This is a genomic window from Bradyrhizobium sp. BR2003, from assembly GCF_009720285.1.
Classification (GTDB): Bacteria; Pseudomonadota; Alphaproteobacteria; order Rhizobiales; family Xanthobacteraceae; genus Bradyrhizobium; species Bradyrhizobium elkanii.
Map to the genome: position 1 here is coordinate 1 of NZ_SMYJ01000026.1, position 54,928 is coordinate 54,928.

56 protein-coding genes and 1 pseudogene are annotated in these 54,928 nt (G+C 63.9%); 25 read left to right on the top strand and 32 right to left on the bottom strand.

What is annotated here, in order from left to right; all coding sequences use genetic code 11:
- The 3 genes from E2I15_RS18960 to xoxF5 form a co-directional block, all read right to left on the bottom strand.
- On the bottom strand, positions 1–857 hold an 857-nt coding region (locus tag E2I15_RS18960; RefSeq protein ID WP_155262458.1), incomplete at its 3' end, for a zinc-binding dehydrogenase.
- Positions 858–907: 50 nt separating this feature from the next.
- Positions 908–1,390, bottom strand: a complete 483-nt coding sequence (locus E2I15_RS18965; RefSeq protein WP_038379125.1) for a c-type cytochrome, methanol metabolism-related — start codon at positions 1,388–1,390, stop codon at positions 908–910.
- 122 nt (positions 1,391–1,512) lie between these two features.
- The gene (gene xoxF5, locus E2I15_RS18970; protein ID WP_018272874.1) at positions 1,513–3,318 is read right to left on the bottom strand and encodes a lanthanide-dependent methanol dehydrogenase XoxF5; all 1,806 of its coding nucleotides are present in this window, start codon (positions 3,316–3,318) and stop codon (positions 1,513–1,515) included.
- Between the two features lie 421 nt (positions 3,319–3,739).
- Between xoxF5 and E2I15_RS18975 the strand changes: the two genes are divergently transcribed.
- Positions 3,740–4,714 carry a helix-turn-helix domain-containing protein gene (locus E2I15_RS18975; protein ID WP_016847804.1) on the top strand — a complete coding sequence of 325 codons (975 nt, stop codon included), beginning with the start codon at positions 3,740–3,742 and terminating at the stop codon, positions 4,712–4,714.
- Positions 4,715–4,777: 63 nt separating this feature from the next.
- Positions 4,778–5,179 (top strand): YkvA family protein, encoded by a 402-nt coding sequence (locus E2I15_RS18980; RefSeq protein ID WP_246668027.1) that lies wholly within the window; start codon positions 4,778–4,780, stop codon positions 5,177–5,179.
- Here the strand turns inward: E2I15_RS18980 and E2I15_RS18985 are convergent.
- The gene (locus E2I15_RS18985; protein WP_137478637.1) at positions 5,176–6,540 is read right to left on the bottom strand and encodes a histidine kinase; all 1,365 of its coding nucleotides are present in this window, start codon (positions 6,538–6,540) and stop codon (positions 5,176–5,178) included. The genes E2I15_RS18980 and E2I15_RS18985 overlap by 4 nt on opposite strands.
- 181 nt (positions 6,541–6,721) lie before the next feature.
- Between E2I15_RS18985 and E2I15_RS18990 the strand changes: the two genes are divergently transcribed.
- Positions 6,722–7,342 (top strand): response regulator transcription factor, encoded by a 621-nt coding sequence (locus tag E2I15_RS18990; protein ID WP_016847801.1) that lies wholly within the window; start codon positions 6,722–6,724, stop codon positions 7,340–7,342.
- 30 nt (positions 7,343–7,372) lie between these two features.
- A complete protein-coding gene (gene fghA / locus E2I15_RS18995) occupies positions 7,373–8,212 on the top strand; it encodes an S-formylglutathione hydrolase (RefSeq protein ID WP_137478638.1) in 840 nt (279 codons plus the stop codon).
- 163 nt (positions 8,213–8,375) lie between these two features.
- On the opposite strand, the gene E2I15_RS19000 is transcribed toward fghA, so the two are convergent.
- Positions 8,376–8,891, bottom strand: coding sequence for a DUF3280 domain-containing protein (locus tag E2I15_RS19000; protein ID WP_246668028.1), 516 nt, complete (start codon positions 8,889–8,891; stop codon positions 8,376–8,378).
- 145 nt (positions 8,892–9,036) lie between these two features.
- Between E2I15_RS19000 and E2I15_RS19005 the strand changes: the two genes are divergently transcribed.
- The 6 genes from E2I15_RS19005 (at position 9,037) to E2I15_RS19030 (ending at position 13,917) form a co-directional block, all read left to right on the top strand.
- A complete protein-coding gene (locus tag E2I15_RS19005) occupies positions 9,037–10,218 on the top strand; it encodes a lanthanide ABC transporter ABC transporter substrate-binding protein PedA1 (protein WP_137478639.1) in 1,182 nt (393 codons plus the stop codon).
- A gap of 5 nt (positions 10,219–10,223) precedes the next feature.
- A complete protein-coding gene (locus E2I15_RS19010) occupies positions 10,224–11,201 on the top strand; it encodes a YVTN family beta-propeller repeat protein (RefSeq protein ID WP_137478640.1) in 978 nt (325 codons plus the stop codon).
- Positions 11,198–12,019 (top strand): lanthanide ABC transporter ATP-binding protein PedB/LutE, encoded by an 822-nt coding sequence (locus E2I15_RS19015; RefSeq protein ID WP_018272883.1) that lies wholly within the window; start codon positions 11,198–11,200, stop codon positions 12,017–12,019. The genes E2I15_RS19010 and E2I15_RS19015 overlap by 4 nt, the downstream gene beginning before the upstream one ends.
- Entirely contained in the window at positions 12,016–12,864 is an 849-nt protein-coding gene (locus E2I15_RS19020) for a lanthanide ABC transporter permease protein PedC (protein WP_137478641.1), read from the top strand. The genes E2I15_RS19015 and E2I15_RS19020 overlap by 4 nt, the downstream gene beginning before the upstream one ends.
- Positions 12,861–13,478 carry a hypothetical protein gene (locus tag E2I15_RS19025; protein ID WP_246668029.1) on the top strand — a complete coding sequence of 206 codons (618 nt, stop codon included), beginning with the start codon at positions 12,861–12,863 and terminating at the stop codon, positions 13,476–13,478. Before E2I15_RS19020 ends, E2I15_RS19025 begins: the two co-directional genes overlap by 4 nt.
- 142 nt (positions 13,479–13,620) lie before the next feature.
- Complete coding sequence (locus tag E2I15_RS19030) at positions 13,621–13,917, top strand: copper-binding protein (protein ID WP_137478642.1); 297 nt, start codon at positions 13,621–13,623, stop codon at positions 13,915–13,917.
- A 26-nt stretch (positions 13,918–13,943) separates the two neighbouring features.
- Here the strand turns inward: E2I15_RS19030 and E2I15_RS19035 are convergent, their stop codons facing one another.
- Positions 13,944–14,498 (bottom strand): PQQ-dependent catabolism-associated CXXCW motif protein, encoded by a 555-nt coding sequence (locus E2I15_RS19035; RefSeq protein ID WP_137478643.1) that lies wholly within the window; start codon positions 14,496–14,498, stop codon positions 13,944–13,946.
- Positions 14,495–15,328: a substrate-binding domain-containing protein gene (locus tag E2I15_RS19040; RefSeq protein WP_246668052.1), complete on the bottom strand. Its 834-nt coding sequence runs from the start codon at positions 15,326–15,328 to the stop codon at positions 14,495–14,497. Before E2I15_RS19040 ends, E2I15_RS19035 begins: the two co-directional genes overlap by 4 nt.
- A gap of 215 nt (positions 15,329–15,543) precedes the next feature.
- On the opposite strand from E2I15_RS19040, the gene E2I15_RS19045 reads away from it, so the two are divergent.
- Both E2I15_RS19045 and E2I15_RS19050 read left to right on the top strand, forming a co-directional pair.
- Positions 15,544–16,470: a quinoprotein relay system zinc metallohydrolase 2 gene (locus tag E2I15_RS19045; protein ID WP_137478645.1), complete on the top strand. Its 927-nt coding sequence runs from the start codon at positions 15,544–15,546 to the stop codon at positions 16,468–16,470.
- A 43-nt stretch (positions 16,471–16,513) separates the two neighbouring features.
- On the top strand, positions 16,514–17,338 hold the full coding sequence (locus tag E2I15_RS19050; protein WP_137478646.1) for a quinoprotein dehydrogenase-associated SoxYZ-like carrier: 825 nt from the start codon (positions 16,514–16,516) through the stop codon (positions 17,336–17,338).
- A 138-nt stretch (positions 17,339–17,476) separates the two neighbouring features.
- Here the strand turns inward: E2I15_RS19050 and E2I15_RS19055 are convergent, their stop codons facing one another.
- Positions 17,477–17,818: a hypothetical protein gene (locus E2I15_RS19055; protein ID WP_371852187.1), complete on the bottom strand. Its 342-nt coding sequence runs from the start codon at positions 17,816–17,818 to the stop codon at positions 17,477–17,479.
- 149 nt (positions 17,819–17,967) lie between these two features.
- Between E2I15_RS19055 and E2I15_RS19060 the strand changes: the two genes are divergently transcribed.
- The 4 genes from E2I15_RS19060 to E2I15_RS19075 are packed head-to-tail and all read left to right on the top strand — an operon-like array spanning position 17,968 to position 20,734.
- Positions 17,968–18,900 carry an ABC transporter substrate-binding protein gene (locus tag E2I15_RS19060; RefSeq protein ID WP_170991497.1) on the top strand — a complete coding sequence of 311 codons (933 nt, stop codon included), beginning with the start codon at positions 17,968–17,970 and terminating at the stop codon, positions 18,898–18,900.
- A gap of 2 nt (positions 18,901–18,902) precedes the next feature.
- On the top strand, positions 18,903–19,640 hold the full coding sequence (locus tag E2I15_RS19065; RefSeq protein ID WP_028340091.1) for an ABC transporter permease: 738 nt from the start codon (positions 18,903–18,905) through the stop codon (positions 19,638–19,640).
- Positions 19,630–20,340: an ABC transporter ATP-binding protein gene (locus E2I15_RS19070; protein ID WP_137478648.1), complete on the top strand. Its 711-nt coding sequence runs from the start codon at positions 19,630–19,632 to the stop codon at positions 20,338–20,340. Before E2I15_RS19065 ends, E2I15_RS19070 begins: the two co-directional genes overlap by 11 nt.
- A gap of 40 nt (positions 20,341–20,380) precedes the next feature.
- On the top strand, positions 20,381–20,734 hold the full coding sequence (locus E2I15_RS19075; protein WP_137478649.1) for a hypothetical protein: 354 nt from the start codon (positions 20,381–20,383) through the stop codon (positions 20,732–20,734).
- 5 nt (positions 20,735–20,739) lie between these two features.
- Here the strand turns inward: E2I15_RS19075 and E2I15_RS19080 are convergent, their stop codons facing one another.
- From E2I15_RS19080 to lanM, 4 genes are all read right to left on the bottom strand, one after another.
- Positions 20,740–20,976 (bottom strand): hypothetical protein, encoded by a 237-nt coding sequence (locus E2I15_RS19080; protein ID WP_137478650.1) that lies wholly within the window; start codon positions 20,974–20,976, stop codon positions 20,740–20,742.
- 116 nt (positions 20,977–21,092) lie between these two features.
- A complete protein-coding gene (locus E2I15_RS19085) occupies positions 21,093–21,941 on the bottom strand; it encodes a DUF6662 family protein (protein WP_137478814.1) in 849 nt (282 codons plus the stop codon).
- Positions 21,942–22,200: 259 nt separating this feature from the next.
- On the bottom strand, positions 22,201–22,281 hold the full coding sequence (gene pqqA / locus E2I15_RS19090) for a pyrroloquinoline quinone precursor peptide PqqA (RefSeq protein WP_009031067.1): 81 nt from the start codon (positions 22,279–22,281) through the stop codon (positions 22,201–22,203).
- A gap of 334 nt (positions 22,282–22,615) precedes the next feature.
- Entirely contained in the window at positions 22,616–23,014 is a 399-nt protein-coding gene (gene lanM / locus E2I15_RS19095; protein ID WP_137478651.1) for a lanmodulin LanM, read from the bottom strand.
- Between the two features lie 192 nt (positions 23,015–23,206).
- Between lanM and E2I15_RS19100 the strand changes: the two genes are divergently transcribed.
- The 4 genes from E2I15_RS19100 (at position 23,207) to E2I15_RS19115 (ending at position 26,639) form a co-directional block, all read left to right on the top strand.
- The gene (locus E2I15_RS19100; protein ID WP_246668030.1) at positions 23,207–23,452 is read left to right on the top strand and encodes a hypothetical protein; all 246 of its coding nucleotides are present in this window, start codon (positions 23,207–23,209) and stop codon (positions 23,450–23,452) included.
- 223 nt (positions 23,453–23,675) lie between these two features.
- On the top strand, positions 23,676–25,340 hold the full coding sequence (locus tag E2I15_RS19105; RefSeq protein WP_137478652.1) for a methanol/ethanol family PQQ-dependent dehydrogenase: 1,665 nt from the start codon (positions 23,676–23,678) through the stop codon (positions 25,338–25,340).
- 64 nt (positions 25,341–25,404) lie between these two features.
- Positions 25,405–25,704 (top strand): c-type cytochrome, encoded by a 300-nt coding sequence (locus tag E2I15_RS19110; RefSeq protein ID WP_246668053.1) that lies wholly within the window; start codon positions 25,405–25,407, stop codon positions 25,702–25,704.
- The gene (locus E2I15_RS19115) at positions 25,701–26,639 is read left to right on the top strand and encodes a substrate-binding periplasmic protein (protein ID WP_137478653.1); all 939 of its coding nucleotides are present in this window, start codon (positions 25,701–25,703) and stop codon (positions 26,637–26,639) included. The genes E2I15_RS19110 and E2I15_RS19115 overlap by 4 nt, the downstream gene beginning before the upstream one ends.
- Positions 26,640–26,651: 12 nt before the next feature.
- On the opposite strand, the gene E2I15_RS19120 is transcribed toward E2I15_RS19115, so the two are convergent.
- From E2I15_RS19120 to E2I15_RS19170, 11 genes are all read right to left on the bottom strand, one after another.
- Entirely contained in the window at positions 26,652–27,560 is a 909-nt protein-coding gene (locus E2I15_RS19120; protein ID WP_137478654.1) for a flagellin, read from the bottom strand.
- Positions 27,561–27,576: 16 nt separating this feature from the next.
- Positions 27,577–29,352, bottom strand: a complete 1,776-nt coding sequence (gene flgK, locus E2I15_RS19125) for a flagellar hook-associated protein FlgK (protein WP_137478655.1) — start codon at positions 29,350–29,352, stop codon at positions 27,577–27,579.
- A gap of 27 nt (positions 29,353–29,379) precedes the next feature.
- Positions 29,380–29,835 (bottom strand): flagellar protein FlgN, encoded by a 456-nt coding sequence (locus E2I15_RS19130; RefSeq protein WP_137478656.1) that lies wholly within the window; start codon positions 29,833–29,835, stop codon positions 29,380–29,382.
- A 19-nt stretch (positions 29,836–29,854) separates the two neighbouring features.
- Positions 29,855–30,109 carry a hypothetical protein gene (locus E2I15_RS19135; RefSeq protein WP_137478657.1) on the bottom strand — a complete coding sequence of 85 codons (255 nt, stop codon included), beginning with the start codon at positions 30,107–30,109 and terminating at the stop codon, positions 29,855–29,857.
- On the bottom strand, positions 30,106–31,389 hold the full coding sequence (flgE, locus tag E2I15_RS19140) for a flagellar hook protein FlgE (protein ID WP_137478658.1): 1,284 nt from the start codon (positions 31,387–31,389) through the stop codon (positions 30,106–30,108). The genes E2I15_RS19135 and flgE overlap by 4 nt, the downstream gene beginning before the upstream one ends.
- 19 nt (positions 31,390–31,408) lie before the next feature.
- Positions 31,409–32,068, bottom strand: coding sequence for a flagellar hook assembly protein FlgD (locus E2I15_RS19145; RefSeq protein WP_137478659.1), 660 nt, complete (start codon positions 32,066–32,068; stop codon positions 31,409–31,411).
- A gap of 237 nt (positions 32,069–32,305) precedes the next feature.
- Positions 32,306–32,812 (bottom strand): hypothetical protein, encoded by a 507-nt coding sequence (locus tag E2I15_RS39855; protein WP_422109834.1) that lies wholly within the window; start codon positions 32,810–32,812, stop codon positions 32,306–32,308.
- 104 nt (positions 32,813–32,916) lie between these two features.
- A complete protein-coding gene (locus E2I15_RS19155; RefSeq protein WP_137478660.1) occupies positions 32,917–33,360 on the bottom strand; it encodes a flagellar export chaperone FliS in 444 nt (147 codons plus the stop codon).
- On the bottom strand, positions 33,360–35,057 hold the full coding sequence (fliD, locus tag E2I15_RS19160; RefSeq protein ID WP_137478661.1) for a flagellar filament capping protein FliD: 1,698 nt from the start codon (positions 35,055–35,057) through the stop codon (positions 33,360–33,362). The genes E2I15_RS19155 and fliD overlap by 1 nt, the downstream gene beginning before the upstream one ends.
- Before the next feature lie 63 nt (positions 35,058–35,120).
- A complete protein-coding gene (locus E2I15_RS19165; protein WP_137478662.1) occupies positions 35,121–35,945 on the bottom strand; it encodes a flagellin in 825 nt (274 codons plus the stop codon).
- Between the two features lie 140 nt (positions 35,946–36,085).
- Positions 36,086–36,787, bottom strand: coding sequence for an RNA polymerase sigma factor (locus E2I15_RS19170; RefSeq protein ID WP_137478663.1), 702 nt, complete (start codon positions 36,785–36,787; stop codon positions 36,086–36,088).
- 664 nt (positions 36,788–37,451) lie between these two features.
- Between E2I15_RS19170 and E2I15_RS19175 the strand changes: the two genes are divergently transcribed.
- The 3 genes from E2I15_RS19175 to E2I15_RS19185 are packed head-to-tail and all read left to right on the top strand — an operon-like array spanning position 37,452 to position 41,981.
- Positions 37,452–39,800 (top strand): hypothetical protein, encoded by a 2,349-nt coding sequence (locus E2I15_RS19175; RefSeq protein ID WP_338134463.1) that lies wholly within the window; start codon positions 37,452–37,454, stop codon positions 39,798–39,800.
- A gap of 58 nt (positions 39,801–39,858) precedes the next feature.
- Positions 39,859–41,262: a hypothetical protein gene (locus E2I15_RS19180; RefSeq protein WP_137478664.1), complete on the top strand. Its 1,404-nt coding sequence runs from the start codon at positions 39,859–39,861 to the stop codon at positions 41,260–41,262.
- Positions 41,256–41,981 (top strand): formyltransferase family protein, encoded by a 726-nt coding sequence (locus E2I15_RS19185; protein WP_137478665.1) that lies wholly within the window; start codon positions 41,256–41,258, stop codon positions 41,979–41,981. The genes E2I15_RS19180 and E2I15_RS19185 overlap by 7 nt, the downstream gene beginning before the upstream one ends.
- A gap of 9 nt (positions 41,982–41,990) precedes the next feature.
- On the opposite strand, the gene E2I15_RS19190 is transcribed toward E2I15_RS19185, so the two are convergent.
- The 3 genes from E2I15_RS19190 to E2I15_RS19200 form a co-directional block, all read right to left on the bottom strand.
- Entirely contained in the window at positions 41,991–42,212 is a 222-nt protein-coding gene (locus tag E2I15_RS19190) for a hypothetical protein (RefSeq protein WP_137478666.1), read from the bottom strand.
- Between the two features lie 361 nt (positions 42,213–42,573).
- Complete coding sequence (locus E2I15_RS19195) at positions 42,574–44,028, bottom strand: short-chain fatty acid transporter (RefSeq protein ID WP_137478667.1); 1,455 nt, start codon at positions 44,026–44,028, stop codon at positions 42,574–42,576.
- 53 nt (positions 44,029–44,081) lie between these two features.
- Positions 44,082–47,483, bottom strand: coding sequence for a molybdopterin-dependent oxidoreductase (locus tag E2I15_RS19200; protein WP_137478668.1), 3,402 nt, complete (start codon positions 47,481–47,483; stop codon positions 44,082–44,084).
- A gap of 144 nt (positions 47,484–47,627) precedes the next feature.
- Between E2I15_RS19200 and E2I15_RS19205 the strand changes: the two genes are divergently transcribed.
- Positions 47,628–48,305 carry a GntR family transcriptional regulator gene (locus E2I15_RS19205; protein ID WP_137478669.1) on the top strand — a complete coding sequence of 226 codons (678 nt, stop codon included), beginning with the start codon at positions 47,628–47,630 and terminating at the stop codon, positions 48,303–48,305.
- 37 nt (positions 48,306–48,342) lie between these two features.
- Here E2I15_RS19205 and E2I15_RS19210 read toward each other — a convergent pair whose 3' ends face one another.
- The 6 genes and pseudogenes from E2I15_RS19210 to E2I15_RS19235 all read right to left on the bottom strand — a co-directional run bounded on the left by E2I15_RS19210 (position 48,343) and on the right by E2I15_RS19235 (position 53,363).
- Positions 48,343–49,503 carry an acyl-CoA dehydrogenase family protein gene (locus E2I15_RS19210; protein WP_137478670.1) on the bottom strand — a complete coding sequence of 387 codons (1,161 nt, stop codon included), beginning with the start codon at positions 49,501–49,503 and terminating at the stop codon, positions 48,343–48,345.
- 123 nt (positions 49,504–49,626) lie between these two features.
- Positions 49,627–50,394 (bottom strand): crotonase/enoyl-CoA hydratase family protein, encoded by a 768-nt coding sequence (locus tag E2I15_RS19215; RefSeq protein ID WP_129965168.1) that lies wholly within the window; start codon positions 50,392–50,394, stop codon positions 49,627–49,629.
- 20 nt (positions 50,395–50,414) lie between these two features.
- Positions 50,415–51,197, bottom strand: coding sequence for an SDR family NAD(P)-dependent oxidoreductase (locus E2I15_RS19220; protein ID WP_038383426.1), 783 nt, complete (start codon positions 51,195–51,197; stop codon positions 50,415–50,417).
- Between the two features lie 18 nt (positions 51,198–51,215).
- Positions 51,216–52,466 carry an acetyl-CoA C-acetyltransferase gene (locus tag E2I15_RS19225; protein ID WP_137478671.1) on the bottom strand — a complete coding sequence of 417 codons (1,251 nt, stop codon included), beginning with the start codon at positions 52,464–52,466 and terminating at the stop codon, positions 51,216–51,218.
- A 216-nt stretch (positions 52,467–52,682) separates the two neighbouring features.
- Positions 52,683–52,946, bottom strand: a pseudogene (locus tag E2I15_RS39265) (helix-turn-helix domain-containing protein); the annotation flags it as partial.
- Positions 52,947–52,949: 3 nt separating this feature from the next.
- Complete coding sequence (locus E2I15_RS19235) at positions 52,950–53,363, bottom strand: beta/alpha barrel domain-containing protein (RefSeq protein WP_137478672.1); 414 nt, start codon at positions 53,361–53,363, stop codon at positions 52,950–52,952.
- A 967-nt stretch (positions 53,364–54,330) separates the two neighbouring features.
- On the opposite strand from E2I15_RS19235, the gene E2I15_RS19240 reads away from it, so the two are divergent.
- Positions 54,331–54,687, top strand: coding sequence for a hypothetical protein (locus E2I15_RS19240; protein ID WP_137478673.1), 357 nt, complete (start codon positions 54,331–54,333; stop codon positions 54,685–54,687).
- Positions 54,688–54,928 lie beyond the last annotated feature (241 nt).

Consider the following 54,928-nt stretch of genomic DNA (forward strand, 5'->3'; position numbering starts at 1 on the left):
ACCACCGAGACACCCCAGCCGCGGTGGCAGGCTTCCAGCGCCTGCCGCATCACGTTGGTGTTGCCGGTGCAGTCGAAGGTGTAGTCGGCGCCACCATCGGTGAGCCCGACAAGGTGCTGCACGATGTCGCCCGACACCTTGGTCGGGTTGACGAAATGCGTCATGCCGAACTGTTTGCCCCAAGCCTCCTTGGAGTCATTGATGTCGACGCCAATGATCTTGTCGGCGCCGACCATCTTGGCGCCCTGGATCACGTTGAGGCCGATGCCGCCGAGGCCGAACACGACCACGTTGGAGCCCGGCGTCACCTTGGCGGTGTTGACGACCGCGCCGACACCGGTGGTGACGCCGCAGCCGATGTAGCAGCTCTTGTCGAACGGCGCGTCCTCGCGAATCTTGGCCACCGCGATCTCGGGCAGCACGGTGAAGTTCGAGAAGGTCGAGCAGCCCATATAGTGGAAGACCGTCTTGCCCTTGTAGCTGAACCGCGAGGTGCCGTCGGGCATCACGCCCTTGCCCTGGGTGGCGCGGATCGCGGTACAGAGATTGGTCTTCTGGCTCAGGCAGCTTTTGCACTGCCGGCATTCCGGCGTGTAGAGCGGGATCACATGATCGCCGGGCTTGACCGACGTCACGCCGGCGCCGACCTCGCGAACGATGCCGGCACCTTCATGCCCGAGGATCGAGGGAAAGATGCCCTCGCTGTCGAAGCCGTCGAGCGTGTAGGCATCGGTGTGACAGATGCCCGTCGCCTTGATCTCGACCAGGACCTCGCCGGCCTTGGGGCCTTCCAGATCGAGCTCGACGATCTCAAGCGGCTTCTTTGCTTCAAATGCGACTGCGGCGCGGGTCTTCATCTTGGTCTCCACAAAACGTCAAACAGGTTTCTCATTCGCGCCGGACACGCTCACTTCTTGTCGTTGTGACCCATGCAGGCGTCTTCCGCCTTTCCATAGGCTTCCGACTTGTCTTCATGCTTGGCCGGCCGAACACGCCCAACCGCATCATTGGCGCGGGCGCGCAGGTAGACATAGAGGTCGTCCATGTAGCAGGCAACGTTCGGGTTATCGCCGAATGCCGGCATGACGTTTTCCTGCGCCGTCGAGACGTTCTTGCGCCCGCTCGCGACCACGCCCATGAAATCCGGATAGGTCATGGTCTTCAGCGAATTCGCCAGCGCCGGAGCGTAGGTCGATCCCATTCCGTCGGGACCGTGGCAGACGTGGCACTCCGAATGATAGCGGCGGTAGCCGGAGTAGGTGTACCAGTCGGTCGTACCGTCGGCCGTAACCTTGAACGTCGGGTTTCCATCCTTGTCGAGATACTTGCCGTCCTCGGACTTGACGGCGGTCGGGTCGCCAGCGTCCTCGGCGGAGGCAACTCCACCCATTGCCACGACAAAGATCGCAGCACTCACAAACCAGATCTTACGCAAAAGCATATCCTCGCGTGCAGATTGAAGACGGACCGGCGCATGGAGATCGCCCATGCGCCGGAACGAGGTTGCTCAGCTCACTGCTGCGGCAGCGAGAACACGGTGAGCGTTCCGCCGAGCGCGGTGTAGTTGCTCAGCGCGGCATAGCCGCCGACTGCACCAAGACCGGCCGTCGGATCAGTCAGACCGGCCGCGAGACCGATGCCTGCCCAACCGCCAACACCCGACAGAATGGCGACGTACTGCTTGCCGGCATGCTCATAGGTGGTGACGTTGCCGATGATGCCGGACGGGGTCTTGAACTTGTAGAGTTCCTTGCCCGTCTTGGCGTCGACAGCCTTCAGGTAGCCTTCCAGCGTGCCGTAGAACACTACGCCGCCGGCGGTCGCGAGCGCACCTGACCAGACCGAGAACTGCTCCTTGTTCGACCATACGATCTTGCCGGTCTTGCCGTCCCAGGCGATGAAGTTGCCCATGTTGGTCTCACCGGGAGGCGGATACATCGACAGCGTCGCGCCGACATAGGGCTGACCTGCGGTGTAGCTCACCTTGAACGGCTCGTAGTCCATGCAGACGTGGTTGGTCGGTACGTAGAACAGCTGCGTATCCGGCGAGTAGGCTGCCGGCTGCTCGTCCTTCGAGCCGAGCGCTGCCGGGCAGATGCCCTTCACGTTGACGTCCTCGCCGGCCTTGTCGGTCGACGCGGCATCAAGAACCTTCGGACGACCATAGGTCGGCGAGTCCTTCTTCATGTCGACGCCGGAGGTCCAGTTCACCTTCGGATCGTACTTCTCGGCGACCAGCAGTTCGCCGGTGGCGCGATCGAGGGTGTAGCCGAGGCCGTTACGGTCGAAGTGCGTCAGCAGCTTGCGCGCCTTGCCGTCGATCGTCTGATCCGAGAGGATCATCTCGTTGACGCCGTCATAGTCCCATTCGTCATGGGGCGTCATCTGGTAGACCCACTTGGCGACGCCGGTATCCGGGTTGCGTGCCCAGATCGTCATCGACCACTTGTTGTCGCCCGGACGCTGCTTCGGATTCCAGGTCGAAGGATTGCCCGACCCGTAATAGACGAGGTTCAGTTCGGGATCGTAGGAAATCCAGCCCCAGGTCGCGCCGCCGCCGATCTTCCACTGATCGCCCTGCCAGGTCTTCAGGCTCGAATCCTTGCCGATCGGCTTGCCAAGCTCGGTGGTCTTGTCGTCGACCAGAAGCTGGTCATCCGGACCTTCCGAGTAACCACGCCAGACCTGCTTGCCGGTCTTGATGTCGTAAGCGGTCACATGAGCCTGGACGCCGAACTCGCCGCCGGAAATGCCGAGCAGCACCTTGTCCTTGACCACCAGCGGCGCGGAGGTGCCGGTCGAGCCCTTGCTGGGATCGCCGTTCTTCACCGTCCATTCCACCTTGCCGGTCTTGGCATCGAGCGCCACCAGCGTGGTGTCGGCCTGGTGCAGGAAGATCTTGCCGTCGCCATAGGCAACGCCGCGGTTGACGGTGTCGCAGCACATCACCGGAATGACGTTCGGATCCTGCTTCGGCTCGTACTTCCAGACGATCTTGTTGTCCTGCGAAAGGTCAAGAGCATAGACCTTGTTTGGGAACGGGGTGTGGACGTACATAATGTTGCCGATGATCAGCGGACCGCCCTCGTGGCCGCGCAGCACGCCGGTCGAAAACGTCCAGGCGACCTGCAACTTTCCGACGTTCGAGGCGTTGATTTGATTCAGCTTGGAGTAACGCTGATTGGCGTAGTCTCCAGCCGGCATCACCCAGTCCTTCGGGTTCTGCGACATCTTGTGGAGTTCGTCATTGGCGTTGGCAGCTCCGACGGCAAATACCGCCATTGCCCCAAGACCGGTCGCGTAAAGCATCTTGCGCATCGTGGATTTCCTCCCAGGTTCAAGAGCTCAAGGGTTTCCGCCGAAACGGCCCCACTTCTTCCATTTTGGTGCCCCAGTCGTAGTCCTCTCGAAACACGCTGGCTTGCCCAATAGAGAAGAGCCGTTTGCTCAAAAGCGAAGCTTCGTCAGATTTTTGTCGCCCGGCCCTGAATTGGCTGGAAAGCTTGCTTCATGTTGCAGGGCATCAATCGCAGCCGGCGCGATCCGGATGCCAGATTGACGCGTGCTAAGGTTGCGCTTGACGAGCCCAGAACTAAGTCGGAGGATCACCCGACATTAACCGGGAAGAAATCCCGCCGCCTCCCTAAGCTATTCAGAATCAGGGAGAAGGCGCATCATCCCGGGCCAGACTTAAGCGCGGTGAGCAGTCACGTTGGGGATCGAATCGGTGGCTGGAAAGATGTCCGATACAGTCCATTCTCTCAGCACGAACGGATTGACGCCCAAGCGGCAGATCCAGCGCTGGTCGGATGCGCTCACTGACCTTTGCGGCCAGTTCGACGTCGATGCGCTGGAAGGATCCTCGCTCGAAGCCCGGGTCAATTTCACGACGGTATCGCGCTTGAAGCTGTGCCAGATCGAGGCAAGCCAGCACCGGATCGCGCACACCATCTCGCGTATCAAGCTGAGCGAGCATCCCTACATCAAGATCGTGTTCCAGACCCACGGCGTCTCGCATTTCGAGCAGGACGGCCTGCACTTCGACATCATGCCGGGCGACTGCTTCGCCTACGACGTGTCGTGTCCGCACACCATCATCAGCCCGTCGCTGACGCGGCACGAGGTCGTCATCGTTCCGAAGGACCTTCTCAAGGAGCGCGGCTTCCAGCTCTCCAAGATGGCGCCGTGCAAGCTGTCGGCGCGCAACGGCACCGGCCGCATCGCCTATGATTTCGTCCATGCCGCCTTCGGCGAGGCACCGACGCTGACCCCGGTCAACGCGGTCGGCGTGGCCGATGCGCTGATCGACCTGTTGCTGCTGCCGCTGCGCGAGACCGGCGCCATGTTCGACCGCGGCAGCGCCGAGGCCACCTATGTGCGGGCGCAGGGCTTCATTCGCGAGCATCTGCGCGATCCCGATCTCTGCATCGACCGCATTTCGGCGGCGCTCGGCTGTTCGAAGCGCTATCTGCACATGCTGTTCAGCGATCGCGGCATGACGGTCAGCGACTACATCTGGAAGGCCCGGCTGCAGAATTGCCGGCAGGAGCTGGAATCCCAGAACGGCAAGACCATCACGGACGTCGCGTTCTCCTGGGGCTTCTCGAGCTCATCGCATTTCAGCCGCGTCTTCCGGAAGTATTTCGGCATCGCGCCCTCCTCCGTCCACAAGGGCTTGCACGGCGGTATGCCGGCCGATGTGGTGCTGGAATAGCCGTTCCATCCGACGTGCAGGCGTTGCGCCGTGCCGTCCGCCAACAGACTTTCCTCAATCAAGTTGTCCTCAACCAAGCTGTCCTCGATCAAGGTTTGGGCACGCAACCTCAAGCGGGACAGCGTTGCGCTGTATCTCGCATCGCGTGATCCGCGCGTGCCCTGGTATGCCAAGGCCCTTGCCGTCGCCGTCGCGGCCTACGCACTGTCTCCCATCGACCTGATCCCGGATTTCATTCCAGTGATCGGCTATCTCGACGATCTGATCCTGCTGCCGCTCGGCATCTGGCTTGCGATCTCGCTCGTGCCGGACGAGGTGATGACGGAATGCCGAGCCAAGGCCAGCGCCGTCTCGCAGCGTCCGACCAGCCGGGCGGGAATGATCGCGATCGTCGTGCTCTGGATCGCCGGCGCGCTCGCGCTGGCTTGGGCGGCTTTCAAATACTGGCGACAGCCAATCGTCTAGGACCGTGCGGCCTTTGGCACGAGCGCCTCGACCGTCACGCCATCATCGCTGGAATTGATGGCAAGCGTACCGCCGAGCGCGAGGATCCGCTCCTGCATCCCGGTTAAACCGCGACCAAGCCTGTGATCGCTCAGCAGGCCGCGGCCATTGTCGCGAACCCGCACCAGCGCGCAGTCGCGGCTGCCGCGCAGCCCTGCCTGCCGTTCCGCCGGTTCGATCGTGATATCGACCGCCGTCGCACCGGCATGGCGGAACACATTGGTGAGCGCTTCCTGGACGATGCGGTAGATCGTGAGGTCGGCCATCTCGCCGGTATCGCCGAGCGCCGGCGAGATGCGGCTCTCGATCTCCACCTCCGGGTGGGTTTCGCTCCACAGCCGCACCAGCGCGCCGAGCGCTTCCGCAAGCCCGAGCTCGGCCAGTCCGACCGGCCGCAATCGCTCCAGAATCCGGCGGGTGAACTGCTGGAGCGCGTTGACCTGCTCGAGGATGGCGTTGCCGTGCTTGCGCAATGCCGCAGGGTCCGGCCTTTCGACTTCCGACAGCCGGGTCAGCGCGCCGGCATGCGCGCGCAGGGCAAACAGATAGGGCCCGAACTCGTCGTGCAATTCGCGCGCGATCTCCTTGCGCTCGGAATCTTGCAGCGAGACCGCACGCTCGGCGAGCTGCCGCTTGCCCTCCACGGCGTCGCCAAGAGTCGCCGCCAAATGGTTCAGTTTGGCACAGATCGCGGCCAATTCCGGCGATCCGCCGGGCTCGACGCGTGCATCGTAGTCCCCGGCCTCGATGCCGGTCATGGCCCGCGACAACGCCTCCAGCGGAGCCAGCGCGCGGCCGACCACCAGCATGGTGACCAGAAGCAGCGCGACCGCGATCGCGGAGCCGACCTCGAGCTGGGTGACGATGCCGTCCCAGATCTCGGCGATTTCGTCGTCGGGATGCGAGGTGATGACCAGCGATTGCGGCTTGCCGTGCACCGAGATCGGCACCCGCACCGAGGTCTGCTCGGGATGAACCAGCGCGACGAACCACTGCGGCGGAGCGCGCGGCTCGCCGGCGCTCTCGGGGCGGTCGGGAGATTTTGCGGTCGCGCCATCCTGCCGCGTGATGCTGACATGACGCAGCCGGCTCAGGTCCTGAACGATCTGATCGAGCCGCGCATCGGGATCCGGCGCCTCGTCGAGACCGGCCACAATCGTCGCAACGAACTCGCGCGCCAGGCGGATCACGCTCTGATCCTCGGCCTGGACACGCGGCCCCGCTTCCAGCACGAGCCGCGCAATATTAATGCCGAGGCCAAGCGCCAGGATCAGCGCCAGCAGCAGGTTGATCCGCGCGCGCAAGGATAGCTTTTGCCACATGACGTTGCCCCCGACCGCGATCCCTCCTCCGAGAGGATCGTTGACAGCCAAATTTGCCCGGCTATCTAATCGCACCCTATCGCAATCTCGCACGAGGTGCACAACCGGTCGGAACCGACCTGTCCTTCGCGCAAACCGATGTGATGATGAGTGAACCGAAGCAGATCGCCGGAACAACGCCATGCGCATTCTGATCGTTGATGATCATCCCATCGTTGCCTCCGGCTGCCGCACCGTGTTCGCCGACGATCCCGAGATCACGCTGCTGGAAGCGGCGGATGCCGAAAGCGGCGAACGGGCGTTCGTCGCGGAGAAGCCCGATCTCTGCGTGATCGACATCAACCTGCCGACGGTCTCCGGCTTCGAGCTGGCGCGCCGCATCCTGACGCATGATGCATCTGCGCGCCTCATCATGTTCAGCATGAACGACGACCCGGTGTTCGCCGCGCGCGCCATCGACATCGGCGCCAAGGGCTACGTTTCGAAGACCGGCGATCCCAACGATCTGGTGGAAGCGGTGCGCGAGGTCGGCAATGGCGGCGTCTATCTGCCGCCGGCGATCGCGCGCAACGTGGCGTTCGCGCGGCCGGGCTTTGCGCAAAATCCACTCTCCAAGCTCACTTCGCGCGAGATGGAGATCCTGCGCCTGCTCAGTTCCGGCAAGAGCCTGTCGGAGATCGCCTGGCTGGTGCATTCGTCATACAAGACGGTCGCAAACACGTCATCGATCATGCGCCAGAAGCTTGGCGTGCGCACGTCGGCAGAGCTGGTGCGGCTGGCGATCGAGAGCGGCGTCGCCTGACGCAGCGCTCCAACCAAGAGGAATACGACAATGCAGACGGTTTCCCAGAACAAGTCGCATGGCGGCACGCAAGGCGTCTATCGGCATCCCAGCCGCGAGACCAAGACCGACATGACCTTCTCGGTGTTCGTCCCTGAGCATGCGGCCGGCACCAAGCTGCCCGTCGTCACCTATCTGTCGGGCCTGACTTGCACCCACGCCAACGTCACCGAGAAGGGCGAATTCCGCCAGGCATGCGCCGAGCTCGGCCTGATCTTCGTCGCACCCGACACCAGCCCGCGCGGCGAAGGCGTCCCCGGCGATCCCGTCAATTCATACGATTTCGGGCTCGGCGCGGGCTTCTATGTCGATGCGACGGAGCCGCCGTTCGCGACCAATTACCGGATGTGGAGCTACGTCACCGAGGAATTGCCAAAGCTGATCGCCGAGCAGTTCCCGGTCGACACGACGCGGCGATCGATCCTCGGTCACTCCATGGGCGGCCATGGCGCGCTGACGGTGGCGCTGCGCTATCCCGATCATTATCGGGCGGCCAGCGCGTTTGCGCCGATCGTGGCGCCGTCGCAGGTGCCATGGGGCAACAAGGCGCTCGGCGGCTATCTCGGCAGCAACAAGCAGGCGTGGCGCAAGCACGACGCCGTTGCCCTGATCGAGGACGGTGCCCGCTTCTCCGATCTGCTGGTCGATTACGGCGATGCCGACGGCTTCCTCACCGAACAGCTGCGGCCCGAGCTCCTGAAGGTCGCGTGCGAGAAGGCCAACATCCCCCTCACCCTGCGGCGTCAGCCGGGCTACGACCACAGCTATTACTTCATCTCGACCTTCATGGCCGATCACCTGCGCTGGCACGCAGCGCGGCTGAAGACGTGATGCTTGCCGCGCCGAGGCGGCGCGATACCAAAATGTCGAAAACAACCCCATGCACAGTAGCCGGCGGCGGCGCTCGACCAGCCAATGTTCGACCAGACGCTTGACACGTCGGGCAACTCAGGGCTATTCTTCTAATATTCCGAAATCGTCCTAGCATCGTCGCTCATCGTGCCTGCGGCGCGCCGTAATTCGGCGCGAGCAGGCGGTTGCGCACGAGGTAGTCGGTGGCGCGCGACCAGGATTCGTCGGTATTGCCGCGCATGTCGGCGCTCGCCGCTGCCAGCAATTGCCCGCTATGCACGTCGCGCAGATAGAGATTGATGTTGAGTATTAGGTTGGAGACCTTCTGCACCACGCCCGTCATCACGAGATCAGCGCCCAACTCGCCGGCCAGCTTCACATCGCAGCCGCCACAGGCCTGAAGATTGCTGCCATGCGCCGCAGCATTGACGGAGGCGATGTCGAGCACGCGGAACTTGCCTGAGTCCGCGAGCTCCTTGCGCACCTGGTCGCCGGCCCGGAGCAGCCGCGCCTGCTCATCAGCGCGCGGCCCGCTCACCTCCCCCTGCAGGCTGGTGTCGATCATCTCGAGGTCGAACACCGCAAGCTTGGGCGGTTCGGCGCGCGCCGCCGCAGGCATCACCAGCAAAGAAACGGCGAAGGCAAACGCTGATCTCATGATTGTGAACCAATCGAATTTGTAACGTCGCAACGACAAAAAGCGGGGTTGCAAGCTAGGCCAATTCCGGCATCTTGCAAGTCAACAGCATGGAAGCCGGATTTCCGAAGGCCATGCCGAGTGAAAAAAGACTGCGGGAGGAGTTATGTTGCGATGGCTGATCGGCACGATCGCGCTCAGCATGGTGGCGACCGGCGCGCTGGCGGCTGATCCCGTCGAGGTTCATATCGGCTATCTCGGCCATTCCGGCGTCAAATCGACGCTCTCGCTGATCGAGCAGCCCGCCGACAATGACGGCATCGCCGGCGCGCGCCTTGCGATCGAGGACAACAACACAACCGGGAAATTCCTCAACCAGCGCTTCGTGCTCGACGAGGTCAAGGTCAAGGACAGCGACGATGTCGCCAGGGTCGCGACCGATCTCGCCGGCCGCAACGACTATATCATCACCGACCTGCCGGCCGATGCCCTGCTCAGGGTCGCCGACGCGCTGCGCGACCGCGGCACCGTGCTGTTGAACGCGGGCGCAATCGACGACCGGCTGCGCGAGCAGGACTGCCGCGCCAATGTCATCCACATCGCACCGACCCGCTCGATGCTGGCGGACGCGCTTGGCCAGTATCTGGTGTGGAAGCAGTGGAAGCGCTGGCTGCTGGTGGTCGGCTCGCATGATCAGGACAAGCTTTACGCCGACGCGCTGCGCCGCGCCGCCACCCGTTTCGGCGCCAAGATCGTCCAGGAACGGACATTCGAGGACACCGGCGGCGCGCGCCGCACCGACAGCGGCGTGACCTTGATCCAGCGCCAGATGCCGGTGTTCACGCAGCAGGCGCCGGCCTACGACGTGCTGGTCGCCGCCGACGAGAGCGAGGTGTTCGCGAACTACCTGCCGTACCGTACCTGGGACCCGCGGCCGGTGGCGGGCTCTGCGGGCCTCGTGCCGACCAGCTGGGACGCGGCACATGACCAATGGGGCGCCGTCCAGATCCAGAACCGCTTCGTCAAGCTGAACATGCGCCGCATGACGGCGCTCGACATGCAGGCCTGGACCGCCGCGCGCATGATCGGCGAAGCCACATCGCGCACCAATTCGGGGGACCCCAAGAAGGTCATCGCCTTCCTCAAGGGCAAGGATTTCTCGATTGCCGCTTTCAAGGGCACGCGCTTGACCCTGCGAGACTGGAATCTGCAGCTTCGCCAGCCGATCCTGCTGGCCGATGGTCGTATGGTCGTCTCGGTCTCGCCGCAGGAAGGTTTCCTGCATCAGGTCTCCGAACTCGACACGCTCGGAGTTGACCGACCTGAAACGAAGTGCAAGCTGCAGTGAGGGAGATGAAACGCATGTGGCGCCGCTGTCTGTTGACCGGGATGCTCGTTTGGCTTGCCGGGGCACCGGCGTCCGCCTTCGTTGCCTACGTCTCCAACGAGAAGGGCAACACCGTCACCGTGATCGACACCAACAGCTGGACGGTGACCAAGACCATCAAGGTCGGCCAGCGGCCGCGCGGCATCGAGTTCTCGCGCGACGGCAAATTCGTGATGGTCGCGGTCGGCGACGATGACACGATCCAGGTGATCGATGCCAAGACGCAGGAGATCGTCGACACCCTGCCCTCCGGTCCCGATCCTGAATTGTTCACCCAGGATGCCGCCGGCAAGACCATGTATGTCGCCAACGAAAACGACAACACGGTGACCGTGATCGATCTCGAAAAGCGCGCCCGGATCGGCGACATCCAGGTCGGCGTCGAGCCCGAGGGGATGACGATCAGCCCGGACGGCAAGATCCTGATCAACACCTCCGAGACCACCAACATGGCGCATTTCATCGACACGTCGACGCGCCAGATCGTCGCCAATGTGCTGGTGGATTCGCGGCCGCGTTTCGCCCAGTTCAAACGCGACGGCTCCGAATTGTGGGTCTCCTCCGAGATCGGCGGCACGGTGTCGATCGTCGATCCGGTCAAGCGCGAGGTGACCGGCAAGATCACCTTTGAAATTCCGGGCCTGCGCAACGAGGCGATCCAGCCTGTCGGCATCGGCATGACCAAGGACGGCAAGACTGCATTCATTGCGCTCGGCCCCGCCAACCGTGTCGCGGTCGTCGACGGTGTGACCCACAAGGTCCTCAAATATCTCCTGGTCGGCCAGCGGGTCTGGCACATGGATTTCACCCCGGACGAAAAATATTTGCTGGTCACCAACGGCGTCTCGAACGACGTCTCGGTGATCGACGTTGCATCCCAGAAGGTGATCAAGACCATCCAGGTCGGCGAACTGCCCTGGGGGATCACGATCGCGCAGCCATGACCGCAACCGACGCCCATATCGCGAGCCAGCCCTCGCCGGATGCAGGCCCCGGAACAGCCGCAGCCGTACAGCCGGCGCTGTCGATCGGCAATGTCAGCCACAGCTACGGTCCGCGCCGCGCCCTGATCGATGTCAGTTTCACGGTTCAGCCTGCGAGCTTCACCGCGCTGCTGGGCCTCAATGGCGCCGGCAAGAGCACGCTGTTCTCGCTGGTGACGCGGCTGTTCGGCATCCAGAACGGCCAGATCAAGATCTTTGGCCACGACATCAGCCGGACGCCTGGTGAAGCGTTGCGGCTGATGGGCGTCGTGTTCCAGCCGCGAACGCTCGACCTCGACCTCTCGCTGACGCAGAACCTGCTGTATCACGCCGCGCTGCACGGCATCTCGCGGCGCGAGGCGCGGCTGCGCAGTGCCGAGGTGCTCGGACGCATCGGGCTTGCCGACCGCGCCGCCAGCAAGGTGCGCGATCTCTCGGGCGGCCAGATGCGAAGGCTCGAGATCGCCCGCGCGCTACTGCACCGGCCCCGGCTGCTGCTGCTCGACGAGGCCACGGTTGGGCTCGACGTCAAGGCGCGCGCCGACATCCTCGACCATGTCCGGCAGCTTGTCACCGAACAGGGCATCGGCGTGCTTTGGGCGACGCATTTGTTCGACGAGATCATGCCAAACGACGACCTCGTCGTGCTGCATCAGGGCCGAATGCTGGCGCACGGCCCGGTGTCGCGCGTGATCGCGGACGCAGGCGCCCAGGACGTCAATACCGCGTTCATGCGGCTGACCGGAACGGCAACACTCGCGGGGAGACCGCCGTCATGACCAGCACGACGGTTACGCCTGAGCGAAGCGGCTTCTCGCTGTCGGAATATTTCGTCTGCCTGAACGGCATCGTATGGCGCGAGGCGCTGCGTTTCCTGCATCAGCGCGAGCGCTTCGTGTCGGCGCTGGTCAGGCCGCTGGTCTGGCTGTTCATCTTCGCGGCCGGCTTCCGGCAGGTTCTCGGTATCTCGATCATCCCGCCCTACGAGACCTACATCCTCTACGAAGTCTACATCGCGCCCGGGCTGATGGCGATGATCCAGCTCTTCAACGGCATGCAATCCTCGCTGTCGATGGTCTATGATCGCGAGATGGGCAACATGCGCACGCTGCTGGTCAGCCCGCTGCCGCGCGGCTATCTCCTGTTCTGCAAGCTGCTCGCGGGCACGGCGGTGTCGCTGCTGCAGGTCTATGCCTTCCTTGTCATCGCGTGGTTCTGGGACATCGCGCCGCCGACGATCGGCTACCTCACCGTGCTTCCGGCGCTGGTGCTGTCGGGCCTGATGCTCGGCGCACTCGGCATGCTGATCTCGGCCAGCATCAAGCAGCTGGAAAATTTCGCCGGTGTGATGAACTTTGTGATCTTCCCGATGTTCTTCGCATCGTCGGCCCTCTACCCGCTGTGGCGCGTGCAGGAAGGCAGCCCGATGCTGTATTATATCTGCCAGTGCAATCCGTTCACGCATGCGGTGGAGCTGATCCGGTTTGCGCTGTATGGCAAGATGAACTGGATTTCGCTCGCGGTGGTCGGCGGCTGCACGGTCGTCTTCATGATCGGCGCGATCCTGGCTTACGATCCATCGCGCGGCCTGGTGCGCCGCGGACCCGGCGGAGGCGAGGCATGACAGGCTGGCGAACAGGACTGGGCGCGCTGCTCGCGATGGTTCTGTCGAGCCAAGTCGCATCAGCTGCCGACCCGCGCTATCCGGACTGGCCCTGCCAACAGGCCAAGGTGCCCGAGATCTCGCTCGCCGCGGTCTGGGCCGGGCCGCCGCTCGGCGATGCCGAGACCAAGTGGAAGGACGACCCGAAAGTCAGCGCACTCGCGATCAAGCTCGCGGCGCGCCGCGTCCCGCTGGAGGAGGCACAGAAGGAGATCACCGAATTCCTGTCAGCTGCCGCGGCCGACAAGGCCAATGCGGGAAAGCTGCTGTTCGCGGGCCTGTTCGATACGCTGAACGGACAGCGCGCCTCGGTGATGAACGGGCTCGAGCGCGTGATGCGGAAGCAGCGCGAGGCGGCGGAGAAGATCCGCGACGACACGCTCAAGCTGCAATCGCTGCAGGACGCGACACCGCCGGACCAGGCCAAGGTCGATGAGCTCGGCAACCAACTGGTCTGGGAGACCCGCATTTTCGAGGATCGCGGGCGCGTGGTGAAATTCGTCTGCGAGGTGCCGACCGCCATCGATCAGCGCCTGTTCGCGCTCGGCCGCACCATCCAGCAGGAGCTCGATTGAGGCCTGCGACCGAACGTCCCGGGATCGTTAACGCACCGCCTTGACGGTCTCTTGGGCAACAATCTGTTGGGCCACGCCGATCCGGAACAAACTGCGCTGCCCGCTCGTTGTCTCCAACTATATCTGAAGTTGGGAGACCTCCATGAAAGCAGCCAAGATCGTCATGACCAGCCTTGCCGCCGCGAGCCTGGTCACCTCAGCGGCTTTGGCCCAGCAATCCATGTCGGGAATGGTCACCAAGATTGACCGACTGAGTGGAACCATCTCGATCCAGCAGACACAAAGCGGCACGGTGGGCGCGTCCACCGGCGCGATTCAGGAATACAAGGTGCCGAAGGGACAATCGCTGGAGGCCTTCCACGCCGGCGACAAGGTCACGTTCACCACAATGGACAGCGACGGCGGCAAGATCATCAACAAGCTCGACAAGCAGAAGTAACGCCCGCGTGGCGCGTTGGGGGCGGCTCATTGCTCGCCCTCGCGCGGCTCGGGCTCGGCATCGGCCAGCGGCAATTTGGCACGCTCCCAGCCGTCGGTTCCCTCCGGATACCAGGCCACGTTGTGGTAGCCGTAGGACAGCACGCGCTTGGCGGCGTTCCACGACATCCAGCAATTCTCCTGGCAGTAGATCACGAGCAATCTGGTCACCTCGCCGCCTGAGGCGCGGACGAGCCCGCGTCGCAGATAATCCTCCGTGGGCGTAGCGAGCTTGCCGTAGCCGGTGTCGGGCAGCCAGATGCTGCCGGGAATGTTGAGGTGCGGCCGTTCGCGCCACACCGTGCCGGCGGGTAGGTTTGGCTTCGGCGCGCGCGGCAGCACGTCGACGAAGCCGGCGGACTTGTCGCGCCAGATCGCTTCCGCTTCCGCGGTCGTGAGCACCCGTGCGCCGGCAAGCGTCACCGGCACCGGCGCGCGGTAGTCCTCGGTGCGATAGCCCTCCGGCTCTGCCGGTGGCTCCTGCGCGCGGGCAGGTGAAGCGGCGACGAACATCACCGCAAGCACGGCCGCGAGCCTGATCATGGTGATTTGGTCGCGGTCTCCGGCCCGATTGGACGGTCGTTCTCGTCGAGCAGCGGGACGCCGTAGTCGAGCAGGATCTTGTTGATCTCGGGCTGGTTCTCCTGGATCAGGCGATTGAGCTGGCGCTTCCAGTTCTGGTCGGACGCCCGCACGCCCATGCCGATGCGGTAGACCAGCTTCGGTCCCGTGGTCTCCTTGACCAGTGGCGTGATGTGCAGCGGCGGGTTGGCCTTCTTGGCGTAAAAGCCCGCCATCGGCCCCCACAGGATGCCGGCGTCGATCTCACCCTTGGCGAGATCGTTCATCATCGCCTCGGCCGATGAATCGTAGCGCGTATCGATCATCAGCGGATAAGGCTTCGCATTGGTCATCAGGCCGTTGATGGCCATGTTGGTCGCGGGCGGCGTTCCCGCCACGATGCCGATATGCTTGCCCTTCAGCCGCTCGTCCTCGAGCGTCGTGACCTCATCGAGCCCACTGCCCGGCTTGGCGACGATCGCATAGGCTGTGCGGTAATAGGGATTGGTGCCCTGCGCGAGATCATCGCCTTGCGGAAAGCCCATGATCACGTCGCAGCGATGCGCGCCGAGCGTCATCCGCACGAACCCGGTCGCCTGCGGAAAGAACATGTAGTCGAGCTTCTTTTGCAGCTTCCCGGCCAGCAGTTCGCCGATCCTGTTCTCAAACCCCTCGCCCTTGTCGTTCGAGAACGGCAGGTTGCGGGGATCGGCACAGATGCGCAGCACGCGGGCATCGATGAGTTCGATGGAAAGTTCGCCCTGATCATTGACCTGCGCGCGCGCAGTGTCGCGACCGGCCAGACAGGCCATGAAGCCGACAAGCGCGAGCAGAACAGGACGGCATCCGACAATTCTCATTACGCGGTCTCCTCTTGATCGGATCGATCGCCGCCATCCAGCAATTGCCCGGCGCACCATGACGTGCAACAGGAATAATGATCGCGACCACGCCGCGTTGCTTGCTGCAGCGCAAACTGGAACGCGACGACATCGATCGCGCGTTCCCGAGTAACTGAGGCGGAAACATGGCTCATGGCGGTTCGGTGCTTGCGCTGCTCCTGATGCTTTGGGCGCCGACCATAGCGCGGGCGCAAGAGGTGGAATTGCCTGTAAGCGAAGTCGCTCCCGGAATATTCGTTCACACCGGGGTCACCGCGTTGATGACGCGCGAGAACGAAGGCGCCATCGCCAATGTGGGATTCGTGATCGGCGACAGCGCCGTCGCCGTCATCGACACCGGCGGCAGCGTCCGCGAAGGGCGACAGCTGCTCGCCGCGGTCCGCAGCCATACCGACAAGCCGATCCGCTACGTGATCAACACCCACGCGCATCCGGATCACAGCTTCGGCAATGCGGCTTTCGTCGGCGACGGGACCAGCTTCGTCGGCCACAAGTCCCTGCCACGCGCGCTGGCCGCGCGCGGACAATTCTACCTCGACGGGTTTCGCCGAACCATGGGCGATGAGTTGATCGACGAGGTGAAGATCATCCCCCCGACCGTGCTGGTCGCCGACACGCTGAAGCTCGACCTCGGCGGACGGGCCCTCACCCTGAAAGCGTGGCCGCCCGCCCATAGCGACAACGACCTCACGGTCCTCGACGATCAAACCAGGACCCTGTTCGCCGGCGATATGGTGTTTCTCATCCATATTCCCGTGGTCGACGGCAGCCTCAAGGGCTGGCTGCGTGCGCTCGACGCACTCGCGGCGATCTCCGCCGAGCGTGTGGTTCCTGGTCACGGTCCCGTGAGCGCGTGGCCGGCATCGCTTGCCGACGAGCGCCGTTATCTCGGGGTGCTGGCCGCGGACGTGCGCGCACTGGTCGCAAGCGGCAAGCCGATCACGGCCGCGGCGGAACACGCCGCAGCCGCCGAGCGGCCGCGCTGGCAATTGTTCGACGATTACAACGCCCGCAACGCTACTGCAGCATTCTCGGAAATTGAATGGGAATAGCTGTTCGTCCTATAGTGACGCCGCTGTATAGGATTTCGCGACCATGACCGGACATCGCGCCCGCCTGCTTTGCATCGCAAGCCTGCTCACGATCGCGCTGGGCACACCGGCTGCGCCCGCGGCGGAGGCCTATGATCCCTGGCCGGGTCTCGTCCAGGACATCTTCAGCAACCGTCCGATGAATGACGGAAATGATGTCATCGGCATCGAGATGCCGATACGCGCGGAAGACGCCGCGATCGTGCCGGTGACGCTCCGCACCAAGCTGCAGCCGAGCGACAGCCGCCGCGTCGTTGCGATCACGCTTGTGATCGACGAGAATCCGGCGCCGATGGCCGCGAAGTTCACGCTGGGGCCGGCTGCCAACGTCACCGAGATCTCGACCCGCGTCCGCGTCAACAACTACACCAATGTGCACGCCGTCGCGGAGCTCAGCGACGGAAAGCTCTATGTGAGCAAGGTCTATGTCAAAGCCTCCGGCGGCTGCTCGGCGCCGGCCGGCAAAAACGTCGAGGAAGCCAAGAACCGCCTCGGCCAGATGCGCTACCGGGAATTCACCAAGTCCGAACAGGGACCTGCGACCAGCACGCGGCAAGCCCAGATCATGATCGGGCATCCGAATAATTCAGGCCTGCAGATGGACCAGGTCACGCAGCTCTATATCCCGGCCTTCTTCGTCAACGAGCTGCACATCTGGCAGGACGACAGTCCGGTGCTGGCGATGGAGGGCGGAATCTCGATTTCGGAGGATCCCAATATCCGCTTCACCTACGTCTCGAATGGCGCCAAGCGCTTCCGTGCCGAAGCCAAGGACACCGAAGGGCACATCTTCGAGCACGAATGGAAGGTCGAGAATCCCGGCACCTGACGCGTTCGCGCGTTCACGATCGACGGCAGGGCATGATGAAGCAAGCCTTAATCGGTCGCGGCAAACTGGCTACACCACCCCAGCCCCGCAAGCGGGAGAGGGAACGCACCGCCTTTGCGATTGCCGTTCAAACTAGTCTCAGAAACACCTGACTTCGGCTTCGGCCTGGGCGCGCCTGAGGTCATTGAGCGCGTTCGCCGCCTGCTCGGACGAGCGGAACTGGCCGCCCAGATTGCCGCGCACCTGCGCCATGCTCAGCACGGTCTCGGCGGTGACGTAGCGATCATAGGGGATGATCGAGGCGACGACGTCGATCGAGCAGGAACATTGCTCGATTGACTGCCGGGATTCGCCATTGGCCTTCATGCAGCCGAACACATATTCCGCCCGCGCCGAGGTTGGATAGTCGTTGATCTCCTGGGCCCGCACGCTGACGGCCGTCCCGGCGAGCACCAGGATGGCGACAATCGGTCGTAGCATGCCAGCTCCTGCCATGGTCGTGCTTCCTCTTCTCTTTCCGCAAGCTATGCTATGGATGTTGATCAGAAAAGAAAACAATCGGGGAAGTGGCTCAAGAAGCGATGATCATCTCTGTACGCACGGTGTTGGCTGCGGCAGTTCTGGCGGTCATGCAGTTCGGCACCTCATGCTACGCGCAGACCATCCGCGTTGCAGCGCAGAAGACCGGAACGCTGGCTTGGGAACTGGCCGTCATTCGCTCCCATGGTCTCGACAAGAAGGCCAATCTGTCGATCGACGTCGTCGAGCTCGCCAGCCCCGAGGCCGGCAAGATCGCGCTGCGCGCCGGCACGGCCGACGTGATGGTATCGGACTGGCCCTGGGTGTCGCGCGAGCGGTCGCTCGGCGCCAAGCTGCAATTCTATCCCTATTCGAGCGCGCTGGGCGCCGTGATGGTCCCGGCCTCCTCGCCGGTCAAGACCCTCGCGGACCTCAAGGGGCGCAAGCTTGCCGTGGCCGGTGGCGCGATCGACAAGAACTGGCTGTTGCTGCAGGCCGCATCGAAGCAGGACGGCGTCGACCTGAAGTCGCAGGCGACCATCGTCTATGGCGCACCGCCGCTGCTGGCCGCCAAGACGCTCGGCGGCGAGATGGATGCGACGCTCAACTACTGGAATTTCTGCGCCGCGCTCGAAGCCAAGGGCTTTCGCCGGCTCGCCGGGATGGAAGAGATCCTGCAAAAGCTCGGCAGCAAGGGCCGCATCGCCATGATCGGCTACGTGTTCGACGAAGCCTGGGCCAACGCCAACAAGGATCTGGTGGCCCGCTTCATCGCCGTGACGCGCGCCGCGAAGGAGATTCTGGCGACCTCGGATGCCGAATGGGACGCGATCGCGTCGCTGACCGGTGCGCAGGATGCCGCAACCCTGCATGCCTATCGTGAGCGCTACCGCGAAGGCATCCCGCGCCGTCCGATCGCCGAAGAGGAGGCGGATGCGCGCGTGCTCTACCGCGTGCTGGCGCAGCTCGGCGGCCGCGACCTGGTCGGCACGGCAACCGAGCTCGATCCCGGCACCTTCTACCAAGCGATCCCGGGAGACTAGCGGTGCTGCGTCTCCTCTCATTCGCGCTGTTCATCGCGACCTGGTGGATTGCCTCGCTGCTGATCGGCGATGCGAAGCTGCCGGCGCCGCCTGCAGTGCTGTCGGTGCTCGTCGCCGAGGCCCGATCGGGCGCGCTGTTCGTCAATCTCGGCGCGACGTTGGCGCGCGTCGCGCTGGCCTTCACCCTTGCGATGGCGCTCGGCTCGGCGATCGGCTATTTGATGGGCCGTGTCTCGCTCGCCAATCGCCTTGGCGATCCCTGGCTGATCCTGCTGCTCAACCTGCCGGCGCTCGTCGTCATCGTGCTCGCTTACATCTGGGCCGGGCTGACCGAGGTCGCGGCAATCGCAGCCATCGCCATCAACAAGCTGCCGACCGCCGTCGTCACCCTGCGCGAGGGCGCCCGCGCGCTCGACCCTGCGCTCGACGAAATGGCGACGGCGTTTTCTTTTCCGCGCGGCCGCGCCTTCCGTCATGTGATCCTGCCGCAACTTGCGCCCTACATCGCGGCCGCTGCGCGCTCCGGGCTCTCGCTGGTCTGGAAGATCGTCTTGGTCGCCGAATATCTCGGACGGCCGAACGGTGTCGGCTTCGAGATCGGCGTCGCCTTCCAGCTGTTCGACATCCCCTTGCTGCTCGCCTATTCGCTGAGCTTTGCGGGTGTCGTGCTCGTCATCGAAACCCTGCTGGTGCAGCCGTTTGAAACCAGGCTAACGCGGTGGCGGCTCCGTGCAGCTTGAGGTCAATATCACGGGCAAGAGTTTTGAGAGCGCGGCCGGGAAGCGGCACGAGGTGCTCGACAACGTCACCTTCACCTTGAACGCCGGCGAGGTCGGCGTGCTGTTCGGCCCGTCAGGCTGCGGCAAGAGCACCCTGCTCCGGATCCTCGCCGGGCTCGACGCCAACTACCAGGGCCATGTCACGCGATCGCCGGGCATGCGTCTTGGCATGGTCTTCCAGGAGCCGCGGCTGCTGCCTTGGCGCACGGTCGAGGAGAATGTGCGGCTGGCCGCGCCGCATGTCGGCGACAGCACGCTCTCTGCGCTGTTCGAGGTGCTCGAACTGGGCGCGCACCGCAACCATTTTCCGGCGGAGCTGTCGCTCGGCCTCGCCCGCCGGGTCGCGCTGGCCCGCGCCTTCGCCATCGAGCCCGATTTCCTGATCCTCGATGAGCCGCTGGCCTCGCTCGACAATGCACTCGCGGGGCGGCTGCGCGACCAGGTCGCGACGCTGGTGGCCAGCCGGAAAATGATGACCTTGCTCGTCACCCACGATCTCGACGACGCCGTTCGCCTCGGCGATCGCCTGTTCTTCCTGTCGTCGCGGCCTGCCCGAATCCTTCACGTCGAGACCATTGCCGCACCGCGCACGACGCGCGGCGAGCCCGAGATCGACGAAATCAAGCGGCAACTCTCACAGTTGGACCTTGCAAATATGTGAGACGCCGTCATCCTTGAACGAAGCATAAGGGAGAGGCTGGATGTCGCGCGCGTTGATCGCTGTTGGTGTTGCGTTGCTTGTGCTGCCGGCGACAGTGCTCGCCCAAAGCAAGGGCAAAGGCATTCGGCTGTGGAATCTGACCAGCGCCACGATTTCGAGCTTTGAGTTGTCGCCGGCAGGCAAGAACGAGTGGGGTCCCAACCAGACGCTCAACGACAAGGACAAGGAAGTCGACCACGACGAGCGCCTTCGGATCACCGGCGTCGAACCCGGCCGTTACGATGCCAAGGTCGGCTACAGCGGCGCCAGGCAGTGCTTCATCCGCGACATCGAGATCAAGGCCGACGCCGTGTTTTCGGTCTCCGACAAGGATCTGAAGGACTGCAACAAATAGGAAGGCTAACCCGCCGGCGGCTCGCTGCCCGCGCCGGCCCGATCGTTGCTGTGCGGATATTCACAACGCCAGCGCACCGCTGTCCATTTCGGATGTTCGCCGACCCATTGCGCGATGTACGGCGGCGCAGCCATGGCGCATTGCTGCAGCGAACCGCTCCAGTTGAACACCAGATGCTGCTCCTCGCAGGTGGCGGGCGACAGCACGGCACATACAGTGACGATCAGATCAATCGGGTTCATGCGCGATCCCCAAGCGTGCTCATGCAATAGATAACACGGCGAAATACGTAATCGGCCAAGCCGGGTTTCACAGCCCCGTGAAAGGTTGCGGAACCCGGCGCCAGAGGCGTCACGCGCTAGAAGTTCAAACCGTACACCAGCCGCGCCTGATGGCGCTCGAAATTGACCAGATCGAGGGCAGCGTTGCTCCCGGCCCGGTGCCCCCAGGCCTGGACGCTCCAGGTCGCGGTCAGGCGTGAACGTTCGGAGAGCTGGAAATAGACGGTGGGCCCGATGAACAGCGCCTGCCCTGACAGTTCATCCAGGCCGATTCCCTCATACTTCCTGAAATAGCGCGCTTCGCCGCCGATCAGGATATCCGGCTTAACCCTGGCCATCAGGCCGAATGCGGCACCGATGGTTGCGTCCTGATCCGCGGCGCCGGTGCGCGGCGTGCGCGTCCATTCCGGCTCATAGCTCAGGTTAAGGGCCGCGATGACAAAATTCGGGATCACCTCGCGGTCGAACGCGACCGTGAGTTCGGTGCCATAACTACGGACGGCCGCGGCCGTCGTCTCGTCGACGCGATCGGCACGCGTCTCCAGCGCGACCGTCATGCCAAAGGGCGCCGCCTCGCGGTTCAGAAATCGATAGCGGAAATCGACCGAGACACTCTGCCACGACAGCTGGCGCCGATCGTCAAGACCCGGAACGCGGCTGATATCGTATGCGCTGAATGACGTTCCGAGCTCGACACGAAAATTCGGCGCGGGCACGAGTTCGAGCTCCATTTCCTGATTGAGCGTGCGATACCGGCCGCCGTCCTTGGCGAAGCGCCCGGTGGTCTGGCTCTGGAATTCACGCTCGCCGACATTGCCCACGTCGGAGCCGATCATGAAGCCGAAAATGTGCTCGGTATCAAAGTCCTCGGCATAGGCGCGAGGCGGCAACACCGCCGCGATGCCGGCAATCGACGCGCACAGCATCCCTATCCAGCGCCCGGTCTTGATCTTTGGATTCATCGTCCCCGCACCACCGTCTAGCCACACTGTAGGACAAAGCAGCAAGGCCCGCCAATCGCGCAGGTGGTGTCGGTCTCAAGGTCTTGTGGGAAGGATATGAGCGAAGCTGTCCGAGCGGCCGCATCAGGCCCGCGAAAGATGCTTTCCACAAAAGACGCCTGCCCGGCTCAATGCAGCGCGCTGCACGAACCGGGCAGGCTGTCTCGCGTTACTTGTCCTAAGACTACTTGCGCGCTGCGCAGGCGTACATGTTGATTTCCATGCCCACCGGCACTTCGACGATCTTCGGTGTTTTCCAGGCCATTTCCTTCTCCCAAGTCATAAGTTGGCGCAAGCCTCGCTCCGCGCGGCAAACTAGGGCTGCCTTTTCCAGGGCGCAAGCCGGCCGGGTAAGGACCCGACTTCGCTGCTGGACATGCCGAAGCGGACGACGGCTCGCTGACATCTGCCCGGCATTGGGAACTCCGACACTGATCTGTCGGGCATTTTCCGGCTGCCGGGCGGCGACGCGCGGGTAAGGAGACCCGATTCATCCAGCCGCGTCTTGCCCAAGAGCGAAATCGCAGCTTTTTTTGTTATGCGCGGAATCCTGCGTCAATAAACGGCAATCCACCCGGCAAAGTTCGCTGGCTGGCAACCTATTTGAGCAGGCGCAGCAGGGCCCGGCCGGCACGCGACTTCAACTCTTTCGCGTCCAGCGTTCCGTCATTGTCGGGATCGGCGGCCTTGAAGCGCTGCTCGACGACCGCAAGGTATTCGTCGAGCGTCAGGGTGCCGTCGTGATCCGGATCGGCGGCGGCCAGTTCTTTCGCGGTCAGCCGTCCGCGCAATTCGCGCGCGTCGAGCGTGCCGTCATGGTCGGGATCGAGCTTCGCGAACAGGTTCGCGGCAGCCTTCTTGGCTTCGGCAAGGTCGACCGTGCCGTCATTGTCGGGGTCGAGCATCCTGAGCGCGCTGCGACCGCCCGATGCGGCCAACGCAGGACCTGACAGGACAACCAAAGCCAAACTCAGCGCAAGCGATCGGCGCGAAATCATCGTTCGTCTCCCGTAAGTGCCGCTCCGGCGAAGACACGGAGCGCGCTGCGATCGGACCCTACCATAGCAGCTTCAGCGGTGCTTCCCACGGTTCGTGTACGCGGCGAAATCCTGTCGGGATTCGGGTGGAAAGCGGTTGCCTCCCGGGTCATCTGTGGCGCTCTCGATGCACCACAACGAGTGAGGTGACCCATGACCAGCATTTGCAAGAGCGCATTGGGCTGCCTCGTTGCACTCGGTCTGATCGCGCCTGTATCCGCGCAGACCCGGCACCCTGCCCCATCGGCGGCGGCGGTCCAGCAGCGCGTGCTCACCGGCAAGGAGCGGCTCGGCCGCAAATGGACCGACGAGCAGCGTATCGATAATTGCAATGTGCCGCCGGACAAGCGGGGCGCGAAACCGCGGCCGAGTGTCTGTCCCCCTACGCCGTCCAGCTGACCGTTCGCGCTGCGGCATAACGCGGGCTGCGCTGGTGTAGCGTATTCCACGCGACGGCAAGGCACGGACGCGTTTGCCAAAAACCTGACGCTATCGACCGGCCTCGCGCGGTTAGCGGGCGCTCGTTCACGTTTTCGTATTGACCCGTTTTGGTTTCAGGCGGATGGTTCCGTCCGCAACGTCAGGAATAGGCGTGCAGAAAAAAGTTCATTGGGAGGATATGATGAGACGCATTGCGCTGGCCGCGAGCCTCGTGATTCTTGCATCCTATGGGGCAAGCGCCCAGACCAACGAGCAGTTGGTCAAGGGTGCGACTGATACATCGAACGTTCTCAATTACGGAATGGGCTACAATCTTCAGCGCTTCTCGACGCTGAACCAGATCAACAAGGACACCGTCAAGAATCTGGTGCCGGTCTGGAATTACAGTTTGAACGACGACCGCAGCGAGGAATCGCAGCCGCTCGTCTACCAGGGCGTCATTTACGTCACCACGCACAACGCCACGATCGCGATCGACGCCAAGACCGGCAAGCAGATCTGGAAGACCAAGGTCGAGTATCCCGCCGAGACGCCGCGTATCGTTTGCTGCGGCATCATCAATCGCGGTGCTGCTCTCTATGACGGCAAGGTGTTCCGCACCACGCTCGACGCCAATGTGATCGCGCTCGATGCCAAGACCGGCAAGGAGCTGTGGCGCCAGAAGGCTGCGGACATCAAGGAAGGCTACTCGATGACGGTGGCTCCGCTGGTCGCCGACGGCGTCGTGATCACCGGCATCTCGGGCGCCGAATTCGGTACTCGCGGCTTCATCGACGGCTGGGATCCGGCAACCGGCAAAAAGCTCTGGCGTACCTACTCGATCCCGACCCCGGATGAACCCGGTGGCGACACCTGGAAGGGCGACACCTGGAAGCTCGGCGGCGGCTCGACCTGGATCACCGGCTCCTACGATCCCGAACTGAACACGGTGTATTGGGGCATCGGCAATCCCGGACCGTTCAATTCGGCGGTGCGCCCCGGCGACAACCTCTACACCTGCTCGGTGCTGGCGCTCGATCCGAAGACCGGCAAGATCAAGTGGCACTACCAGTTCTCGCCGAACAATCCGTTCGACTACGACTCGGTGGCCGAGATGGTGCTCGCCGACATGAACGTCGAGGGCAAGCCGACCAAGGTGCTGATGGACGCCAACCGCAACGGCTTCTTCTACGTGCTCGATCGCACCAATGGAAAGCTGCTCGCGGCCAATCCTTATGTGAATGTCAACTGGGCCACCGGCATCGACATGAAGACCGGACGGCCGATCGAGACCGACATCACCAAGGATGCGCGTGAAGGCAAGAAGGTCACGGTCTACCCGTCGATCCTCGGCGGCAAGAACTGGGAGCCGATGTCGTTCAATCCGCAGACCGGCCTCGCCTACGCCAACACGCTCGCCTTCGGCGGCAAGTACAAGGCCGAGCCGGTGACGTTCAAGCAGGGCGAATGGTATCTCGGCATGGATCTCACCGATCCCTGGGAATGGGGCACCGGACCGCGCGGCCACCTGAAGGCGATCGATCCGATGACCGGCAAGGCGAAGTGGGAAGCGCCGAGCGACATTCCGCGCTTCTCCGGCGTGCTCTCCACCGGCGGCGGCGTGGTGTTCTCCGGTCAGTTGACCGGCGAATTCGAGGCATTCGATGCCGATACCGGCAAGAAGCTCTGGCAGTTCCAGACCGGCTCGGGCATCGAAGGACAACCCGTCACCTGGCAGCAGGACGGCGTGCAGTATGTCGCTGTCACCTCGGGCTATGGCGGCGTCTATTCGCTGTTCTCGGGCGACGAACGGCTTGCCAAGGTCCCGCCCGGCGGCTCGCTGTGGGTTTTCGCGGTCAAGAACTGAGCGCGGAGCACACGTGACTGAACGAGTAACCCTGTTGACGGCGGCGATTTTCGCCGCCGTCGCGATGGCCTTGATCACGCTGATCCCGGCCGCCGCACAGCAAACCACCGCAATCGACCTTCAGGGTCAGGCCGACCAAGGCAAGGTCACCTACGCCAAGAACTGCTCGCATTGCCATGGGCCCAACATGGTCAACTCCGGCACCATCACGCCGGACCTGCGCGTGTTTCCCGACGACAAGACGCGCTTCGTGACCACCGTGAAGCAAGGCAAGAACGGCAAGATGCCGCCCTGGGTCGACATCCTGAACGAGCAGGAGATCGCCGACGTCTGGGCCTTCGTGTCGAGCCGGAGGACCCCATGAGGGCCCTGCTTGCGGGCGCCGCGACGGCTCTGCTCCTTGCCATGTCGGCGGCAGCGCACGCTGCCGACGACCCGCTCAAGGTATGCCTCGACGAGGATCTGCCGCCGCTGTCGGCGCATCATCGCGGCAAACCGGATGCCGGCTTCGACGTGGCGCTCGCGCAGGCCATTGCCGAGCGGCTTGGACGGCCGCTCAGGATCCAGTGGTTCGAGAGCAAGCTCGACGAAGATTCGAGCCCTGCGCTCGAGGCGAACGCGCTGCTGTCGGACGGGCGCTGCTCGCTGGTCGGCGGCTACGCCCTCACCATGGACTCGCTGAAGGCGCCCGGCGTCACGACGGCCAAGCTGCCGGACTTCGACGGCGCCACCCGCGAGGATCGCCGCCGGCGGATTCCGATCGGGGTGCTGGCGCCAAGCCAGCCCTACATCTATTCGCCGATGACCGTCGTCCTTGGTCCCAAGGCCAAGGACAAGATTAAGGAGCGCAGGATCGCCGATATCGGCGATCTCGCCGGCCTTCGCCTGACGATCGAAAGCGGCACGCTGGGCGACGCCATCCTGATGACCTTCGACAAGGGCAAGCTGATCGACGACATCACGCACCTCGTTCCGGGGCGCAGCGACCTGTTGGGCGACCTGGAACGCGGCGAATTCGACGCCACGCTGCTCGACCTGCGCCGCTTCGACGCCTACCGCGCTGAACATCCCGACACCAGGATCACGGCCTCGGGCTACTATTATCCGATCGGCGCCAACCGCGGCTACGTTGCGCTCGAAACCGACAAGGCGCTGCTGGAATCCGTCAACAAGGTCCTCGCCGATCTGCAGGCCAAGGGCACCATCGCGGAGCTCGGCAAGGCCGCCGGCCTCACCTGGCTTCCGCCGCGCGAGCCAATCATCCTCGGCGATGTCTGGCTGAAGATCCTGAACCGGTGATACTGGCGATAGCTATCGCAAATAGCTCGCCAGATTCATGCTCTGGATCTTGGAGATCGCCGAATAGGACGCCGTCAGCTGCGCCTGATAGGTCGAAAGCTGCGCCGTCACGGCCGCGACGTCGACGCTGGTGAGGTCGGTCGACAGCGTTTTCGCAAAATTCTGATAGTCGCTCTGGTTCGTGCTGGCGGTCTCGATCTGCGACGCCGCGGTTGACAGCTTTGCCTGCACGGTGAAGGTGGCATCCAGCGCATCGCTGGCGAGGTCGAGGGCCTGCGAGACATCGCTCGACGACAAATTCGAGCTGTTGCCGACGAATTTCAAGAGCCGCATCACCTGCTCGAACGCCGGGTTGTCGGCGGTGATGCCGTAGGAGATCGACTGGCTGTCCGACACGCGCACGGACGCGATCTCGCTGTCGCCCTTGTAGTAGCTGGTGTCTGATGTCGTCAGCGATCCGGTGCCCGTCCCAAAGCTCGACAGGTCCGCCGGCGCGGTATCGGTGCGGGCGCCGCTGAAGACGTATTCGCCGTCATACTGGGTGTTGAGCAGCCCCTGCATCTGCGCCATGGCCTGCTGCGCATAGTTGATCACCGATGCCGTCGCCGTGCTGCTGCCGGTGGTGGCCGCGCTGAGCTGGGTCCTCAGCTGCGTGATGATGTCGGTCACCGAGCCGACCGCCGAATACATCACCTGCACCTTGTTGTCGGCAAGTTGACTGGCGTCGATATAGGACTGCGCACGCGTCACCGAGACCTGCAAATTGATGACGCGCCCGGCGCCGGAACCGTAGCCGCCGAAATCCTCGGACTGCAGCCCGGAGGACTCCTGCACCTGCTCGTTGGCCATCACCGCCTGCACCCGCAGCGCGCTCGATATCATCTGGTCCGACTGTGCAAAGGTGGCAACACGCATCATCATGACGATAGCCTCTGGCTCAGCTGGCGCTCATCGCGGTCATCAGCGCCGAAAACATGGCGTTGATGGCGGTAATGATCTGGGACGCGGCAGCGTATTTGTTCTGCAACGCACTCAGATTTGCGCTCTCCTGGTCAATGTTGACGCCGGACTGCGACGACAGCGAATTCGCATAGGTCGACTGCGCCGTCTGCTTGGCGGCATAGGCCGCCGACGCCTGGGTCGCCTTGCCGGCGACGTTGGCGACGATGGCGGCCGCGTAGTCCGTGAAAGAGCCGGTGGTCGCGCCGAGACCGCCGGCCATGCCGAAATCGGTCGACCCGGTCAGCGCGCTCGAGAGCGCGTTCACCACCGTCGCCGAGCCCGGCGACAGCACCGAGTTTCCGGCCGTCAGCGTCGACGACGCATCGAGCGTCGCCGTCGGCAGCGCCGCCGTGCCGTTCAGAATGTCGCTGCGAACGGCGATGTCGGACGCGCCGGTTCCGGTGATCAGGTCGTTGAACCCGAAGTAATCCGAAAAGCCCTCACCCGAACTGCCGACCGAGCTCGTCATCTCGTTGATCGCAACGCCGTTGCCGGATGTGGTCGCCGAGATCGACAAATGTCCGTTGGCATCGACCGAAGCTGACAGCCCCGAGATACCATTGATCGCAGTGGCGAGATCACCGACCGTGGCGTAGGATGACAGATTGAGGTCTTGGTACGACACCAGGTTGCCGCTCTTGTCGGTAACCGCGATGCGCACCGTGCCGGTCGCCGAGAACGGCGTCGTACTGCTCACGGTACCGGTTCCGGTCAGGCTCGCCGGCGGCGGTACCGACGTGCCTTGGTTCGATACCGCGTTGACGGTCGCGGTTAGCTGCCGGGCAAGCTCGTCGAGCTGCGACTGCGCGGCCGGCAACGTCTGGTCGCGCAGCGTGATCAACGCGCTGACCTTGCCCGAGGAGATCTGCGAGGTGATGTCGACCCCGTTGACGGTGATACCGCTGAACCCGCTTGACGATCCCGCGCTATACGTCGTGGTCGCCGTGACGCTGGGCAGCGCCGTATAGCTCAGCGGATGCGCCGTGCTATCGACCAGCGCCTGCCCCGATCCGGTATAGACCTGCAGATCGCCGGTCGATGTGGTGAAGTAACTCACATTCATCATCGACGCGAGATCCTGCAGCGCGCTGTTGCGCTGGTCCTCCAGATCGGCCGTCGACTGCCCGGCTGCCGCCTGCTGCTTGATCTGCTTGTTGAGGTCGGAGATCTGCTGCAGGTCGGAATTGATGTCGGTAACCGACGACGCGATGTCCTGGTCCGCATTGGAGCGCAGCGTCTGGATGCCGCTCGAGGTCTGCTGCAGCTGCGTCGTCACCGCCGCAAGCGCGCTGACGGCGTTCGATTGCAGCGACGCACTGCTCGGCGTGCTCGCCAGCGACGACAACGCCGACTCGAACGCGGCGATCGTGTTGGCCAGCGAGGTGCCCGTCGTCGAGCTATCCGAGCTCGACGTGCTGCCATAAAGCTGCTGGAGCTCGGTCAGAAAGCTGTTGGTGGTGTCGGCGGCACCGAGATCGGAATCGGCCCCGACCAGCGACTTCAGGAGCAGCTTGTCGACCGCGCTGCTGATGCCCGTGATCGTGACGCCGGTACCGACACCGGAAGTGACGCTGCTGCTCTGGTTGGCGGTCTTCTCGGTATAGCCCTTGGTGTCGGCATTGGAAATATTGGCCGAGGCTACGCTGATCTGCACCTGCGTCGCTGACAGCCCGCCGAATGCAATGCTTCGTGCTATATCGAGCGACGACACGGCCTACTCCTTGCGGCGGCGGCCCGATCAGGCCCGCACATTGGTGCCATAGGACATCGCCGGCGTGACGCGACGGCCGCCGGCGCCATAGGGCGATACGTTGGCGATCTGCTGGCGGATCGCCTGCATGATCGCCTCGATCCTGCGGTTGCTGGCATCGATCGCCGCGCGCAGCCGCATCACGTTCTCGTCCATCGCCATGCGCAGCTTCAGGATCCGGTCCATCAGCTGCTCGCGCAGCACGCGGTCCTGGACGTTGAGATTTGCCGTCTTGCCGACCGCCTCCGCCACACATTGCTCGAACAGGGTGGCAAGGCGGTGCTTCTCGTCGACCTGCTTCAACCGCGAGGCCGGCAAGCCCTTGGCGAGCTCGACATTCTCCTCGTTCACGATCGCGATCAGGTTGTCGATCAGCGCGATCAACGACCTTGCGCGCTCGTCATTGCCCGCGGGATTGATCTTGATGTTGCGTTCCGGTGTCATGCCATCGCTCCCGTTCAAGCTAGTGTCCGCGACGCAGGGCGCGAACCGATTGTGCGCTGCGCCCATACGCGGTGATTGCCGCTACCCGGACCGCGGCCCGGTTGAGTTCCTGGTCGAGCCGCGTGCATTCGCGCATCAGCTGGTCCCGCAAGGTTCCGACATCGTCGAGCAACGCGCGGAGCTGCGCCCGGTCGTACGGCCGGACCGAGGCGGCCGTCGTCTGCAGCCGCTGAAGCCTGACCAGCAAGCGGTCGTTCCGCTTCTCGGTCATCATCGCGACACCGCCGAGATCAGCGTATCGAACATCTTGTCGACGGTGGTGATCACCTGCGACGCCGCCGAGTAGGCCTGCTGCGCCGAGATCATGTTGGAGAACTGGCCGCTGGTGTCGGTGGTGCTCGACTCCAGTTCGCTGCCGTAGATCGTGCCGGCGCCGTTGGTGCCCGAGGTCTGCAGCGTGGCGTTGCCGGAAGCGGCCGTCGCGGAGTACATCCCGTCGCTGGCCGCGCTCAATCCGTTGGGATCGCTGAAGGTCGCGACCGCAATCTTGTAAATCGCAATGGTCTGCCCGTTGGAGTAGGTGGCGTCGACCACGCCGCCTTTTCCGATCGAAATGCTGCTCAGCTTGCCATAGGGCAGACCGTCCGATGTGATGCTCGTGAGATCGACCGCCGGCGTGGTCTCGCCCGACGAATATTGCGTCAGGCCGTCGGTCTTGCCGACCGTACCGAGATTGAGCGTGATGGCGCTGGTGCCAGAGCTGTCGGCCGCACCATCCTTCCAACCCGTCACCGAGATTGTTGGCGGGCTCGGGCTTGTCGAGGCGAGCGAGCCGTCGCTGTTGAAGGTGATATCCACCGTGTCGGCGATCGCGTTGGCGCTGTCGGTCGTGGAGTCCGACGCTAGCTTTGGCGTCTCGAAACTGGCCTGCCAGGAGTTGTCGGCGGTCTTTTTCCAATCGATCTGGATCGTGCTCGCCGTACCCAGCGAATCGCAGACCGTCATCGAGCTATTGAAGGTCGCACCGACCGCGGCATCGGCCGGCAGGTTCGCCGCGACCGTGGTCTTGGTGGTGGCGCTGCCGCTGGTGGACGCCACCTGCGTATTGATCGGTCCGAGGCTCGCGGCAGAGGCATTGCCGATGATGTTGCCGTTAGCGTCGGTGCGCCAGCCCTCGAGGTAGTTGCCGTTGTTGACGAGGTAGCCCAGATTGTCGGTGGTGAACGCGCCGTTGCGCGTATAGGAGGTGGTGCCGCCGGACGTCGCGTTGGTGGTGACGAAAAAGCCGCTGCCCTGGATCGCGACGTCGGTAGCGTTGGTGGTCGCGGACAGCAATCCCTGCTGGGTGATGTTGGCGCGGCCGGACACCGTGACGCCGCCGGACGTGTACGAGGTGGCGCTGTTCGACGCAGTCACCAGATCCTGGAACATCGCCGAAGTGGTCTTGTAGCCCGTGGTGTCGGCGTTGGAAATGTTGTCGGAAATCATTGCCAGCGACTGGCTCTGCGCATTGAGCGCCGAGATCGCCGAGGAAAGAGCACCAGTGAGACTCATGATATTACTCCGGTAGCAATCAAGACGTGACGCCGATGATATTGGCGGCGCTGACGGGAACGCCGTTCACGAGCAGCGAGGGCGTCGAGCCGGATGCATCGATGCCGGTCACTGTTCCCGTCATCGTGGTGTAGCTGAGCAGCGAGTTTCCGGCGGAGTCGGTCGCGGTCACCTGAATCGTGTACTGGCCGCCGTCCTTGAGCTGGGTGCCGTCGGAGGTCTGACCGTTCCAGGTGAAGGTGTTGGAGCCGGCGGTTCCGGTCCCCTTGCCGCTCCACACCGTGTTGCCCGAGGAGTCCTGGATCGTGATCGCGACGTTGGACGCGGCCGAGGTGAGCGAGTAGCCGAAGGTAGCCGAGCCGTTGGTCAGCTCCGCCGTGTTCGTCTTGGCCTCGACGGTGTGGCCGATATAGTTGACCGAGTTGAGCGTCACGAGGCTCGAGAACGAGTTCGCCAGCGACGTCATGCTGGCGTTGGTCGACTGCTGCTCGGTGAAGTTGGCGTAGGAGGTGAGCTGGTTGATGAAGTCGGTTGTGCTGGTGGCGTTCAGCGGATCCTGGTTTTGCAGCTCGCTGACGAGAAGGTTGAGGAAATCGGTCGAGCTCATCCCCATCGATGCGCTCGACGACGAGCTCGACGTGGTGGAGGTTGCAGCAGAGGTTGCCGAGGAAACGGTCATGACAAGGCTCTCTTCGCCGCGGAATGCGCGACGGAACGCGGTGGAACATTGGGGTCGTGATGTCGTTCGCAGATAAAACGGATGACGCGCCGATTTCAGGCGCGGATTCATCCACCCGGAATCACTTGATGAAGCGGCAGAATTTGCCGTGTCCGTTGCGGGTTCGTGGCTCGCAGGTGCGCGCAAGCATCCCGCCGCGAAAACACGCGGACAGCCGCAACGGCAATGCGGAGCGCCTTAGAGCGAAAGGCTGATCGGCAGATCCGGCTCGCCGAGCATGAACGCCGGCGGCGTCAATGCGGGCAACAGGCAGAGGGCCAGCAGCAGCGCAGGCAGCACCTTGCCTTGCTCTGCGGATCGGCCCGGTGCCTGTGCATCGTCCGGCTGATCGTCAGCCGGGGCCGGCCCCGAAGCGGGCTTCTGGGGTAATTTCGCCGCTGCGGTCACGATGCGGTCGGCAAGGCCGTGAGGTGCGCGAACCGGCGGCGCCGCGAGCGCGCGGCGTACCGCGCCCGCCTCCTCGTAGAGCATCCGCGCCTCAGCCGAGGATGCAAGGAGCTGGACGGCGGCAAGGCGTTGATCGTCGGGCCAGCGGGACAGATCCTCCCCCAGCCGGTCGATCAGGTCTTCGAATGTCGCAACATCCATCGCGCGCGCAGATCCAGCCTCGTCGCCAAGGCTGTCATAAAGCATTCGCGGGACGGCGGAAATCAATTTCCGCCGCTGTCGCGTCAGGTCCAGCATGGTGCTCGCCGGGCGGCTATTTTCCCCAACCGGGGGCACCCGCCCAGGCCCCTTGCTCCGCCGGCGAAACGCCCTCGCCGGGTGATTCGCTGCCCTGTCCGGGCTCAGCGGCCCGCGGCTGATTCGAGCGTCTTGTCGAGTGCCCTGGCCTTGGCGGCCTTGCCGGCGGTCGCCTCGACGAACTTCCAGGCGTCGCGCAATTCCGCCAGGCTCGCGATGATGCGCCGGAAATTCTCCCTGGCCTGCGGCCGGCCATAGGAGCGCAGGCACGCCATGATCAGGGCGTTATAGGTGCGGTAGAGACGATCGGCCATCGCGCCGCCGCGGGTGAAATCGAGATTGTGGCTCAGCCCGCGCAGGATCGCGGTCGCCCGCGTCAGATAGATGTGCCCTTCCTCGAACCGCTTCGCCTCGTGCGCGTCCAGCGCCTTCTGCAACAGCGTGATCGCACCGTCGCACAGCATCACCACCGCCTTCAGCGGCGGCACCGCCACCGCGGCGGATCGATAGGCATTGTTGGCTTGGTAGGCCGTGGCATTCTGTGTCATCAGTTGCTCGATGCTGCGTCTAGGAGTGCTTTCAGGTAGCCCAGCGTGTTGTTCGCGCTTTCGATGGCCGCCTGGTAATTGGCGTACTGAACCTGCAGCTGAGCCTTGAATGTGGCCGCATTGCTCTGAATGTCGCTGACCTGCGACTGCAGGTCCGTGTCGCGCGACTGCAGGTTCGTGATCAACGTCTGCAGCTGACCGCTGGTGCCGGAACTGGTATGCGCGAGCTGGTAGAGTTGCGTCGCGAGGCCGGACGACGATGTCACCGTGATCGACTGCGAGGTCGAGCCGGTATAAGTAAAGGCCATGCCGGCGTAGATCGTGCCCGAATTGCCGATGATGGTGTTGCCGACCACCGAAAAGCCGGAGCTGTCGCCGCCGATCGAAGCTCCGGTCAGCATACCGGTGGAGTCCACCGTGAGGTCGACCGTGAAGGATTGCGGCGATGTGCCGGTATTGACCACGCTGAGCTGGCTGGACGAAGTGGTAGTCTGCGCCGACAGCAATCGGGTGACGCCGGCGAGATTTTGCGTCAGCACCGTCGACAGCGTGCCGGTATCGAGCTGGAGCTCGTTGTTTTCGTTGAAGGACAGGCCGAGATCGGCCATCGTCATGCTGCCGACCGTCCCGCTGAGCACCTGCTGCAGCTGCGTCATGATATCGCGCATCGTGCTGTCGCCGAACAGCACCGCGCTGGATGCGGCCGTGCCGTCGGAATTCTGCGCCGACTGCGCGATCACCTGGTCGCGAAATGCGTTGTAGTTGGTGACGAAGGTCTGCAGCGCTGACGTGATCTGGCTGGTGTCGGTCTCGATGCTGATGTTCAGGCTGGTGCCGCTCGGTGTCGGCTGCAGCAGGTCGAAAGTGACGCCGGACAGGACGTCGGAAATGTCGTTGGTGTTCCGCGTGAGCGCGATGCCGTCGAGGGTGAATTCCGCGGACTGCGACTTCTGCAGCACGTCGGTGAACGCTCCGGACGTGTCGGTGACGCCGAGCTTGTTCAGGATGTCATCGCCCGACGTCGACGAATAGGTGATGTCAGCGGCGTCCTGCGTCCCTGTCAGCACCATCTCATAGGACCCGCTCGACACCTGGACGATCGAGGCCTGGACATTGGTGGTCGAGGTCTGGGCGTTGATGGTGTCGACGATATCCTGCATCGACATGCCGCTGGTGATCGAGATCGCCGTGCTGGTGCCGCCGGACAGGCCGAGCGAAAAAGTGCCGGAGAGGCCCAGCGCGGTCGAACTGCTCGACTGCGAGGTGCCGATCACCTTCTGCGCGGTCGCGAGCTGGGTGATCTGGAGCGTGTGATCGCCGGTCGCCGAGCCGCTATTGACGCTCATGTTCAGCGCCGACGAGGCGCTGACGTCACCGTTGGACGAGATCGTCGCCGCCCGCGTGGCGAACGCGTTGGTGGCAATCGAATTGATGATCGAGGTGCCGAGCGACGACAACCCGCTTGCCAGCGTCGACAGCTCGGTCTGCAGCGATTGATAGGCGGTGATCTTGGCCTGGTTCGCGGTGATCGTCGTGGTGATCGAGGTCGCCGCTGCGAGCTTGGCATTGACCTCGGCCTCGATCAGGGCATCCCAATCGATGCTGGTCGAATTGGTCGTGCCGGTCGTTGTCACCGTACTGGCAGAACTGGTCGACGTGGTGCCTGATGTGCTCGAGGTGGCGCTGCTAACCGTCATGTCGAAACTTCCGCCGCGATAGGAATCGGGCCGGCATCATGCCGGCCCGACCGGTCTTTCGAATTAGCCGAGCAGCTTCAGCAGATACTGCGGCATCTGGTTCGCCGCGGTTTCCGCCGAAACCGCGGCCTGGGTCTTCACCTCGGCCGAGGACAGCGTCGCCTGCTCGGAGGCGATATCGACGTCCTTGATCGCCGAGTTGGCCGATTGCAGGTTCTGGGTCTGGGTCGAGATCGAGTCGGCGCTGAAGTTGAAGCGGGATTCCTGAGCACCGATCTCGGCGCGTGCGGACGACACCTTGTCGATCGCGGTGTCGAGAGCCGCCATCGCGCTGGTGGCACTCGACAGGCTGGAGACGTCGAGCGACGTCACGGACAGCGACGAGGCCGTGAGGCTCGTCAGCGTGATCGTGATGGTGTCGGCCGAGGTCGATCCGACCAGCACCGAGACGCCCGAGGAGAACACGCTCGAACCATCGAGCAAGCTCTGGCTGCTGTAGCGGGTCCCGCTGGCGATCGAGTCGATTTCGCCCTTGAGCTGCGTGAATTCCGAGTTGATGTAGGCGCGGCTGGAATCGGCCACGGTGCCCGAGGCGGACTCGGAAGCCAGCGACTTCATGCGGGCCAGGATGTCCGAGATGTTGGAGGCGCCGCCATCGGCGGTCTGCAGGATCGAGGTCGCCTGCGCCGCGTTGGTAGCGGCCTGCTGCAGCGTCGTGATGTCGGAGGAGATGCGGGTCGAGATCGCAAGGCCCGCCGCATCGTCGGAGGCCGAAGTGATGCGCGAGCCGCTCGACAGCTTCGACAGCGCGCTGGTTTCCTGCTGCGAGTTGATGTTGAGGTAACGGACCGCGGAGTTCGCGGCGGTGTTGGTGGAGATTGCCGGCATGAGTAGCTCCTGTGATGATGGGGCATGGCATATCGCATCGTGAAGAAGAGAGGTGACGCGGATCCAGCCCCCGTCCGCCCGATCAAACGGATCGGCCGCCGGTGGTCAGGCGCAAAATCTTCAGAAGCCGGAATTTATGGTTAGCAGTCGGTAAACGCGCCGCGCAGGTCGCGCTCGTGCCGCTTCAGCATCTCGCGCAGCTGCTGCCGTCCTCGCTTCAACAGCGACTCCACCGCGGCCACGGTCGTGTCCATGACCTCGGCGATCTCGCCGTTGCTCATGTTCTCGTGATAGGACAGGATCACCGCGACACGCTGCTGCTCGGGCAGCCGCTGCATCGCGACCTCCAGCAGATTGCCGATCTCGTTGCGCTCGATCACGGCGGAAGCATCGAGCTGGGTGTCGGCGACCTCGGGCACGACGTCGACATTCTCGGTGCGCGGCTTGCGGCGCAGATCGATGCAGCGGTTGCTGACGACGCGATAGAGCCAGGTCGAGAACTTGGCGCGGCCATGCTGCCAACGGCCGCGATGCGTCCACACCTTCAGCATCGTGTCCTGCACGACGTCCTCGGCATCGGCCGCGTTGCCGACGATGCGCAACGCGATCGCGTAGGCGCGATCGATATGACGCTCGACCAGAGCACGAAACGCCGTCTCGTCGCCGTCAGCAAGGCGGTCGAGCAATTCCTTGTCTTCGTCGTGAATCTCGACGGTGTCGAGCGGGCCCGCATCGGCAACGGTGGGGACGTTGCTCCACGGAGCAGCCGCTTCGGCCGGCGCAACCGCGGCCGGCGTGGCCTCCACTTCGGCCGGTGCCCTCATATCAAGCGCGTAACTCATCCGCCGCTCTCCAACCAACGCCGCTGGCACACATTCCATGCGGCTTCTGAGCGTTGAACGGAGAGACCTCGCAAACCAGGCGAGCTTTTTTCGTTATTTTTCAAATGCTTAGCTGGATATTTTTGCCGAGCGCCCGGCAAAAGCTGCCGCTGCGCGGAGGCGCAAGGAAAAATTCGACGGAGTTCGGAGCAGTCTTTCGGCATCGCCTCGCATGTCCGCGGAAGAGATCGTCGCGTCGGAAAACGCTGTTGTCACACCAACTAACGCCACGCGAACACATGCATGCGCGGAGCATGCGAGTGATTCATCGCCGTTGGTCGCCATCTTGCACTCGACGATTGCGACTAGGCAATTTTTTCCGAATCACTGTTTCGACGTTATCGGATTTTTTGAATCTGTCAGTCGCGAAGCGCGCGTTTTCGAATCGCGCATCAACTTTTTTGAATCGTCGCGCCTGATTTGTCTCACGCGCGCGTTCAACGCATGAGGACTGGCGGGAATGCGCATGACGATCATGACGGTCGACGCGACGCGTCGAGCGCAGAATATTTCTGCATGTTCATTCGATGTTTTCGATACATTTCTGTTGCGCGCCTGCACGACGCCGGATGGCGTATTTGAAAGGGTTTTTCAGCGTTCCTGCATTGCTGAAAAATTGCCGAACATGTCCGCCAGTTTCGTTCAGCATCGAATCCAGGCGGAGGCGCGGGCGCGCAAGGTATCGCAGGAGCGGTGCGGCTCCACCGAAGTGCGCATCACCGACATCTACAAATACTTTCCGTTCAGGCTGTTCGGCCTGGGCCGCAATGCATTGCAGAATCTCGCTCAACTCGAGTTCGAGACCGAACTCGAGCTGTGCCGCGCCAATCCCGAAATGCTCGAGCAATATCTGGACATGAAGCGCGGCGGTTTTCGCGTCGGCTTCATTTCCGACACTTACTGGAGCACCGACCAGCTCGCGCAGTTGCTGCGTTCCTGCAGTCCCGGGCTGCGCTGGGATTTCCTTTATGCGTCCTGCGATCACGGCAGCAGCAAGAGCGACGCGCTGTTTGGAGCCTATCTCGCCGAGCAAGGCATCGACGCGGCAAACTCGTTCCATGTCGGCGACAACCACGCCGCCGATATCGACGGTGCGCGCCGTCACGGCATCCGCCCGCGCTATTATCCGCAGGCCGGCGCGGCGCTGGCTTCCAAATTTCAGCGCGAGACATCGATCTTCGAATTGCTGTGCCCCGATCAGCCGTCGCGGCTCGATTGCGGCGCCCGCACGCTGCGGCGCGCGGTGACGACGAAGAGCGCGAAGCATTCTCCCGCTTTCGACCTCGGCGTGACCGTGCTCGGCCCGGTGATGGCGGCGTTCGATGCATTCATTGCCGCCCGGCGCGCGGCGCTTGCTCGCAAGGGCGCACGCGTTGCGGTCGGATTTCTCGGCCGCGACGGCCTGCTGCCGCATCGGGTCTGGCAGGCAACCCACGGCGAGACCGGCGCCTATATCGAGATCAATCGTCGCGTCAGCCTGGTCGGGTCGGCCGACACGCTCGAACCGCTCTGTGAGCTGCTGAGCCGGGTCGTCAAGATCGACGCGACGACCTTTGTCGACATCGTCAAGGTGCGACCGCCCGCCGTGATGAAGTTCTTCGCGCAGTATCCTGACGGCATTGCCAGCGGCCGCGAACTCGCCGACGCCCTGCCCGATCTGATGGACCCGAGCGAGATCACCGATATCGCTGCCGGCGTCCGGGCGCGTCTGCTCACCTATCTTCGCGCGCATATCCCGGATTTCGACGGCTGCACCGATCTGATCCTGGTCGACCTCGGCTATTCCGCAAGCGTGCAGAAATCGCTGCGACGAGTTTTCGATCGCGAGGGCATCCACATCCGCCTGCACGGCGCCTATCTGCTGACGCTTGACGATGCCTTCGACGATATCGCCGATGACGACACCGCGGAGGGCCTGGTCTCGGATCGCGTCGTCACTCCTCACGTCAAGCGCATGCTGGTCCGCAACGTCGCCTTGCTGGAGCAGCTGTGCTGTTCCAGGGAAGGATCGGCGCTGGATTATCGCGACGGTGACGTGTTGCGCGAGGGTGATCAGCGCCCGGCCGCCCAGCTAGCGCTGGCGGCCGAGGTGCAATCCGGAACGCTGGCTTATGTTTCGCGCGCTCGCGAGCTGGCACCACGCTACGGATTGCAGCCCGATGCCGATCCCGTGGTCGCGGCGCGCTGGGCCGCCGCCGTGCTCGGACGCCTCCTGCTGCTGCCGGACGACGATGAGCTCACGCTGCTCGGCGGCATCAAGCATGACGTCAATCTCGGCACCCAGACGCTGGCGCCGTTGCTCGATGCCGACTTCGTCAATGATTGCATCATCGCTCGCGGCCTCATGACCGCCTGCACGGCGCCAGCGCCCCCGATGTGGCTGGCGGGCAGCTTTGCCGCCCTCTCGCCGTCGCACGCCTATCTCTACACGCTGTTCGGCGCCAATCGCCTGCCGGCGAATGTGTTCGGCGAAGCACTGTGCGGGACGCTGCAGGTCGGTCTGTTCGATCGGAACGGCCAAGCGTCGCTGGAGGCGGTCAGCGTCTATCATACCGGGCTCGGCGACCTCCGCCTGCGGATACCGCTGTCGCGCCGGATGGCAATCGCGACCATCGCGCTGCCGCTGGCCAAGCTCACCCGCGACGGGATGCTCCACGGCATCACGGTCCAATACGGCGAGAGTGCCGCGAAAGCCGCCGAGAGTTCGAACGTGACAGCAATCGCCGACGGACGGCTCATCGATGCCGGCCTCGAACGGCGCGGCCGTCACTTCCACGCTTCCAGTGACGACGGCATGCTGCTGATGCCGGTCGACGGCTTCGAAGACGACGTCGCCATCTACACGGTCGCGCTGACCGCCCTCCACCATGACCGCATCCTTGCGGTCGCGGACCGTGACGGCAACGGTGCCCCCTCGGCCACACTGACCTGGCGCAGCGTCAAGGGCATGCCGGCAACGAACGACGACGGATGATTTGTCCGCCTGATCCGGCCGCCCCGCACGTAGAAGGCTAACGAGGGGTAGTGCGGGCATGATTTCGGCTGACACGGCGCAAGCGGACGGCTTGCAGACGAACTTCGACCAATTGCTGACGGCGAACGGCATCCGGATGAGCGCGGTGCAGCGCCGGCGGCTTGCTTGGCTGTCGGAGCGGCTCGGACCCGCGGTCGTCCATCAGGCCGGCTCGGTGCCGGCGAGGGACCATGGCGTCATCATCCTCGTCGAGCCGCCGAGCGGCCCCGCCGTCGAGATGCTTTACCGGTCGCTCCGCGCCGACTGCGCGGTCGTCGTCCCCTTCGGCGAGAATCCCGCCTTCGACTTCCTGAAATCCAAGCTGACCGACTTCGGAACGATCGGGCCGAGCTTCGATGGCCCGCATGAGATGTGGTGGGGCGGCCTCAATTGGCGCCCGATCGCGCCCGAACAAGGCTCGAGGTCCGAGGCATCGCTGCGCGTGGTCTCCTGCTACCCCCGCGCTTGCGGCGACGATCGCGCCCGCGCCCTCCGCGACAAACTGACCGAATTCCGGATCGCCTGCGACATCGCTCCGATCGACACCGCAGACGGCGAGCACATGAGCGCGGCCGAGAAATCCGCCTTCATGCTGCGGACGTGGGAGCAGCACCGGGAGCCGCTGCTCTTCATCGAGGCCGACGCAGTCCTCAGCGAGCCGCCACTGCTGCCGTCACACCTTGATTGCGACATCGCGCTCCACAAATGGAACCGGTGGGAAATGTCGGCGCGCACCCTCTATCTCGGCCGCTCGCCCGCCGCCGAAACGGTGCTGCGCAACTGGCACCACATCGCGAGCGCCTATCCCGCGGTCTGGGAAGGCTATTTGCTCGACCAGGCCTGGAGCCTGACATCGTCGCAAATGGCGCTCGACACCATCTGGCTGCCGCGCTCATACCACGCCCCGGCCGAAGATGCCGGCACGCCCCGCCACACCACGGTCGTTCACAACCTGCCCACTGACGGCAGCGATATTGGACCGGACGCCGAATTCGGCATCGCGATGCGGGCCGCGCGGCGCGCCAGCCGCAGCGGCGGCCGTGACGCCATGATCGTGATCCGGTCGCAGGCGGCCTCGAATGAGGCGATCACCGTGATCATGCGCGATATCGCGACCAGCGACGCGCACGAAATGGCTGCCGGCATCGAGGCGGTCACTAGCGCGTTCGCGGCCGATTGCGGCGGGTTCGGCCGGCTCGAGCTCGCACTCTGCCCCTGGCAGGACAATATCCGCGCGGCGAAATCGGCCGCGAAGAGCGCGAACAACCGCATCATCGAGATCGCGCCATGGCAGACATTGCCGGCCGACCTGTTCCGCGCCGTGGGCCAGTCCCGCGATGCCGGCAGCGTCGTCGTGATGGCGGGCAGCGCGGCGGATGAACGGCGGGAAGACAGAGCAAGGGAAGGACAATCGACATCATGAAGACAATCATCCTTCTCACCGGCGTCGCCAGCCAGCAATTCGCGCTCACCGAACTGCTGAAGGCGCACAATCCGGCGCTGTCGTTCCGCTGCGTGGTAACGGCCGACGAGCTCGCCGCGATCGGGCCGGAGGTCTCGCGCGAGGCCCGGCTGTTGGCCTTCACCACTAGCGTCATCGTGCCGGAGCACATTCTGGCGGCGCTCGGCCATGGCGCCTACAATTTCCATCCCGGCCCGCCGCAATATCCCGGCTGGGCGCCGGCGCATTTCGCGCTCTATGACGGTGCCCGCACCTTCGGCGCGACGGCCCATGTGATGGCGGCGCGCGTCGATTCCGGCCCGATCGTCGGAGTCGAGTCCTTCATCGTTCCCGACAGGATCAGCGTGCGCGGGCTCGAACAGATCGCCTATGTGCGGCTTGCCCATCTGTTCTGGCGGATGTCGCGCGATCTCGCCTGCGATCCCACGCCGCTGGCGGAATTGGAGATCGCCTGGTGCGGAATCAAGAGCACCCGGCAGATGTATCGCGAGATGTGTGAGCTTCCCGCCGGCGTCAGCGCCGGCGAGCTGGCGCGCCGGATCCGCGCCTTCCACGACGACTTTCGCGGCATCCCGCTGATCTGCTCGTTGCACGGCATCCGCTTCCAGCTAGCAACGACTGCCACGCAAGCGCCCGAGGCGCCGCAGGTGGTCTCGCCGCCGCTCGCCGCAGCCTCCTGAGAAACCGCCTCAACCGCGCGTCGCACGGCCTCCGACCTCGCGGCGCTGCTGCAAGTGCGCCCTCACCGCACGCTCCGCGGCGCGCGCGGAGCCGAAATAGCCGCCGTCGAGGCCGTCAAAGGCGCGGTCGGAGGAGAAGAAGCAGAAGCCGCTTTTGTCGCTGACGACGATGCCGGCGGTGCGATCCGATACTTCGATGACATAGGCTTGGGACATTTTGGCTTGGGACATGCGTGCTCGATCGCCGAATGACGGCGCTCCTGTCTGATTGTCGGGTGCTTTGATTTATTGAAGCGATCAACAACAGACGCCGGTCGCCGCCGAGACACAGCGATGCTGCATGCGGCTTCGCATGTCGCACATCAAGCTGCGGTGGTCATGTCTCATTGCGGTGGCCTTGAACAACGCGGGATATCGCGCATCAATATCCAGCCGAACCGGGCGGCGGTCAATGAAATGACTGTCCAAAGATGACTGCCCGGCGCGATGGCTCGTTCGCGGCGGGCGGAAAAACAGCACAGTTTTGGTGATGACAGTCGTCGAGCGCTGAATTGGCCGGGCACCGTGCGTCCCGGTGCCCGGCCATGGTCGCTCAGGGCAGGATCGGCGGATGATAGCTGAAGGTCGCCATCAGGATCGCCGCCAGCAGCATCACGATCGGGAAGTGGATGAAGAACTGGACCGAGGTGTAGCCGATCAGGTCCTTCGACTTCAGGCCGAGGATGCCGAGCAGCGGCAGCATCCAGAACGGGTTGATGAAGTTCGGCAGCGTCTCGGCGATGTTGTAGACCATCACCGTCCAGCCGAGATGCGCGCCGATGTCGTTGGCCGCCTTCATGATGTAGGGCGCCTCGATGATCCACTTGCCGCCGGCCGACGGCACGAAGAAGCCGAGCAGCGCCGAATAGATTCCGACCAGGAACGAGAATACGGTGGAATTGCTGGAGGCGCCGACGAACCAGTGTGCGATCGTGTCCGACAGCGTCGTGCCGCTGCCGTTCGGGACCTTGGTCAGGATCTGCGCAATGCCGGCGTAGAACGGAAACTGCAACAGCACGCCGGAGACACTCGGCATCGCCTTCGAAAACGACTCGATGAGGCTGCGCGGACGCCAGTGCAGCACGACGCCGAGGATGAGGAAGACGAAATTATAGGTGTTGAGGCCCGACAGTGTGATCAGGGGATTGCCCGACTGGAACGTCTGCCACAACCAGCCGGCGGCTAGCACGGCGATCAGGATCGTCAGCAGCGGGCTGAACTCCAGCCAATCGCCCGGACGCGCCGGCTTCTTGGCCTCGATGCGATCATCGCCAAGCGCAACGCCGAGGTCTTCCGCCGTCTTCGCCTGTTCGGGCGCAGGCGTCGTGAAATAGCAGATCGCAGCAGAGACCACGGTCACCATCACGACGGTGACCATATTCTGCCAGGTCAGGATGGTTTCCGAGAAACCGATCACGCCGGTGATCGGCAGAAGCGATGCCGGAATGCTGCCGGCATTTGCCTGCAGCTGCGCGGCTGATGACGTGATGCCGAGCGTGAAGCCGCAGCCGAGCCCGAGATAACCGGCGGCGCCGGCCGCCCGGTAGTCGAGCCTGATGTCGGTGCGCCGCGCGATTTCCCGCACCAGAAGACCCGAGAAGATCAGGCTGAGGCCCCAGTTCAGCAGCGACAGAAAGATGCTGAGCACGCCGACAAAGACCACGGCGCCGCGCCCGGTCTTCGGCACGCTGGCGAGCCGCGCCAGCACGGCCGCCACCGGCGGCGACATCGCCACGACATAGCCGCCGATCGCGACCAGCGCCATCTGCATCGTGAAGGGAATCAGGTTCCAGAACCCGTCACCGAACGCGCGGCTGACGGCAAGCGGCGAACCGCCATGCAGGATCGCGCCGATTGCGACCGCAATCACCGCGATCAGGACGACGACGTAGGCATCCGGGAACCAGCGCTCCGCAAACGCCACCAAGGCTTGCGAAAATCGCGCGATGATGTTGTCCGCGACAGGTTTTCGTAAGCTCACGGTTTGATCGTGCGTTGCATTCGTCATCAATCTGATCCCCTTCCGGTAATGCGGTTACAGCCTTCAATCGTGTTTGGTCATCAAAGCGCGAGCGTGAGATCGGTCAGCGGCACGGCCTGGCAGGCGAGGCACTGTCCCTCGCTGCCATCGACAGGGCCGAGATGGATGAACTCCCCATCGACGACCTGAACCGCACAGCTTTCGCATTGCCCGACACGGCAGCCGCTCGGCAGCGCGACACCCGCCGCACTCGCCGCATCAAGCAGCGTCCCCTGCTCGGGTTTCCAGGAAAAGCTCTGCTCGCTGCCCGCAAGCCGGATGGTGCGCGGCGCAAGGTTGCTCGGCACCGACGGCGGCGACACGAAGCTTTCAGCGAAAATGTCGAAGCGCGGCACGCCGAGCGCCGTCACGGCCTCGATCTGCGCCGCAACGAATTCCGGCGAGCCGCAGATGTAGACCAGCGGCCGGCGCGCCAACAACGGCTTGACCTGTCCGAGATCAACCCTCCCCTTGCGCAACGAATGCGAGTCGATCGGGTCCTGCGCGAACGGTGCGGAATAGAACGTCACGCGCTTCAGCCCTGGAATACCGGCTTCCAACTCCGCAAGCCGCTCGGCAAACGGATGCTCCCGGCTGCTGCGGCAGCCGTGCAGCAGCAGGGTTTCGCCAACGCGATCCTGTGGTGCAATCCGTTGCAGCGTTTCGAGATGGCTGATGAACGGCGTGATGCCGATGCCGGCGGCGAGGAAAATCAGCGGCCGCGGCCCCTTCAATGGCGGCGTGAAGATGCCGCCCGGCGGCTCCAGCACAACCTCGTCGCCGACGGCCAGGCGATGCAGACGATCCGGCATGAAGAACGCCGCGTCGCTACTCGGCGCCTCATTGAAGAAACGTCCCTTCACCGCAATCGACAGCGCATGCGGCAGATCACCGGATCCGGTCAGTGAATAGGCCCGTGCCTCCGTCGCGCCGGGCAGCGAGAGCATCACGTGCTGGCCCGGCAGGAAGTCGGGCAGCGGACCGCCGTCAAGCGGCAGCAGGTTGAGCGCGATGACATTATCTGCCTCGGCGCGGCGCGCACCGACCGTGAACCGCCGCTGACCGCTCCACAGGCCTCGACTGGCAACGCCGTCGCGCCTGATATCGCAGACGATCGCGCGCAGCGGGACAGAGCCGCTGACCGGATCGCGCGCATCGTCATGCAGCACGGCGTTGATGTTGCGGGTGTGCTTACCCGCCGTCGCGGAACGCTCGCGGCCGAGCGGCGGACAGTCTTCCCACCAGCCGAATTCGGCGACGACGACCCGATCGTCGAGCGCCGCATTGAGGCGCACCTTCAGGCGCACGGCACCGCCATGCGTCTCCACCACGGCCCAGTCGCCTTCGGCAAGGCCGCGCCGCTCGGCGAGCTGCGGACTGATCTCGACGGCCGGATCGGGCGACTTGCGCCGCAGCGAGGCGACGTGCCGATAAGAGGAGTGAACGAACCAGCCGCTCTTGGCGGTGGAAAGCGCGAGCGGAAAGCGTCCGTCCGGCGCTGCCGTGAGCGGGCTGCCGACCGGCTCGACGTGGTCGGGCAAGGGATCATACCCGTGTCCCAGCATCAGCTCGGAATAGAGCTCGACGCGGCGTGTCGGCGTCGCGAATCCGGCAACTGTTCGGTCTTCGCGCGTCACGGCGTATTTTTCGTCGCGGAAGATCTGCGGGAACCGACGACCCTCGGGATGCGCGCGGAGATCCTCGACACCGATGCCGAGCGGTGCGAGCTGATAGTTCCAGCCGGCCGTGATGTCGCCGCCGAAGAACAATTCGCCCATCCCGAGCTTGAGCGCGAGCGCGGCGGCGATCTCGTAATCGGCCTTCACCTCACCGACCGGCTCGACCATGCGCGGGCGAAACTGCACGGTCTCGACGGCTTCCTGCGTGATCTCGAATCCGATCTTGAGCGCATCGCGCTCCCACGGCGTGCTGGCGGGCAGCACGAAATCGGCGCTCTCCGCGGTCGGGTTCATGAACATGTCGATATGAACCTGGAATTCCAGCGCGTTCAGCGCGGCGCGGTTGCGCTCGGAATGGCCCTGCGAGACGACGAAGTTGGTGCCGAAGGCGACCAGCGCGCGCACCCGGTAGGGCTCGCCGTCGAGCACGGCCCGGCTGAAGTCGCGCGCCGTGATCCAGCCCTTGGCCGGCGGGCCGAGCGGCAGTTCGGCAATGCCCAGCGCCTTCGCCTGCTGCTCCGACGATAGTATGTTGTAGTCGTTGAGAGCACGGGTCGGCGGCGGCACCGGCCAGCGATTGCCGCCGGGCCGATCGCAAGCACCGGTCAGCGCATACAACGTTGCAATCGTGCGCTCGATCGCGGTCGCGTTGGTGTGCTGGCCGACGCCGGTCCAGGAATGATAGGCGAGCCGTGGCCGTCGAGCGAGCAGCCTGTTGAACGCGTCGACGTCCTCGACAGGAAGCCAGGTCAGCTCCGCGACGTGCGCCGGCGTGTAAGGCGCGGCCCGCTCGACAAGCAGTTCGAACGCAGTTGCCGCCGCTATCATCCGGCCGCCGCGTGTGCGGACCTGCAGCGCGCCACGCAGCTGGCCACAGCTCTGCGGCGCGTAGCGGGTGTCGCAAGGTACCGGCGCGCCCGACGCATCGAGACGAACGAAAGCCTCCGGTGCGCCATCCGGCCACAACGCGTCGGCGCGCAGGAAGCGTCCCGTCGCACGATCGACCAGGAGCGATCCATTGGTCCATGCATTGACGAAATCCGCATCGAAGCTGCCGGTTGCGATGAGGTGACGGATCGCCCCCATCGCGAGCGCACCGTCGGCGCCCGGGCGAATGCGCAGCCAGAGATCGGCCTGCTGCCCCGAGCCGTTCGGCTTGGGATCGACCACCACGACCTTGGCGCCGCGCCGCCGCGCGTCGGCGATCCGCGTTGCCTGGGCGAGCCAGGTGCGCGCCGGATTGTGGCCCCACAGGATAATCGCATCGGCATTGTCGTAGTCGGGAAAGCCGATGCCGCGGCCGAAGGTCAGCGCGTGCGCATAGTCCTTGTGCCAGCCGCAGATCTCGACCGCATAGATCAGGTTCGGGCTGCCGAAGCCGCGGATGAAACGCTCGACCCACTCGAAACTGTCGACCATCGGCGTGCCGCTCGGCGTGGTGACGCCGAACGCCACCGCCTCGGCGCCGCTCTCGGCCCGGATCGTACCGAGCCGCGCCGCGATCTCGGTCAACGCCTCGTCCCACGACACCTCGACCCAGCCCGGATCGGCGGCATCGCGCGGCTGGGTTCGCTTGAGCGGGACGGTCAGGCGGCGCGGGCTGGCGACGATTTCGGGCGCCGCCCTGCCCTTGGCGCAAAGCGCGCCGCCGGTCGGGTGGTTATTCAATACCTCTACGCCGACGAGACGCCCGTCCTCGACCACGGTGACGGCACCGCATCGCGAGCGACAAAGCGTGCAATAGCCGGGTAGCCGCTGTTTCACCGCCGTCTCACCTATCCCGTCGGGCCATGTGGCGCATTTTTGTAATGCGTTACACATTTACGTCATACGCTACCGGCGGCGTCAAGGCTAAGTAATAATCAGCGACGAATCGGAGTTCCCAGCGAGAGGCGGCGACGACCACCGATGGACCAGAATTTGCGAGAACAGGTGCTGCAGCGGGTGCGGGCCGAGATCATTTCCGGGCAGAGTCTTCCGGGCACGATGTATTCGGTGCCGTCTCTCGCCGCGAGCCTCGGCGTCTCCTCGACGCCGGTCCGCGAAGCACTGCTCGAGCTCAGCCGCGGCGGCCTGGTCGAGCCGATGCGCAACCGCGGTTTCAAGGTGGTCGAGCCGACGCTGACCGAGTTGCGCAACCTGTTCGACCTACGCGAGGTGCTCGAGCTGCACGCCGCCGTGCTGGTCGCCGCCAATCCGCCGAAGGATCTGGCAGTCGTGCGCGGCTGGGCCGACCAGATCGCCAGGGCCGTCGAGACCGACGACGTCCAGCTCTATCTGGAAGCCGACCGCAACTATCACCGCGAGTTCATCGCGGCCGCCGGCAACGACCTACTGACCGACACGGTGATGGGCCTGCGCGACAAGATGCGGCTCTACGGCATCAGCTCCCGCGCCGGCCACGAGCGGCAGCAAGCGTCAGTGCCCGAGCACTACCGGTTGATCGAGCTCGCGCTCGCCGGCGAGACCGAGGCGCTGACCGCCCTGCTCCGCACGCACATCCGCTCCTGGGAGCCGATCTTCGTCGATGCATTGCTGCGCTCGAAGGAACATGCGCGCGAGCCACTGCGGCAGGCCCGCGGCTGACGCGGAGCGGAGGCAGCAAAGCGGTCGTGGTGACCGGCTAGTCCAGAATGCTCTTGTAGTGCTCCGAGAAGACATCGCGGCCGATAATCAGCCGCATCACCTCGGAGCTTCCAGCGAGGATTCGATTGACGCGCGCGTCGGTAAACATCCGACTGATCGGATATTCATCCATGTAACCTGCGCCGCCGTGCAACTGGACGCCAAGATCGAGCATCTTCCACTCGACCTCCGACGACATCATCTTGGCCTTGGCGCCCATGTTGCTGGTCAGGCGACCGGCATTGTGCTCGGCCACGCAGTGATCGACATAGACCTGCACGAGATCGATTTCGGCATCCATCTCCGCCATGCGGAACTGGGTGTTCTGCTGTTCGGCGAGCGGACGGCCGAACAGTTTGCGGTCCATCACGTAAGTGCGCGTGATGTCGAACGCCTTGCGGCCATTGGCGATCGATCCGACCGCGGAGATCAGCCGCTCCTCAGCAAGGCCTTCCATCAGATAGTAGAAGCCCCTGCCGGGTTCTCCCAGCACGTTGGCCTTGGGCACCTTCACATTGTTGAAGAACAGTTCGGCAGTGTCCTGCGCCGGCATGCCCATCTTCTTGAGATTGCGGCCGCGCTCAAAACCTTCCATGCCGCGCTCGACGATCAGGAGCACCATGGCATGTTTCTTCTCGGCGCCCGCGAGCTTTGCGGCCACGATCACCACGTCGGAATTGATGCCGTTGGAAATATAGGTCTTCGAGCCATTGAGCAGGAAATGATCGCCCTTGTCTTCCGCCGTCGTCCGCATGCCAGCGAGGTCCGAGCCCGCGCCGGGCTCGGTCATCGCGATGGCCAGGATGGTCTCGCCGCTGACGCATTTCGGCAGGAATCGGCCGCGCTGCTCCTCGGTGCCGAAGCGCTTGAAATAGGATCCGACCAGTCGGCTGTGCAGCGTGTTGAACCAGCCCTTGCAGCCCGAGCGCGCGGTCTCCTCGATGATGATCTGCTCATAGCGGAAGTCCTCGTCGCCCATTCCGCCATATTTTTCCTCGGGCCAGATCATCAGGAAGCCGAGGTCGCCGGCCTTCTTGAACGCGCTGCGGTCGACGATGCCGGCCTCCCGCCATTCCTCCATATGGGGCGCAATCTCGCTGGCGAGAAACTTGCGGTAGGAGTCGCGGAAGATGACCTGGTCTTCGGTAAAGCTGCGCATCATTCACCCAATAGCGCTGTCATGGAAGCCCACCGGCGTGCGGCGAGGCACCGGTACAAAAAATTGGAGCGTCGGTTCTGCTGCAATCAAAACCGACGCTCCGTCATCAAAACAGGCGATGCCCTACTTGCCCTTCCAATTCGGTGGGCGTTTTTCTGCAAAGGCAGCCGCGCCCTCGCGGGCATCCTCGGATACGAAGACAGGACCGACGATCTCCTGCTGCCTCTTCCACATCTCATCTTCCGGCCAGAGACGGGATTCGACGATCACCTGCTTGGATGCCTTCACGGCGAGCGGGCCGTTGGCGCCGATCGCGGCGGCAAGCTCGAGCGCGGCGTCGAGCGCCGGGCCGTCGGTCACGCGATTGATGATGCCGAGTTGATAGGCACGCTCCGCGCCGAAGAACTCGCCCGTCAATGCGAACTCCATCGCCACACGGAACGGCATCTGGCGCGGCATGCGGATCAGGCCGCCCGCCGCAGCTGCCAGCCCGCGCTTCACCTCGGGGATCCCGAACTTGGCGTTGCGGTTGGCGACGATCATGTCGCACGACAGCGCGATCTCCATCCCGCCGGCGAGCGCGTAGCCGTCGACAGCCGCGATCAGCGGCTTCTTCGGTGGCGCCTCGGTGAGGCCGGCGAAGCCGCGGCCGGGGATCGATGGCCGCTCGCCCTTCAGGAACCCCTTGAGGTCCATGCCCGAGCAGAATGTGCCGCCGGCGCCGGTGATGATGCCGACGCTCAAGGCATCGTCGGCGTCGAGCCGGTCGATCGCCGCGGCCACGCCCTTGGAGAGGGCAAGGTTGGCCGCGTTCTTGGCTTCCGGCCGGTTCAGGGTGATGATCAGGATCGGTCCGCGGACTTCAGTGAGGACCGGAGTTTCTTCGGACATCGCTTTCGTCTCCTGATCGCTTACCGCGGGGCCATGCGGATGGCGCCGTCGAGACGGACGTCTTCACCGTTGAAGTAGCCGTTGGTGATCATGGTCAGCGCCAGCTGCGCATATTCCTCCGGCATGCCGAGACGCTTCGGGAACGGCACCGACGCGCTGAGCGCGGCCTTGACGTTCTCCGGCGCGCCCTGCAGCAGCGGGGTGTTGAAGATGCCCGGCAGGATGGTGTTGACGCGGATGCCTTCGGCCATCAGGTCGCGCGCGATCGGCAGGGTCATGCCGACCACGCCAGCCTTCGAGGCCGAATAGGCCGCCTGCCCCATCTGGCCATCCTCGGCCGCGACCGAGGCTGTATTGACGACCGCACCGCGCTCGCCGTGCTCCAGCGGGGCCAGCGACAGCATGCCCTGCGCCGACTTGGCGATGCAACGGAACGTGCCGACGAGATTGATCTGGATGATGCGGTTGAAGGCGTCGATCGGGAAGTGGGTGGGCTCGCCGGTCTTCTTGTCGCGGCCCGCGGTCTTCACCGCGTTGCCCGTGCCGGCGCAGTTCACCAGGATGCGCTCCTGGCCATGCGCCGCGCGGGCCTTGGCGAAGCCCGCATCGACCTGCTCGTCCGAGGTGACGTCGACCTTGCAGAACACACCGCCGATTTCCTTGGCGATGGCCTCACCTTTCTCTTCGTTGAAGTCGAAGATCGCGACCTTCACGCCTTGCGCAGCGAGCGCGCGCGAGGTGGCGGCACCAAGGCCGGAAGCGCCGCCGGTGACGACCGCGGCGACCGATGAATCGAGTTTCATGGCAATATCCTTTCGCGATCAGATGCGTTCGATGATGATGGCCGGTGCCATGCCGCCGGCGGCACACATGGTGACCAGACCATAGCGTCCGCCGCTGCGCTCGAGTTCGTCGAGCGCCGTGCCGATCAGGATCGATCCGGTCGCGCCGATCGGGTGGCCGAGCGCGATCGAGCCGCCATTGATGTTGACCTTCTCGCGATCGAGCTCGAGATCGCGGATGAATTTCTCGGCGACGACCGCGAAGGCCTCGTTGATCTCCCAGACGTCGATGTCGTCCTTGGTCAGGCCGGCCTTGGCAAGAACCTTCTTGGCCGCCGGAACCGGCGCGTTGAGCATCAGCGTCGGGTCGTCACCCTGGTTGGCATAGGCCACGATGCGGCCGCGCGGCTTGAGGCCGTGCTTCTCGGCATATGCCTTCGACGTGATCAGCACCGCGGCGGCGCCGTCCACCACGCCCGAGCTGTTGCCGGCATGATGCACGCCCTTCCACTCGAGGTCCGGGTAGCGGCGCTGGATCTGCTTCTTGAACGTCGTGCCGTTGCCGAGGTCGAAATCGGCAAGCTGCTCGAAGCTCGGCTTCAGCGAAGCCAGTCCTTCGGCAGTGGTTTCCGGGCGCGGGAATTCTTCGCGATCGAGGGCAACGCTGCCGTCGTCGTTGAGGACGGGGATCACCGATTTGGCGAAGCGGCCTTCATCGATGGCCCGCTTGGCGCGCTGCTGGCTCGTCAGCGCCAGGGCATCGCAGGCCTCGCGGCTGATCCCCTCGCGCGTCGCGATGGCGTCGCCGCACACGCCCTGGTGCGACTGCGGGTGAATCTCGTCGAGCGCCGCATTACCCGAACCCATCATCCGCGCCGGCTGCCCGGCCTTGGAGCGCTCGGCTGCGAGGGTCTGTTGATAGCTCATCATCTCGGTGCCGCCGGCGATGACGCAATCCTCCATCCCCGACATCACGGACGCTGCCGCGAGGTTCACCGACGTGATGCCGCCGCCGCAGAAACGATCCAGCGTCGTGCCGCTGGCGTTGATGTCGTAGCCCGCCGCGAGCGCCGACATGCGTCCGAGATCGCCGCCCTGCTTGCCTTCCTGGGTCGATGTCGACCAGATGATGTCGTCGACGGTCGACGTGTCGAGCTTGTTGCGCTCCTTGAGCGCGCCGAGCACCGTCGCGGCCAGATGCTGCGGATGCAGGTGCGACAGCGCCCCCTTGCCCGGCTTGCCGATGCCCCGCGGCGTGCGAACAGCGTCAATGATGTATGCTTCAGACATGCGTTTCCCTTTGCTTCGGATGTTTCGTTAGCTTGCGCTTGTGCCGATGGTCCCAACCGTTTCCGCGACGCATCAACGGTGTGGAGTCACCGCAAGCGGCTCGGCAATCGAGTTGCGCTGATCTTCGAAGTACCCGAAGCGCGGCACCTGCCGGAGCTGCTGCTCGTCGGCGCAGACAGGCTTATCGCAACCCTGCGCAAACAACGGCGCGCCGGCTGCGGCGGCGTGGGGACCGAGAGCATATTTCTGCTCTTGCGGCAGATAGATCAGCTGACCGATCTGGGTAAGCGTCAGGGTGAGACGCGACACCGTCGATCGGGGAAGACCACAGCGATCGGCGATTTCGCGATTTCCCAGGCGTATGCTTCGACCTTCGAAGCAACGCACGATGTCGAATGCGCGCGATACCACCTGGATCACGCGCCGGTTGTCCGTGCCGGCGGTCTCTTGTGCCATCAGTACCTCAGATCGACGTCCCATCGTTTACGCCTCAATCCTCATTTTCCATACGGGTGAACAAAGCCCACTCTGCTTCGAGCGGCCGACGCCGATCCGCGACATCACGCCCGGGCGCGCAACGCTCGCGTGCGCGAACTGATGTGCGGGATTTGGCGGCAGGGGTCCGCGGCGCGCACCGCGTGGGCGATTGCAGCGGTGCTGCGCAGCTTGTTCCGGGGTCGACGGTCTGACGCGATGGCCGGTCGCTCCGGCGTTCGGTCCACCCGCCGTGATCACACCGACGCTGTGCTCGGCGGAGCGTGCGGCCTGCTCGCCAAGGTCATTCTCAGCCTCCTCGACGCCGCTGCGCACGGAATGCACGAACTCCTGGTTTTCCAGCCGGGTGAAGCCGCGACCGCGCGGGGCAAGCAGCTTCGGATGTCTTCGGCCGGCCAGCATCAGGCGGATTCTTTCCCTAGGGTTTCGAGCTTTAATTAATTGATTAATTAGTCAGGTGATTAAAGTGGGCGCCCTCCGGTGTCAACCGCGCTCGCCGCAGGGCGCCCCGCGTTCCGCCCGCACCTTCACCCCACGCCTGTCAGCGCAGTGAGCGCGGATCCGTCGTGGTGAACTTGGTCAAATGCAGACCGCTGCCGAACGGCGATCGAAATTCCGCGCGCGATAGCGGACATGCGCAAGCATAAGTGCGGGGATCAGGAAGCGGCGTGAGGAAGCAGGCAATAGCGGGTGTCGGAATAGACGCGGCCGCTGGCCGGGATGGCCGTTACGAGGGCGAACCTAAGCTATGAAAGCTTGGTGGGCGCACGAGGGCTCGAACCTGGGACCCGCTGATTAAGAGGCGAATGATTTCACTACAGAATCAATGCCCGTTCCGACACACGCGCCGCCAAACCTGCGTGGAACTTGCAATTGGATTGTGTTCCATTCGAGTAGCAGAATAGCAAAGTCCTGCAGCTCCGACGAGCTGAATGGAGGCAATGTCGGGGGTTCGAGTCAGGGGAGCGCTGCGTACCCCGACCGCAGTCCGCCGAGTTTATGGCGCCGTAGCCTAGCGCGCGAGCGGCTGGTGGCGCGTTGCCCAATTTCGCGATCCTGAGACAGAATCGCTGGTCCATGCATCCATTGAAATAAAATTTGATGGGATAAGTCCAAAAGACGACTTGATCCTTCATCCTCCTTTAATCTTCCGGTCCCCTCCACGATCGAATGGGTAAGAAGTGATGACCGATCAACAACTTGCTGTTCAGGCCGTAAGCGAGGCCCAACGCATACTGAACGAATACCTTCAGCCCCGCCCCCACGACAATGAGCGCATTCTCGACAGGTTGGTGGAGGTTCTCGAGCGGCCCGATCTGGTAGTTGCCGTGAGTCGATTGCAGCAACGAAGTAATCTCTGAGTGCTCAGATGACGAAACAATTTCCATTAATTCCTTTAGCGGCTTGCATCACTTCGTTTTTATTAATTGGAATACCAAGCACGCAGGCGAAGCAGCGATGCAACGCCGCGATGCCACCAAATCCGCGCGAGTATTGGTCCTGGCGCTTCATCGACGGACGAAAATGCTGGTACGAAGGCAAGCCCATGCTCTCGAAATCATTATTGGAATGGCCTGTGCAGATTTCGACGCAGCCCCATCCCAGCGAAGAGCTTGCAAGCGCCCTCGTAGAGAAAGCTGGCGATCCGATGGGTTCAGAAGAATGGACGCCGACTCACCCGAATACTTTCGATGCCATGTGGCGCACCAGGGTTGAACAGCGGTAGACCTTGACCTTAGAACTAGGCGAGACTGCGTTTGCCGTCTTTGCTAAAGCTACACTTAGCAATTCGCAAAGCGGGTAATGTCGGTGCTGTTCTCGCCTTGCCCCTTGTGGGAGAAGGCCACACGTATTACGCGCGTAAATAAAGGGTGTCGCTGGTATCCCTGCGGCTCCCTGTTGGCCCAGGCGACCGACGCAGCCTCACGGCGAACTTCGCCACGCAATAGCAGGTACGATAGTGGTCG

What these genes read in the sequence shown, in the direction of transcription:
- E2I15_RS18965 (WP_038379125.1), bottom strand. Translation starts at nt 1,390, where the DNA reads ATGGGTGGAGTTGCCTCCGCCGAGGACGCTGGCGACCCGACCGCCGTC.
- xoxF5 (WP_018272874.1), bottom strand. Translation starts at nt 3,318, where the DNA reads ATGCGCAAGATGCTTTACGCGACCGGTCTTGGGGCAATGGCGGTATTT.
- E2I15_RS18975 (WP_016847804.1), top strand. Translation starts at nt 3,740, where the DNA reads ATGTCCGATACAGTCCATTCTCTCAGCACGAACGGATTGACGCCCAAG.
- E2I15_RS18985 (WP_137478637.1), bottom strand. Translation starts at nt 6,540, where the DNA reads ATGTGGCAAAAGCTATCCTTGCGCGCGCGGATCAACCTGCTGCTGGCG.
- E2I15_RS18990 (WP_016847801.1), top strand. Translation starts at nt 6,722, where the DNA reads ATGCGCATTCTGATCGTTGATGATCATCCCATCGTTGCCTCCGGCTGC.
- fghA (WP_137478638.1), top strand. Translation starts at nt 7,373, where the DNA reads ATGCAGACGGTTTCCCAGAACAAGTCGCATGGCGGCACGCAAGGCGTC.
- E2I15_RS19000 (WP_246668028.1), bottom strand. Translation starts at nt 8,891, where the DNA reads ATGAGATCAGCGTTTGCCTTCGCCGTTTCTTTGCTGGTGATGCCTGCG.
- E2I15_RS19005 (WP_137478639.1), top strand. Translation starts at nt 9,037, where the DNA reads ATGTTGCGATGGCTGATCGGCACGATCGCGCTCAGCATGGTGGCGACC.
- E2I15_RS19010 (WP_137478640.1), top strand. Translation starts at nt 10,224, where the DNA reads ATGAAACGCATGTGGCGCCGCTGTCTGTTGACCGGGATGCTCGTTTGG.
- E2I15_RS19015 (WP_018272883.1), top strand. Translation starts at nt 11,198, where the DNA reads ATGACCGCAACCGACGCCCATATCGCGAGCCAGCCCTCGCCGGATGCA.
- E2I15_RS19020 (WP_137478641.1), top strand. Translation starts at nt 12,016, where the DNA reads ATGACCAGCACGACGGTTACGCCTGAGCGAAGCGGCTTCTCGCTGTCG.
- E2I15_RS19025 (WP_246668029.1), top strand. Translation starts at nt 12,861, where the DNA reads ATGACAGGCTGGCGAACAGGACTGGGCGCGCTGCTCGCGATGGTTCTG.
- E2I15_RS19030 (WP_137478642.1), top strand. Translation starts at nt 13,621, where the DNA reads ATGAAAGCAGCCAAGATCGTCATGACCAGCCTTGCCGCCGCGAGCCTG.
- E2I15_RS19035 (WP_137478643.1), bottom strand. Translation starts at nt 14,498, where the DNA reads ATGATCAGGCTCGCGGCCGTGCTTGCGGTGATGTTCGTCGCCGCTTCA.
- E2I15_RS19040 (WP_246668052.1), bottom strand. Translation starts at nt 15,328, where the DNA reads ATGGCCTGTCTGGCCGGTCGCGACACTGCGCGCGCGCAGGTCAATGAT.
- E2I15_RS19045 (WP_137478645.1), top strand. Translation starts at nt 15,544, where the DNA reads ATGGCTCATGGCGGTTCGGTGCTTGCGCTGCTCCTGATGCTTTGGGCG.
- E2I15_RS19050 (WP_137478646.1), top strand. Translation starts at nt 16,514, where the DNA reads ATGACCGGACATCGCGCCCGCCTGCTTTGCATCGCAAGCCTGCTCACG.
- E2I15_RS19055 (WP_371852187.1), bottom strand. Translation starts at nt 17,818, where the DNA reads ATGCTACGACCGATTGTCGCCATCCTGGTGCTCGCCGGGACGGCCGTC.
- E2I15_RS19060 (WP_170991497.1), top strand. Translation starts at nt 17,968, where the DNA reads ATGCAGTTCGGCACCTCATGCTACGCGCAGACCATCCGCGTTGCAGCG.
- E2I15_RS19075 (WP_137478649.1), top strand. Translation starts at nt 20,381, where the DNA reads ATGTCGCGCGCGTTGATCGCTGTTGGTGTTGCGTTGCTTGTGCTGCCG.
- E2I15_RS19080 (WP_137478650.1), bottom strand. Translation starts at nt 20,976, where the DNA reads ATGAACCCGATTGATCTGATCGTCACTGTATGTGCCGTGCTGTCGCCC.
- E2I15_RS19085 (WP_137478814.1), bottom strand. Translation starts at nt 21,941, where the DNA reads ATGCTGTGCGCGTCGATTGCCGGCATCGCGGCGGTGTTGCCGCCTCGC.
- pqqA (WP_009031067.1), bottom strand. Translation starts at nt 22,281, where the DNA reads ATGGCCTGGAAAACACCGAAGATCGTCGAAGTGCCGGTGGGCATGGAA.
- lanM (WP_137478651.1), bottom strand. Translation starts at nt 23,014, where the DNA reads ATGATTTCGCGCCGATCGCTTGCGCTGAGTTTGGCTTTGGTTGTCCTG.
- E2I15_RS19100 (WP_246668030.1), top strand. Translation starts at nt 23,207, where the DNA reads ATGACCAGCATTTGCAAGAGCGCATTGGGCTGCCTCGTTGCACTCGGT.
- E2I15_RS19105 (WP_137478652.1), top strand. Translation starts at nt 23,676, where the DNA reads ATGAGACGCATTGCGCTGGCCGCGAGCCTCGTGATTCTTGCATCCTAT.
- E2I15_RS19110 (WP_246668053.1), top strand. Translation starts at nt 25,405, where the DNA reads ATGGCCTTGATCACGCTGATCCCGGCCGCCGCACAGCAAACCACCGCA.
- E2I15_RS19115 (WP_137478653.1), top strand. Translation starts at nt 25,701, where the DNA reads ATGAGGGCCCTGCTTGCGGGCGCCGCGACGGCTCTGCTCCTTGCCATG.
- E2I15_RS19120 (WP_137478654.1), bottom strand. Translation starts at nt 27,560, where the DNA reads ATGATGATGCGTGTTGCCACCTTTGCACAGTCGGACCAGATGATATCG.
- E2I15_RS19130 (WP_137478656.1), bottom strand. Translation starts at nt 29,835, where the DNA reads ATGACACCGGAACGCAACATCAAGATCAATCCCGCGGGCAATGACGAG.
- E2I15_RS19135 (WP_137478657.1), bottom strand. Translation starts at nt 30,109, where the DNA reads ATGATGACCGAGAAGCGGAACGACCGCTTGCTGGTCAGGCTTCAGCGG.
- flgE (WP_137478658.1), bottom strand. Translation starts at nt 31,389, where the DNA reads ATGAGTCTCACTGGTGCTCTTTCCTCGGCGATCTCGGCGCTCAATGCG.
- E2I15_RS19145 (WP_137478659.1), bottom strand. Translation starts at nt 32,068, where the DNA reads ATGACCGTTTCCTCGGCAACCTCTGCTGCAACCTCCACCACGTCGAGC.
- E2I15_RS39855 (WP_422109834.1), bottom strand. Translation starts at nt 32,812, where the DNA reads ATGCTGGACCTGACGCGACAGCGGCGGAAATTGATTTCCGCCGTCCCG.
- E2I15_RS19155 (WP_137478660.1), bottom strand. Translation starts at nt 33,360, where the DNA reads ATGACACAGAATGCCACGGCCTACCAAGCCAACAATGCCTATCGATCC.
- fliD (WP_137478661.1), bottom strand. Translation starts at nt 35,057, where the DNA reads ATGACGGTTAGCAGCGCCACCTCGAGCACATCAGGCACCACGTCGACC.
- E2I15_RS19165 (WP_137478662.1), bottom strand. Translation starts at nt 35,945, where the DNA reads ATGCCGGCAATCTCCACCAACACCGCCGCGAACTCCGCGGTCCGTTAC.
- E2I15_RS19170 (WP_137478663.1), bottom strand. Translation starts at nt 36,787, where the DNA reads ATGAGTTACGCGCTTGATATGAGGGCACCGGCCGAAGTGGAGGCCACG.
- E2I15_RS19175 (WP_338134463.1), top strand. Translation starts at nt 37,452, where the DNA reads ATGTCCGCCAGTTTCGTTCAGCATCGAATCCAGGCGGAGGCGCGGGCG.
- E2I15_RS19180 (WP_137478664.1), top strand. Translation starts at nt 39,859, where the DNA reads ATGATTTCGGCTGACACGGCGCAAGCGGACGGCTTGCAGACGAACTTC.
- E2I15_RS19190 (WP_137478666.1), bottom strand. Translation starts at nt 42,212, where the DNA reads ATGTCCCAAGCCAAAATGTCCCAAGCCTATGTCATCGAAGTATCGGAT.
- E2I15_RS19195 (WP_137478667.1), bottom strand. Translation starts at nt 44,028, where the DNA reads ATGACGAATGCAACGCACGATCAAACCGTGAGCTTACGAAAACCTGTC.
- E2I15_RS19205 (WP_137478669.1), top strand. Translation starts at nt 47,628, where the DNA reads ATGGACCAGAATTTGCGAGAACAGGTGCTGCAGCGGGTGCGGGCCGAG.
- E2I15_RS19210 (WP_137478670.1), bottom strand. Translation starts at nt 49,503, where the DNA reads ATGCGCAGCTTTACCGAAGACCAGGTCATCTTCCGCGACTCCTACCGC.
- E2I15_RS19215 (WP_129965168.1), bottom strand. Translation starts at nt 50,394, where the DNA reads ATGTCCGAAGAAACTCCGGTCCTCACTGAAGTCCGCGGACCGATCCTG.
- E2I15_RS19220 (WP_038383426.1), bottom strand. Translation starts at nt 51,197, where the DNA reads ATGAAACTCGATTCATCGGTCGCCGCGGTCGTCACCGGCGGCGCTTCC.
- E2I15_RS19225 (WP_137478671.1), bottom strand. Translation starts at nt 52,466, where the DNA reads ATGTCTGAAGCATACATCATTGACGCTGTTCGCACGCCGCGGGGCATC.
- E2I15_RS19235 (WP_137478672.1), bottom strand. Translation starts at nt 53,363, where the DNA reads ATGCTGGCCGGCCGAAGACATCCGAAGCTGCTTGCCCCGCGCGGTCGC.
- E2I15_RS19240 (WP_137478673.1), top strand. Translation starts at nt 54,331, where the DNA reads ATGACGAAACAATTTCCATTAATTCCTTTAGCGGCTTGCATCACTTCG.